Here is a 53,355-nt window from a genome sequence, read left to right on the forward strand (position 1 = left end):
GGTCGAGGTTCCAGTGGCCCGGGTTAGGAGGTGTTGCGTGCGACGACGAACGTCCCGAACCTCTGAGATACTGGGCCCGCGAGTGTACGGCACGCATCCCTCCCTTCGCGCGCCGTCCCCACCCCACTTCTCATGAAGCTCATCATCCAGATCCCCTGCCTCAACGAGGAGGAGACGCTGCCGGCGACGCTGGCAGACCTCCCCCGTGCGATCCCGGGCTTTGACGTGATCGAAGTGCTGGTCATCGACGACGGCTCGACTGACCGCACGATCGAGGTCGCGCGCGCCCACGGCGTGCACCACATCGTCAAGCTCACGAACAACAAGGGCCTCGCGGCGGCCTTCCAGGCCGGCCTCGACGCCTCGCTGAAGCTGGGGGCCGACGTCGTCGTCAACACCGACGCCGACAACCAGTACAGCGGCCACGACATCCCCAAGCTGGTTGCGCCGATCCTCGCCGGCAGCGCCGACATGGTCGTCGGCGACCGTGAGACCGACTCGATCGAGCACTTCTCGCCGCTGAAGAAGCGCCTGCAGAAGGCCGGCTCGTGGGTCGTGCGCCAGGCGTCGGACACCGACGTGCCCGACACGACCTCGGGCTTTCGCGCCTACAACCGCGAGGCCGCGATCCAGATGGCGGTCGTCTCGAAGTACACCTACACCCTGGAGACGATCATCCAGGCCGGCAAGCTGCTGGTCGCCACCGACCATGTCGCGATCGGGACCAACCCGAAGACGCGTGAGTCGCGGCTCTTTCCGTCGATGAGCTCCTACGTCCGGCGCAACGCCGTGGCGATCGCGCGCATCTACACGCAGTACGAGCCGCTGAAGGTCTTCACCTCCATGGCCGTGTTCCTGTTCGTCTTGGCGCTGATCCCGTTCGTGCGGTTCGTCGTCGCCTACATCGACGGCGAGGGCGCCGGCCACGTCCAGTCGCTGATCTTCGGCGCGGTGCTCTTCAACGCCGCCGTCGTCGTCGGGACGCTCGGCATCATCGGCGATCTGCTCTACAGCCAGCGGATCATGTCCCAGCGGATCTTCGAGCGCGTGCGCCGGATCGAGCTGCAGCTCAAGGTCCCGCCGTCGCACTACGAGCCGGGCGATCCGAGCACGTCCGACCAGCCCGCCACCACCGGCGCGCAGGCCGGCCGCACCGAGGAACGAGAGGCTCTCAAGCTATGACGCCCCCCACCGTCACGGTCGACCACGAAGGCACCGTCACCGGCAACACCTACGACAAGTACGGCTCGACCAACCCCGTCGTCCGCCGCCTGATGGCGCGCTTCGAGGGCACGCTGGAGGAGCTGTACGCACAGGCGGCGCCCACCACGCTGCTCGACGTCGGCTGCGGCGAGGGCGTGCTGACCCACCAGTGGGCGCAGACGCCGGGCATGCAGCGCATCGTCGGGCTGGACCTGGACGACCCGCAGCTGCACGAGGCCTGGAAGGGCCGTCAGCACCCGTGCCTGCAGTACGTCGTCATGAAGGCCGAGAACCTGCCGTTCGCCGACGACGAGTTCGAGGTCGCCACGGCGATCGAGGTGCTCGAGCACGTCCCGGACCCCGAGCACACGGTCTCCGAGATGGCGCGCTGCGCCTCGAAGTGGCTGCTGGTCTCCGTGCCGCGCGAGCCGCTGTGGCGCGGGCTGAACATGGCGCGGGGCGCGTACTGGAAGGACCTGGGCAACACGCCCGGGCACCTGAACCACTGGTCCAAGCGCAGCTTCATGGCGCTGCTGGGACGGCACGGGACCGTCGTCGAGGCGCGCTCGCCGTTCCCGTGGACGATGCTCCTCGTCCGCGTTGGGAGCTAGCGCGCAGGAGGTGCCGGCGTCCGCCGAGGGCGACGCCGGCGCGACGGGTGGCGAGCGGTCCTACGGGTCCGGCGCACGCCTGCTGAGCATCGGGATCGCGGCGACCGGGCTCTTCACGTTCGCCTACTTCTCGGTCGCCAGCCACGTGCTGGACGACGACGCCTACGGCCGCGTGTCGCTGTTGTGGTCGGTGCTGTTCGTGACCATGTCGGTGATCTACCGGCCGGTCGAGCAGTTGTTGTCGCGGACGATCGCCGACCGTCGGGCGCGCGGCATGGAAGGTGGACACCCCCTGCGGGTGCCGGCGACGATCCAGGCGTCGTTCGCGGCGGCGTTCCTGGTGGTCGCCTTCGCGCTGCATGGCCCGATCAAGGACGGGCTGTTCGACGGCGAGTCGGCGTTGTACTGGATCTTGATCGCCGCGACGATGGCCTATGCGGCGTCGTACTTCGCGCGGGGCTATCTGGCGGGGCATCAGTGGTTCGGGCTGTATGGCGCGCTCGTGCTGTTCGAGTCGCTGTCGCGGTTCTGCTTCCCCGTCGCGGTGGCCGTGGGGATCGCCTCGGGTGAGACCGCGGTGGCGCTGGGCATCGTGGCGGCGCCGCTGGCGTCCTTGATGGTGATCCCGTGGGCGCTGCGGCGACACGAGGCGGCGGAAGCGAGCGTGGCGGATGCCGCGCCGCGCTCGCGTGGGGCGATGCGTGAAAGCGCAGGCTTTGCGGGCTCCGTCGCGGCGATCCAGCTGGCCGAGCAGACGTTGCTGAACGCCGCGGTGCTGCTGGTGGCGGACTCGACGAAGGCGGGCGTCGTCTTCAGCGCCCTGCTGATCGCGCGCGCGCCGCTGCAGCTCTTCCAGGCTGTGCAGACATCGCTGCTGCCGCATCTGGCGGGCTTGGAGGTGACCGAGGGCCACGAGGCGTTTGCGCGCGCGATCCGGACCACGATCCTGGCGATCGCGGGCTTTGCGGGCGCGGTGGCGATCGGGCTGCTGGCGATCGGGCCGTTCGTGATGGACGTGCTCTTCCCGTCGGACACCAACTACGGCCGTGTCGGGTTGGCCGTGATCGCGTTGGGCATGGGGTTGCACCTGGCGGCTGGGACGCTCAACCAGGCTGCGCTGGCCCGGGGCCGGGCGCACCATGCGGCAGCGTGCTGGGTCGCAGCCGCGGTGGCGTTCGTGGTGTGGATGGTGCTGCCGGTGGTGGGCGATGAGCTCGTGCGGGCCGAGGTCGGCTACGCGGGCGCGGCGGGGTTGCTGTGTGGGTTGTTGTACGTGTTGTATCGCCGCCGGGCCACTGTCGCTGTCGCTTCCTCGTAGCGCTGGGCGTTGGTTGGCGCCCAGCTCGCGGCGCAGGTCGTGGTGCGATGCGTGGTCTGTCGGCACCGAGGGGAGTGAAGCGGGATTGGCGGCCCAGGCGTTGGCTCGTCGTCCGCTGGCACTGGGGCTGGCGGGTTCGGCTGCGTCGTCGGTCGCCGGGATCCGAGTGCGATCCGAGGTTCGGCGCCGAATCGTAAATGCGTGTCGTCTGGAATCCCTATGTGGGACACCAGACGACCCGGACCGGTCCGGGGCGGTTTGGGCTCCATAGTGAGGCCCCGGAACGACCCCGGATCTCCGGCCTCGACGCTCGCGGACGACCTCGGGCGCGGCGGACCTCGCTCCCGCTCGCTCCCCTCGGTGCCGACAGACCACGCATCGCAGCACGACCCGCGCTGCGAACTGGGCGCCACGAGGCCGCGCGCCAAGACCTGAACCGACGCAGCCGGCCCCCAGCACCCTCCCAACGCCACCTTGATCACCGCCTAACCCGCGCGACCGACGATCGCGGCGATGAAGACCGCGCGCCTGCTCGCCGTCGTCGCGCTCGTGCTCGCCGGGTGCGGGAACGGCCGGCAGCCGGCGGCGCGCGCGGCGGCCGCGACCTCCGCGCCGCGGCCGGTGGCCAGCGCGCCCTGCCCAACCAACGTCACCCACACGCTCGGCGCGATCGCGCGGCGGATCTACGGCCAGGCCGCGCACGGACGCAACGTGGTGAGCGCGCGCCGGCGGCTGGCACGGTCGCGGCGACTGGCGGCGGCGGTCGCAGCGGGCGATCGAGCCAGGACGCACGCCGCGCTCACGCCGCTGCTCAAGCACCAGATCCGCGCGATCACGATCACGCGCGGCCGACACGTCCTCGCCACGATCTCCGGACCGCCGACGCTCGCGCCGCTGCGTGGCGTGCTCCGCGACACCCACGGCCGTCCGGTCGGCCGCTACGTGCTGGCGGTGGCACAAGACGGAGCGATCGCCCGGATCACCCGCTCGCTGATCGGCGGGCGTGTGGAGATCCGCAACGCGAGGGGCCGGTTGGTCGCCAACTCAGGCGCCGGCGCTCACGGGTCCCACCAGATGGTCGCCAGCTCAGGCGCAGGCGGTCGCAGACCTCGCCCGACGGTCGCCATGTCGGGGGTCGACGGGAACGGAGGAGCCGTCCACGCCGCGAGCTCAGCGAGCTCGCTCTCCTTTCCCGCCCGCGCCTACCCCACCGGCGCCCTCACCATCACGCTGCGCCTCCCCGCCACGTCGCTCGCCACCTGCGGCGACACGCCCACCGCGACCGTCGCCGCCACCATCGGCGCCGTCGGTCAGCGGCTCGCGCGGACCGAGGCACAGGGGCCGACGGTCCAGCGGGTGCTCCGCCACGTCGCCACCGACGCACACTTCGCCCAAGCGGTCGCCACAGACGACCCGGTCGCGCTGCGCACCGCGATCATCCGCTTCTTCCGGACGCGATCGCTGCACGTCGTCCGCGTGCGAGCGACCGCGGCCGACGGCCAACTCGTCGGCGACGTCGGCGGCCCGTACGTCCTCGGTCCTGCATCGCGGACGGTCCGCGATGCACGCGGCCATCCGATCGGCACCGTGACGCTCTCGGTCCAAGACGACACGGGCTACATCAAGCTGATGCACCGCTTCACCGGCGCGGTGGTCGTCCTGCGGACGCCGGCCGGCACCGTGCCCGGCAGCACGCTCATGCCCGGGCCGTCCACGATCCCGCCGCGCGGCCGCGTCACCTGGAACGGCCGCACCTACGCGACCTACGCCTTCGCAGCCGGCGCCTTCCCGTCGGGCCCGCTGACGGTGGCGCTGCTGCTGTGATCGACTCGCCGGCCGACGGCTCTAGATGTGCCCCGCGCGGATCCTCGCGGCCATCTCCTTGGACTCCTCGCGGTAGACCTCACCGTCCTGGAGCTCGAGGACCGGCAGCTTGCTCTGGCCGCTGAGGCCCTCGACTGAGGGGCGTTTGCCCTTGCCGAAGCCGTGCTTGACGACCTCGTATTCGACGCCCTGCTCGTCGAGCGCCTTCTGCACGCGCCAGCAAGCGTCGATCTCGGTATGTAGGAACGTCCAGGAGCAGCGATGCAGCTTGACCTTGGCCATGCGAGCACCCTAACCGCTCCGGCTTGTCTACTGAACCGGTTGAGAAGCTATCCTCAGTGCCATGGAGCACCATCAGCTGGCCTGGTACATCGCGGGACCCGTCCTCGGCCTCTGCGTCATCGCCTGCCGCATCCTCTTCAACGCCCGCCTCGGCGTCACCGGCGGCTTCTCGGAGCTCGTCGGCAAGCTCAGCCGCGGCAGCGTGCGCTTCGATTGGCGTGGCTGGTTTGCGATCGGCGTCGCCCTTGGCGGGACGGTCTTCGCCCTCGCCGCCGGGGGCCCGGACTTCCACGGCTACGGCTGGCTGACCGACACCTTCAGCGGCAGCGCCCGGATCGCGATCCCCGTCCTGCTGCTCGGCGCCGGCGTGCTGATCGGCTACGGCGCCAAGGCCGCCGGCGGCTGCACGTCGGGCAACGGCCTGTCGGGCACGTCGCTGCTCTCCCCCGCGAGCCTCGCGGCGACCGCCACGTTCTTCGGCACGGCGATCGGCGTCAGCTTCCTGATCGCGGCGGTGATCTAGATGAAGACCTTGGCCGGCGTCGGCATCGGCATCGTGTTCGGGATCGTCATCAGCTGGAGCGGGATGGCCAGCCCCGAGGTCATCCGCCACGCGCTGCTCTTCGAGCAGGCCTATCTGTTTTTGATGTTCGCGTCCGCCGTGGCGACCGCCTGGATCGGCCTCGCGCTGCTCCAGCGCCGTGAGCGCGCCGCGCTCCTCACCGGCGACCGCCTCACCTACGACCGCGACGCGATCCAGCGCCGCCACATCGTCGGCAGCCTCCTCTTCGGAACCGGCTGGGCCGTCGCCGACGCCTGCCCCGCCCCCATCGCCGCCCAGATCGGCCAGGGCGTCCCGTGGGCCGTCTTCACGCTCGCGGGTGTGGGCTTCGGCGTCTGGCTCTTCCTGCGCCCCGGCGCGACCGAGACCGAGCCGGTGGCTGACCCACCTCGCGCGATCGACACGAGCACCGCCGACGTTCTGACGCGGGCGTAGGCTCCCCGGCCATGAGCCCCATCGCGCAGGTCGTCGTCGCCGCCACCGTCCAGGTCAAGCCCGAGTCCCAGGACGAGGCGCTGGCGGCCATCACCACCGCCATCGAGGCAACGCACGGCGAAGACGGGTGCATCGCCTACGCGTTGCACCGCGACCGCGATGAGCCGACGCGCTTTGTGATCGTCGAGAAGTGGGCCACGCCCGAAGCGCTGACCGAGCACGGCGATACGCCGCACCTCAAGGCGCTCTTCAGCGCCCTGGGCCCGCTGCTGGCCACACCGCCGACCATCACCTTCACCACGCCCGTGCCCGTCGGCGACGCCGCCAAGGGCACCATCTAGGCGGCTGCGGCTAGAAGAGCCGCGACACGATCAAGGACACCAGGAACGCCGCGCCCAGCGCGCGGCGAAACCAGTTGACGCCCTGCAGCAGCTCCAGCACCGCCCACACAGCGAGACCCGCGGTCGCGACGATGCGCGCACCGTCGTGGACCACGCCGTCGCCGATCGCCCTCGCCACCACGATGCCGCCCAGCCCCACCCACAGCGGGGCGTTCGGGAGTTGCACGAGGACGAAGCGCGATGGCCAGCCCTGCTGCCCGCGGCGGTAGAGGTCACGGAGGGCCGGCACGGCGCCCAACAGTACGCGCCCCGGCACACGGCCGGGGCGGCGAGTTCGGCTCGCCGCCCCGGAGTTGTGCGTGCTCTTGATCTGGTGGCCTACTCGTAGGCCAGCGATTCGAGCACGTCGAGCTTGGACGCACGGCGGGCCGGGAGGATCGCGGCGAAGACGCCGGCGATAGCCGTGGCGATCAACAACAGAATCAACGTGAGGATCGGGATCGACAGCTGGAAGTCGTCGATCGCACGCGTCACCAGGATCGACAGGACGATGCCGAGCACCAGCCCGATCACGGCGCCGATCTGGGCGGTGATGATCGCCTCGTAGCGGATCATCCGCCGGACCTGCCGGCGCGACATGCCGATCGCCCGCAGCAGGCCGATCTCGCGCGTCCGCTCGGCGATCGAGAGCACCAGCGTGTTCACGATCCCGAAGAGCGACACGATGATCGCCATCGCCAGCAGCGCGTAGATCAGGAACAGCACCTGGTCGATCTGCTTGGCCTGGGAATCGATGAACTCCGCGTTGGTCTTGGCCTCGGCCTCGGGGTAGCGGCTGTCGAGCAGCTTGTCGATCGACGCCTTGACGACCTTGTCGGGCTTGGACCCGTCGTAGCCGACCAGGACGAAGCCGTCCTTGCGGAACCCGAAGTCCTTCTCGAGCACGCTGTTGGCCACCGTCAGGTTCCCGGTCAGCCCGCCCTTGTCATAGGAGATCCCGATGACCTTCAACTTCAGCGCGGGCATCAGGCTCGTCTGCAGCGTCAGCACGTCGCCGACCTTGGTGCCGTTGTCCTCGGCGTACTTCTTGCCGGCGATCACGGTGCCCGGCCCGAGCTGCTGGAGCGTCGCGTCGCTGCCCTGCTTCCAGCCTTGGTGGTAGAGGCTGGCGAAGGTCGCCTGGTCGATGCCGGTGACGCCCTGCTTCTTGCCGTCGATCTTGGCCTGCCCGAAGCGCACGGACGCGACGTCCTTGACGCCCGGCAGCTGCGCGACCGACTTGGCCGCCTGCGGCGTGAACGAGCTAAAGCCGTCGGTGTTCTGGATGACGGCCTGGGCCTTGGAGCCGTTGGTCACCGCGTCGCGGAAGGTCGACTTCGCGCTGCCCGCGAAGACCGAAGCGAAGGTCACCAGTGCGACGCCGATCATCAGCGCCGCCGCCGTCACCGCCGTGCGGCCGGGCTGGCGCACGGTGTTCTCGCGGGCGATGCGCCCGGTGACGCCGCGGAACCACTCAAACGGCGCGCCGACGAAGTCGGCGATCGGGCCGACCAGGCGCGGGCTCAGGAACGCCACGCCGAGGAACGTCATGACCGCGCCCAGGCCCACCAGCGACAGCGCTGCGTTGGGCTTGAGCGAGAGGAACAGTCCCAGCGCCATGACGGCCAAGCCGCCGACGGTGACCGTGAGCGCCAGCGGCGTCGCCCAGCGCGAGCGCTTGCGCTCGCTGCTGAGGCCCTCGCGCAGCGCGGCCAGCGGCGGCACGCGCGTCGCCCGGATCGCCGGGGCGATCGTCGAGATCAGCGTCACGACGGTGCCGACGACCAGCGAGACGACGATCGTCCGCGTCCCAATGACGGTGCCGGTGGAGGGCAGGTCGGCGCCGAAGGCCTTGAACAGGGCCTTCAGACCGCCGGCGACCAGGATCCCGAGCGCGAGCCCGACGGCCGATCCGACAATGCCGATCGTCAGCCCCTCGGCCAGCACCGAGCGCATGACCTGCTTGCGCTTGGCGCCGAGCACGCGCAGCAGCGCGAACTCGCGGGTGCGCTGGGCGACCGTGATCGAGAAGGTGTTGAAGATCAGAAACGCGCCGACGAAGAGCGAGATCCCGGCGAAGGCCAGCAGAATCGTCCGCAAACCGTTGAGGAAGTCGTCGTGGATGTCCTTGGTCTGCTTCTCGGCCTGCTGCTGGCCGGTCCGGACCTCGACACCACGCGGGGCCACCTCAGCGATCCGCGCCCGCAGCTGCTCGGGGGAAACACCAGGCTTGCCGGCGACCTCGATCTCGTCGAAGGCGTCGCCGTGGCCGGTCATGCGCTGGGCCTCGGGGAGCGTCAGCACCGCGATCACGCCACCGCCGAACGAGTCGACGCCGGAGATCTTCACGATGCCCGAGATGGTGTAAAGCTTCTTGGGCGCCTCGTCGGCGATCTCGAGCTTGTCGCCAACCTTGAAGTTATTGGTGTCGGCCGTGCCCTTGGGGATCGCGACCTCGTCAGCCGTCTGCGGGAGGTGGCCGTCGGTCGGCGCGAAGGACTCGAAGCGCTGGATGTCGTGCGCGCCGGCGATGGCGTTGAAGCCCTTGCCCTTCAGCTTGGAGCCGTCGGCCTTGCGGAACGAGCCACCGGCACTGAAGACCGAGCCCTCGGCTTGGGCGACGCCATCGACCTGCTGGACCTTCTGCAGGACCGAGCCCGGGATCGGCGGCGGGTCCTCGTCGCCTGAGAGGTCGTTGTTGGGTGACAACGCGACGTCGGTGCCCTTGTTGGACTGGACGAAGATGTTGTCAAACGACTTGTTGATGGTGTCGGTGAAGATGTACGTGCCGGCGATCAATGTCACGCCGAGTGCGACGGCAAAGGCCGTCAGGGCAAGGCGGACCTTGCGGGCGAGCAGGCCACGGATGGCGATCTTGCGCATGGGTTCGGGGAGAGCTTCGGAGGAGGAGAGGGGTCTCTAGACCGACGCCGGGGAGGCGGTCCGGGTGGTGGCGCGGTCTTCGACGATCTGGCCGTCGCGCAGGACGAGCAGCCGATCCGCGTAAGCGGCGGCGTCCTCGTCGTGGGTGACCATGATGATCGTCTGGCCGAACTCGTCGACCGAGCGCCGCAGCAGCTGCAGGATCTCGGTCGAGGCGGTGGAGTCGAGGTTGCCGGTCGGCTCGTCGGCGAACACCACGGCCGGGCGGCTGGCGAGCGCCCGCACGACGGCGACGCGCTGCTGCTGACCCCCGGAGAGCTCGCTGGGGCGATGGGTGATGCGATCGCGCAGCCCCACGAGGTCGATCAACTGGTCGACCCACGCCTCATCGGGCTCGCGGCCGGCGATCGACATCGGCAGGACGATGTTCTCCCGCGCGTCGAGGACCGGCAGCAGGTTGAAGGCCTGGAAGATGAAGCCGACGCGATCGCGACGCAACTGGGTCAGCGCGTCGTCATTGAGCGTCGTGAGATCGACCCCGTCGAGCACTGCGGTGCCTGACGTAGGACGGTCGAGCCCGGCGAGGAGATGCATCAGCGTCGACTTGCCAGAGCCCGACGGGCCCATGATGGCCGTGAAGGCCCCGGCGGGGAAATCAACGCTGACGCCGTCCAGGGCCGTGACGGCGGCGCCGCCCTCACCGTAGATACGGCGCAGATCCTGGGCAGAGACGATGGAGGTCATGCACAGAACCCTCCCAGGCCAGGCATTTCCCGGGGGTACGGCTATCCCCCGCTTGGCCCCTAGGGGATGTCACAGGGAAGGCCATGACACGGCGTCGGGGCAGGGCTCCTAGCCCTTCGAAGCGTGGCGCGGCAAGCGAGCGCTGCGTAGGTTGGCGGGATGAAGCGATCTGCGGTGGTCGGTGTCCTGCTCGCGATGCTGGTGGCTGCGACGCCGGCGGTCGCCGCGCCCGGGGTGCTCGACAGCTCCTTCGGCAGCGGCGGCGTCTTCCTGGGGACGACGTTCGCAACCCAGTACGACGACCAGCAGGTCGTGGCCGTCGATGCCCAGGGCCGGGCGCTCGTGGCGATCACCGAGGACTCGGGCCAGATGCAGCACTACGCCGACTCGCGCCTGTGGGTCGCCCGGCTCACGGCCACCGGCGCGCTGGATCCGACGTTCGCCCCGGGCGAGCCGACGCCGGGCCTGAAGGCCATCGACCTGAGCGCGCTGATCGGGAGCGACTCCGTGTCGGCCGCCGCCATCCGGCCGGGCCCGGGCGGGACGATCGTGATCCTCGCCGCCATCGACGGCTCCAGCGGCGCGCGGGTCGGCCTGATCCGCCTCGACGGCGCAGGCGGCTACGACGTGACGCTCAACGGCACCGGCCGCCTGGTGACCAACCTCAGCCCGGTCGGCTACGGCCCCGTCCCAACGGCATTGCTCGTCGACGACTCCGGGCGCATGACCGTCGCGGGCACCGAGGCGGCGCTCGGGTTTCACAATCAGGGCTTCGTCGCCCGCTTCACGGCGGCGGGCGCGCTCGACACCTCGTTTGCGGGTACCGGCCTCTTCGTCGATCCGGGATCGGTCGCGTCGGGCACCCCGTCGGTGCAGTACCGCGACCTGGCGTTCACGCCCGGCGGAGGGGTGGTCGTCGCCGGCGACCGCGACCTCGACGCCATGGCGCTCAAGCTCAGCGCGAGCGGGGTGCCTGACGCCGGCTTCGGCGGCGGTGACGGCATCGCAACCTCCGACTACGCCAAGGGTCCCGGCTTCTCGATCGCCGGCGGCTACGGGATCGGAATCGACAGCCAGGGTCGCGTCGTGCTCAGCGGCCAGACCACGCCGGCCGCCGCCGACGCCAAGGGCACCGTCGTGCGCTTCACCGCGGCCGGCGCGCTCGACACGAGCTGGGGCACCGGCACGCCGGCACCAGGCATCGTCTGGCTGCCACGCGCGCAGATGGTCCGCGCCAGCGGCGTGGTGATCTCCTCGGACGACCGCGTCGTGCTCTCGGGCCAGGGCTCCTTCGACCCCGACGGCGCCGGCCCCCTCGGCGACACCAACGCCCCGTCGATCGCGCGCCTGACCGCCGCCGGCGTGCTCGATCCCGCCTTCGGCAGCGGCGGCGTGACCGTCACCGGGATCGGCGTTTACGCCAACGGCTACCGCCTCGCCGCCGACCCGGTGCATCTGCGCCTGCTCGTGCCGGGCGCACGGACGCTGCAGGCCCCGCCGTTCGACGTGCGGCCGTTCGTCCTCGCCTACGGCGACGACGGCTCGACGACGACCGCACCACCCGTCACGCCGCCCGGCACGAACCCGACACCCACCACATCGGCCCCCGTCACCGCCGCCGGGGCCGTCGTGCCACCCGTCGTCAAGCCATCGGCGTCCAAGCCCGCGGCCGCGCTGACCCTCGCCCAGGCCGTTACCTTCCCGCCGACCAAGTCCTGTGCCAGCCGCCGCAAGTTCGGCATCCGCCTGCGCGTGCCCAAGGGCGCCGCGGTCAAGGACGCGACCGTCTCGCTCAACGGCAAGCGCATCGCCGTCCGCAAGGGCAGCCGCCTGCGCTCGACCGTCGACCTCCTGCACTTGCCCAAGGGCACCTTCACCGTGACGATCCAGCTCCGGTTCGCCGACGGCCACGTCCTCAAGGGCTCCCGCAAGTACCACACCTGCGCCGCCAAGCGCCGCGGCGGCAAGCTCAAGGTGTAGGAGAACGCGCTAGGACTGCAGGTACGCCAGCACGGCCAGCACGCGGCGGTGATCGACCACCGTGGGCGGCAGCGTGAGCTTCGTGAAGATGCTCGTGACGTGCTTTTCGACGGCGCGCTCGGTGACGACCAGCGCCTCGGCGATCGCGTGGTTGGAGCGGCCCTCGGCCATCAGGCCGAGCACCTCACGCTCGCGTGGCGACAAGGCCTCGAGCGGATCCTCGCGACGGCGGCGGCCGAGCAGCCGCGACACGACCTCGGGGTCGAGAGCGCTGCCGCCTTCGCCAACCCGCCGGACGGCCTCGGTGAAGCGATCCACGTCGCTGACGCGATCCTTGAGCAGGTAGCCGATGCCGGCGGCGTCGTCGGAGAGCAGCTCTAGCGCGGAGGTCTCTTCGACATACGCGCTCAGCACGAGCACGCCGGTGTCCGGGAAGCGCTCACGGATCTCCAACGCAGCCTTGAGGCCCTCGTCGGTGTGCGTCGGCGGCATGCGGACGTCGACGATCGCCACGTCGGGCTTGTGGGCTCCGACCTTGCGCAGCAAGTCTTCGGCGTCGCCCGACTGGGCCACGACGTCGAAGTCCTTGCCTTCGAGCAGCGCCGCGAGCCCTTCGCGGAGCAGCACGGAGTCATCAGCCAGCACTACGCGCACGGGATCCTCGCCCTCACAGTTGTGCCGACGCCCGGCGGGGAGTCGACCTCAAGCCTTCCGTCGAGGGCGGCCAGGCGGTCGGCGAGGCCGCGCAGGCCCGAGCCTGCGGACGGATCCGCCCCACCGATGCCGTTGTCCTCGATCTCCACCACTGCATAGCCATTCTCTCGAAGTACGCGGACACTCGCATACTCGGCGTCGGCGTACTTGGCCATGTTGGTCAACGACTCGGCCACGACGAAGTACGCAACGGCCTCCACCGGCATCGGCATCCGGCCCTCGGGCACCTCGTCGATCTCGACCGGGACCGGCGCGCGCGACGCCAGCGCCTCCAGCGCCGGGGCAAGGCCGCGGTCGGTCAGGATCGCCGGGTGGATGCCGCGCGCCAGCTCGCGCAGCTCCTCCAATGCCGAAGCCAGCTCGATGCGCGCGCCGTCGAGGATCCGCTCGGCGACGTCGGGGTCGTCGCGCAGCTTGGTCTTGGCCAGGCCGAGCTGCAACGAGAGCGCGACGAGCCGCTGCTGGGCGCCGTCATGGAGGTTGCGCTCCAGCGCGCGGCGTTCGGCCATGCCAACCTCGATCACCTTGGCCCGCGAGACCTGCAGCTCGGCGACGCGCGCCTTGAGCTCGGCCTCCAGGCGCTCGTTCTCCAACGCCAACGCCGCGGCGGCGCCCGCCGCACGCACAAGGCCGGGCTCATCGAGCAGCGCCGCGTCATGGACGATCGCCGCGACCGGCGCCGCCTCGCGCTCAATCTCGGTCACCGCACGCGATCGCGACGTTGCCGGCGGCAGGTCAACCGGTTGGCCGTGCGCGTCGACGTAGCGCTCCGAGCCGCGCGACCAGAAGGCCAGCGTCAGCGAACGGTCGCCAAGCGCGTCGGAGAGCGCGTCGCGCAGGGACTCGCCCTCGACGCCCTGGGCGTTGAGCCGCTCGACGAGGTCGCCGACGGCGCCGGCGCGGCTGTAGCGCGTGCGCAACAGGCCGATGACGAAGGCCCAGGGCAGCGCAGCAAGGACGATCAGCGACGCGAGGCTCGGGCCCGCGACGGTCAGGTTCGAGGCGTTGAGGAGGTGGTCGACGCTCGCGACCGCGAGCGTCCCCATCAACGCGACGCCGGTCCACAGCACCGGCGCCATCGCGCGCCGCTGCGGCGGTGAGGCGACCTTGCGCTTCTGAAACAACAGCGCGCCAAGCCAGATGATCAGGACGACGGCAACCAGCTGCGCAACCGTCGCGAAGACCTGCGCGCTGTCGGCGTTGTCGATGATGCCCCACGCGTTGGCCGGCGCGTGGTCGGTGCCGGAGATGTCGCCGTTGAGGAAGAAGTACGGAAGCTGGACCAGCAGCGCATCGAGGTAGGCGATGGCGATGAGCGTCCGTGCCGCGGTCGTCTCCAGCCGTCCGGACGGGAAGGCGAGCAGCATGTGCCCGACCAGAACGAGGTAGAGCGGGCCGAGATAGACCCCAAGCGTGTAGACCCACGGATCGTTGGACTCGGTCAGCGCCGAGAGAAACCAGGCGAAGCCGACGCCGGTCATCAGCGCGCCAAAGCGGTTGTGCGGGCGGCGCAGCCAGGCAAAGACGCCCGTGCCGCAGAAGCTCAGCCCGATGAACGGGCCGAGCGTCGCCGTCAGCTCCTTGGAGCTCTCGTGATCGCTGGAGACGACCAGCGCCACCATCACCGCGGCCATCGCGACCGAGGCTGCGAACAGCGCGAACAGCGCGGCTCGCAGGGAGCTCATCGGATCAGTTCGGTCAGCGCCGCGCCGGAGAGCTCGCCCTTCGGGATGAACCCACGCGCACCGCTGCGGTGCACCAGGGGCCCGAAGTCCGAGCTGTCGCGACTGGAGGTCAGCACCACGGCAGGTGCCCCGAGCACGCTGGTGATGCGCGCCGCGACGTCGAAGCCGTCGAGGTCGGGGAGGTTGACGTCCAGCAGGACCAGATCGGGGTGGAGCTCCCCCGCAGCAGCGATGGCGCTCAGACCGTCGGGCGCTTCCCCGATCACGTCGAACCCCTCGCTCTCCAACAGCAAGCGAGCGGTCGACCTGAAGGTCGGGTGATCGTCGACGATAAGGACCTTCGTGCTCACGGGCTACTCACAATGATCGGCCCTGCACAGGACCGAGTATCTACGGCTGGCTACACCCCGGCCGCGACGGCGATGTCGCGGTAGGCCTGGGCCGGGTCGGGCGCCCCGAAGAGCGCGCTCCCGGCAACGAACAACGTGGCGCCTGCGTCGGCCGCCGCACCGGCGGTCGTGACGTCGATGCCGCCGTCGACCTCGAGCTCGACGTCATCCCCGAGGATGCTGCGCAGTCGAGCGATCTTGTTCGGTGAAGAGTCGATGAACTTCTGGCCGCCCCATCCGGGGTTGACGGTCATGCAGAGGGCGACGTCAACGTCGACCTCCTCGAAGATGCTCAGCGGCGTCGACGGGCAGACCGCGAGGCCCGCGGTGCAGCCCAGCTCGCGAATCTGCTGAAGGACGTAGTTGACGTGCGGCGTTGCCTCGGCGTGGATGGTGATGTTGTGGGCCCCGGCCTTGGCAAAATCGGCCACGTGGCGGTCGGGCGCTTCGATCATCAGGTGGACGTCGTACTCGACGCCCTGCAGACCAAGGTCGACGAGCGCGCTGAGGACCTGTGGGCCCATCGAGAGCGGCGGGACGAAGTGACCGTCCATGATGTCGACGTGGATGACGGTCGCGCCGGCGTCGACGACCTCGGCGACTTGGGCGCCGAGGCGGGCGAAGTCGGCCGCGAGGATGCTCGGGGCGATGCGTCGGTCAGGCACGGGCGGGCAACATAACCGCTAGACCTCGATGAGCATCGAGCCGCCACAATGATTGCACTGCGTGGTGGCCGTCGAGGACATCCGGACGATCGTCCCGTGCTCGCCGCAGTCGGGGCAGACCGAGCGCAACTCGTAGCGGTGCAGGCAGTACACGCAGCGATAGCGGCCGGCCAGCGTGGTCGGCCGCAGCCACGGCTCCCCGCATCCGGGGCATTTGAGGCCTAACCCTGGCTCACTCATGCCGTTCCCTGCTCACCCAGGGCAAGTTCCTTACTCACCATCTGCGACGGCAATATAGAAGCCGTCGGTCTTGTCGCGGTGCGGCAAGGTACGAACGATCTCGCCGGCGACGATCTCCTCACGCGGCGACAGGGTGCAGGTCGAGTAGACCAGCCGGCCGCCGGGCGTCAGCGCGCCGCGGGCTGCGGCGACGATCGCCTCCTGCTCGATGCGCAGCGCCTCGATCGACTCCGGCGTCACGCGCCAGCGCAGGTCCGGATGGCTGCGCAGCGTGCCGAGGCCGCTGCAGGGCGGGTCCACGAGCACGCGGTCGAAGCGGCCGCCGAGCGCGTCGGCGGTGATCTCCTTGGCGTCGGCGACCTGCACGCGCACGCTGGTGGCGTGCAGCCGAACGGCCTGGGCCGCCAGCGCCTGGGCCCGTCGCGGATGGCGCTCCACGGCCACGATCTCGCCCTCGTCGCCCATCAGCGCGGCCAGGTGCGTGGTCTTGCCGCCGGGCGCAGCGCAGAGATCCAGGATCCGCTCGCCGGCCTGCGGATCCACGGCGCGGGCCACGCGCTGGGACGCGCGCGACATCGGCGTGATCGCGCCCGCGGCATACAGCGGATGGGCGAGCACGTCGAGCGGCCCGTCGATGATGAGCGCGTCGTCCTCGCGGCGGCCCTCGAGCTCCACGTCGACGCCGGCCAGCGGGTTGATGCGCAGCGCCAGCTCGGCGGGCTCGTTGTCGGCGGCCAGCAGCGCGCGGGTCTCCTGCGCGCCGAGCCAGTCCCACCACAGCGTCACCAGCCATGCGGGGTGCGAGTGGCGGATTGCGGCACCCTCCGGCGTGTCGTCGGTCGGCAGCTGGACGCCCTCGCGCTGGACCTTGCGCAGGACCGCGTTGACGAGCTTGGCGCCGGGGCTCGGCTTGGCCAGCTCGACGGACTCGGCGACCGCCGCGTGGGGCGGGACGTCGGTGTACAGCAGCTGGTAGAGACCGAGCAACAGCGCTGCGCGGACCTGCGGCTCCAGCCGGCGGTCGACGTGCTGGGCGATGATCCAGTCGAGCGTGGCGCGACGCTGAACGGTGCCGAAGACGAGCCGCTTGGCAAGGGCGCGGTCACGGGGGTCGAGGTCGCGGGCGTCGCCGTGCAGTGCGCGATCGGCGTACGCACCCTGCTCTTCCACGCGCCGTAGGACGGTCAGCGCGGTGCGACGGGCGGGGCTGGCGGACACTGCTCCTAGACTAGGAGACCGCTCGTCGAACGTGATGTCCGATGACGATCACCGATCAAAGCACCGGTGGATGACCGCGCAGATACTCCGCGTAGGTCATCGGCCGCCCGCCCGCGGGCTGGACGGTGACGAGCTCGAGCGTGCCGTCGAGCTTGATGCTCGCCTCCTGGACGCCGAGGAACTCGCCCGAGGGCAGCGCGATCCGCGCGCCGATGTGCGGGTGCAGCGCGCGGACGATCCGGACGTTCTCCTCCGGCGGACGCGTGAGGTCCAGCGTGCGATCCTCAGCGGTCAGCTTCTCGGCGTAGGTGACGCCGTCCTCGGGCTGGGGCGTCGGGGCCGGGCTGGTCTCCAGCACCAGCTGCAAGAGCTTGACCGAGACGTCCTGGAGCCGCGCCGAGAGCGACGCGTAATCGTCGGTCGGCAGGATCGGCTCGGGCTGCTGGGCGTAGACCGGCCCCGCGTCGAGCTCGGCGACCAGGCGCATGATCGAGACGCCGGTCTGCGCGTCGCCAGCCATCATCGCCCGCTCGACGGGTGCCGCGCCGCGCCAGCGCGGCAGCAGCGACGGGTGGACGTTCATGATGTCGTGGTCGGTCAGCAGCGGGGCTTTGACGAGCGCGCCGAACGCGCAAAGAATCACCGCGTCCGGCGTTTCTGCCGCCACCCGCGCGCTCGTCTCCTCGTCGTTGACCGACGCCGGCTGGATGGTCTCGATGCCCAGCTCGCGGGCGGCGACGGCAACCGGCGGCGGACCGATCTTGCGACCCCTGCCCTGCTTGGCATCAGGCCGCGTGATGACGAGCGACGGCTTGTGCGGACCGTCGGCGAGCTCATGGAGCACGCCGGCGGCGAAGTCGGACGTGCCGAGGTAGACGACGCGGGCGGAGCCTCGCCCAGGGGGCGAGTTCCGCGGCGGCAGCTCGCCTGGCGGCTCGCTCCCGCGGCCGGGGTTGTCCTCGGCCATCTTTAGGCGGCGTCGTCTTCTGCTGCCTCAAGGGCGGCGCGCAGGGCGCGCATGCCCTCCTTGCGCTGGTCGCGCGACGTGCGGTCGAGGATCAGCACGCCGTCGAGGTGGTCCATCTCGTGCTGGATGACCCGCGCCTCCAGGCCGGAGGCCTCGACGAGAATCTGCTCGCCCTGCTCGTCCTGGGCCGTGACCCGCACATGGACGGGGCGCTCGACGTCGACGTGGACCGCGGGCAGGCTCAGGCAGCCCTCCTCGGCGTACTCCTTGTCCTTGGAGGACCACTCGATCTCGGGGTTGACCAGCGCGTTGACCGGGCTGTCGGACTCCACGCGGTAGACGAGCACGCGGTGCAGGATGCCGACCTGGGTGGCCGCCAGGCCGATCCCGTAGGCGTCGTGCATCAGCAGGCCCATCCGCGCGATCTCGTCGCGCAGCTCGTCGTCGAAGCGATCCACCGCGCGCGCCTTGGAGCGCAGCACGGGATCGCCGAACTTCCGGACGTGCTCGAGCGCGGCACGGCGTCGCGCTGCCGTCTCGGGATCAAGCGCGACCGCGGGCTCCGGTGCCTCTTCAAGCTCTTCGTGGTGCTGGGCCACGGCGCGGATGCTAGCTACGCACGAGCCGCAACCACCTCGTCGCATTTCCATTGAGCCCCCATTGAGGGTCTGACCCTCTTTATGGAGGAGGTGTGGCGTTTGTGGCGGTTTTGTTGCGGGCTACTGCGGGTCGACGTCGACCGAGAAGGCGACGGCCTTGTGGGCCTTGGCGCCGCTGACTTTCCGGACGGCGGCGTCGACCTGGTCGATCGTGGAGCGGCGCTCGGCGGCTTTGACGACGACCTGGCTGCGCTCCTTGCCGCGCAGCCGGAAGAGTGGCGCGGGGCCGAGTGAGCCGGGGAGGCGGGCCTGGATCTCGGTGGCCGCCAGATGTGCCGCGCCGACGACCTCAGACGCGCAGACGATCCGGATCAGCGTCGAGAACGGCGGGTAGCGCAGGAAGCGGCGGCGCTCGAGCTCCTCGACCAGGAAGCCGTCGCTGTCGTGGGTCGCCGCGTGGACGATGGCGCTCGCTGTCGGGTCGATCGTCTGGACGATCACGCGGCCGTGGCCTCCCCGCCCGGCCCGGCCCGCCAGCTGGGTGACCAGCGCGAACGTCCGCTCTTCGGCACGGAAGTCCGGGAAGCGCAGGGTCGAGTCGGCGTCGAGCACCACGCCGAGGTCGACGTCCGGGAAGTCGTGGCCCTTGGCCACCACCTGCGTGCCGACGAGGATCGCGCTCTCGGCCCGTTCGAAGGCGCTGAGCACCGCGCCCGCGTCGCGGATGTCGGCGTCCAGGCGCAGGACGGGCTTGCCCAGCGAGGCGAGGTCGTGCTCCAGGCGCTCGGTGCCGGTGCCGTGGCGGGCGATTGACACCGAGCCGCAGTCCGGACAGGTGCTCGGGATCCGCTCGCGGTGGCCGCAATGGTGGCAGGCCACAGCGCCCTGATCGCGGTGCAGGATCAGCGCGACGTCGCAGTCCGGGCACTCCCACACGCGCCCGCAGGAGCGACAGGTCAGAAAGTTCGACCAGCCACGGCGGTTGAGCAAGACGATGGCCTTGCGGGCGTCGATCAGCGCCTCGTGGGTCCGCGGGTGCACGGCGCCCGCGGCGGCCTTGAGATCGACGATCTCCACCGGCGGCATCGGCGAGCCGTCGACGCGCCGCGGTAGCCGAATGCGCCGCAGCGCATGGACCGACTCGGGCCGCGGCGTCGCGCTCCCCACCAACAGCACCGCGCCGTGCTGGCCGGCGCGCCGCTCGGCGACCAGCCGCGCGTCATAGCGCGGGTCGCCCTCGTTCTTATAGGAGCCGTCGTGCTCCTCGTCGACGACGACGAGCCCGAGGTGGGCGATCGGCGCGAAGACGGCGCTGCGTGGGCCGACGCAGACGCGCGCCTCGCCGGAGCGCAGGCGGCGCCACTCGTCGTAACGCTCCCCCGCGCCGAGCTTGGAGTGCAGGACCGCGACGGTGTCGCCGAAGCGCGTGACGAAGCGGTCGATCATCTGCGGGGTCAGGCCGATCTCGGGCACGAGGATCAGCACGCCGCGGCCCTGGGCCAGCGTCTCGGCCGCGGCGCGCAGGTAGACCTCGGTCTTGCCCGAGCCCGTCACGCCGTGTAGGAGCAGCTTCGCGGGCGGGTCAGCGCCGATCTCAGACAAGACCAGGTCCAACGCCGCCTGTTGGTCGGGCGTCAGTGCCGGCGCCGGCTTCCGGGCGCCCACCGCATGATGCTGCGGCGCGCGACGCCGGCCCCGCGGGCCGATCGCCACCAGCCCGCGCGCCTCCAGCCGCCGCAGCGAGCCGAGGTCGGTGCCCGCGAAACGCGGCAGTTGCTGCAGGAGCCCGAGCTGCTTGCCGGTAAGACGAACCGCCGTCCCTCCAGGTGACTGATCCGAGCCCAGCAAGACCGCCTCACCCTCGTCGGTGCGCGCCGCCCACAGCTGGACCTTCTCGCGCGCCCCGCGCGGCGGCAGCATCAGCGACAGCGCCCGCGCGGGCGTCGAGGCGTACTCGTGCCCCAGCCAGAGCCCGAGATCGACCAAGTCGCCCGGCAGCGCGTCGGGCAGGACGCGCAGCGGCGCGACCACGTTGTGCTCGGACTCCTCGGCCAACCCCGTCACCACCGCGGTCAGCCGCTGGTGCCCGAACGGGACCTCCAACAGCGACCCGACATCGACGCCGTCGGGCCGCAGGTAGTCAAACGGCCCGCGCAGCGCACGGGCCGTCGTCAGCGGCTCGACTTGGACAATGGGCGCAGACACCGGGGCCGTCGAGGATAGGCTGAGCAGACCATGGACCTCCATCCCGGTGAAGAGATCGTCTTCGAAGGCCACCCGTCGTGGCGCGGCGTGCTGAGCTTCTACCTCAAGGGGCTGGCGATCGCGCTCGCGATCGGGGCGATCCTGCTGTTCGCCGTCTCGACCGGCATCGGCATCCTCGCGTTCGCCATCGTCATGGCGCTGGTGATCGTCGTCGGCCTCGTCATGCGCACGGCGACGCGCTACGTCATCAGCACCGAGCGGCTCAACATCCGCAGGGGGATCCTCTCCAAGCACGTGCAGCAGACCAACATCAACCGCGTGCAGAACGTCAACACCCAGCAGACGTTCCTGGACCGTCTGCTGCGCGTCGGCGCGGTCGACTTCGACACCGCCGGCACCGACGACTCGGACTTCACCTTCCGCGGGGTCGCGAACCCCGCCGGGATCGTCGCCGCGGTCGATCGCGCTCAGCGCATCGAGCGCACGGTCGCCGCCGAGCGCACCGACCAGCAGCCGCTCTAGCCCGTTAACGCCGAAGGGCGGCCCGAAGGCCGCCCCGCGCCGGGCAGGTGCTGCGGGTTGAGCGCTAGGCCGTCGCCGGCACGGCGAGGCCAGCGGCCTCGGCCAGCGCGGCGGCCTTGTCGGTGCGCTCCCAGGTGAAGTCGGCGTCGTCGCGGCCGAAGTGGCCGTAGGCGGCGGTCTTCTGGTAGATCGGGCGGTGCAGGTCCAGCGCCTGGCGGAACGCACCGGGGCGCAGGTCGAAGAACTGATCGACGAGCTCGGCGATCTTGCCGCGGCCGACCTTCTCGGTGCCGAACGTCTCGACCATCACGGAGACGGGGTGCGCCACGCCGATGGCGTAGGCGACCTGGACCTCGGCGCGGTCGGCCAGCCCGGCGGCCACGACGTTCTTGGCGACCCAGCGCGCCGCGTAGGCGGCCGAGCGGTCGACCTTCGACGGGTCCTTGCCGCTGAACGCGCCGCCGCCGTGGCGGGCGAAGCCGCCGTAGGTGTCGACGATGATCTTGCGGCCGGTCAGGCCGGCGTCGCCGACGGGGCCGCCGATGACGAAGCGCCCGGTCGGGTTGACCAGGAACTCCTGGCGCAGCGTGTTGGCGTCGTAGAGGTCGGCCGGCAAGACCGGCAGGACGACGTTCTCCCAGAGATCGTCGGTGATCTGCTGACGCGTCGCGCGCTCGGCGTGCTGGGTGGAGATCAACAGCTTCTCGATCGCGACCGGCTTGCCGTCGACGTAGCGGACCGAGACCTGGGTCTTGCCGTCGGGGCGCAGGTAGTCCAGCGTGCCATCCTTGCGCACCGCGGCCAGGCGCTCGGCCAACTGGTGGGCGAACGTGATCGGCGCGGGCATCAGGTTGGCCGTCTCGTTGGAGGCGTAGCCGAACATCATCCCCTGGTCGCCGGCGCCGGCGATGTCAAGAGCGTCGGTCGAGCCGTCAGAGCGGGCCTCGTCGGCCTTGTCGACGCCCTGGGCGATGTCGGCCGACTGCTTGTCGATGGCGTTGAGGACGGCGGCGCTTTTGGCGCTGAAGCCGAGCTCGGCATCGTCATAGCCGATGTTGTGGATCGTCTGGCGCGCGATCTCCTGGATGTCGACGTAGGTGTTGGTCGTGATCTCACCGGAGACCACGACGAGGCCGGTGTTGACCAGCGTCTCGCAGGCGACGCGCGAGAGCGGGTCGTCCTTGAGGCAGGCGTCCAGGACACCGTCGGAGATCTGGTCGGCGACCTTGTCGGGGTGACCCTCGGTCACGGACTCTGAGGTGAAGAGGTACTCGTTGTCGGCGTAGCTCATGGCGTAATTAGGAGGGAGATCTCCGCGGTCGATTCGCTGCTGGTGCCGGAGGTGCTGGCGCCGATGGCACGGACCTTCTGAAGGTCGGCCTTGGCGGACCGGTAGGCGCTCGAAGCGCTCAGGCCGGTCTCCTCCCCCAGCGTCAACAGCCTGCTGAAGTCCAGGAAGAGTAGCGAGGAGCGCAAATCAGGGTGATTCCCGACCGACAATTGCCAATTGGCAAGGTCGGTCAGGTGCTTGCCGTCGCGCTTGACGGCAGCGATCCCCTTGGGGTTGGTCGCCACCGCGACCTTGCCGTCCCAGACGGCCGTGCTCAGCGTCTTGCGCACTGCCACGGGGAGCGCGGTCAGTGCCTGGCGGGCGCCAGCCTCGTCCTTGGTGGCGCCCAGCAGTGTCAGGACGGGCGCCGGGGTCGCGGCGGTCAGGATGATCGCGACCTCCCCCGGGAAGATCTTGTGCAGCGGCCGGTCCAGGGAGCCGACCAGCGGCTTGAACGACCCCGCGCTCGTGCCCGCCGCAGCCAGCAGGCGCTGGAGCGCCGGGGCGAGGTTGCTGACGCCGAGGTAGGCCATCGCGTCGGCCGGAACGGCGCTCGCGAGCGTTGGGTGGAAGGGCTTGAAGCCGCTGCCGGCCTTGGAGGCACCGGTGGCCAGCGACGGATCGAGCTGCGACGCGACGGTCAGCTTCGCGCGGTTGCCGGCGGCCGCCAGCCCGAACGCGGCGCCCTTCAGCGTCGCCTGGTCAAAGAGCGTGCCGACGACGCCGAGCAGGCCGCCCTGAGGCGCCAACAGGCGGCGCACGCCGTCGGCCGACAGCCAGCCGTCGACCACGCGGTCGGCGGGCAGCTTGGCGAACATCTGCCTGGGCCCGGCCGCCTCGGCAAGCGAGCCGCGCCCGCCGGCCTTGGCCAGCTTGGCCGCCAGCGCCAGGCTCTCGGGCTGGCCGATCGCGAGGAACGTCCCGACGTAGCTCGAGCTCAGGCTGCCGCAGCCGCGCTGCTTGGCGCCCGGGTGCTGCTTGCCGGTGTCGACGAGCACCAGCGAGTTGGCGCGCGCACTGCCACCGGTGTCGAAGATCGCCAGCGCGGCCTCATCAGCGCTCTTGAGCGCCTTGGTCGCGAGGTCGCAACCTGGAGCCTGGAGGCGGGTGACGATGGCGTCGCGCAGCTTCGGCCAGCTCGGGAAGGCGTTGGCGAGCTTGGCCGCCGCGCGCGTCTCGGAGCGATGGCCGTCGGTGGAGAGGTGGACGTAGACCAGCGCGTCGGCGGGGACGAGCCTGGCCGCGGCGCTCGCGGGCGGCGTGCCCTTGCTCGTGCCGTCGCCGCCGGAGAGGAGCAGGAGGAGTGCGATGGCCAGGACGACAACCGCCCCGGCCGCGCCAAGCGCTGCCGCCCTACTTCTCATCCCGCTGTTTGCGCTCCTTGAAGTCGATGATCAGCGGGATCCCGTCCATGCCGAAGCGCGCACGCAGGCGGTTCTCGACGAAGTAGGCGTAGTCGCGCGTCACCCGGTTGCGGCTGTTGACCTGGATCGCAAAGCGCGGCGGACGCGTCTCGAACTGCGCCATGTAGAGCAGCCGCAGCCGCGAGCCCTGCTTGGCCGGCGGCTGGCGCTCCTGGACGACCTCGGCGATGAAGCGGTTGAGCTGCGGCGTTGGGATGCGCGTCTTGACGCGGTCGCCGAGGATGATCGCCTCCTTGAGTAGCCGCTCGACGTTGCGGCCGCTGAGGGCCGAGACCGTCAGGACCTTCGGGCGCAGGCGGATCTTGTTGTTGACCCGCGCGCGCTCGTGGTCGAGGTCGGCCTCTTCCATCGGGGCGATGTCCCACTTGTTGAGGACCAGCGCCGTCGCGCAGCCGGCCTTCATCGACAGCTCGGCGATCCGCAGGTCCTGCGCGGTGACGCCGTCGTGGGCGTCGCAGATGACCAGGGCGACGTCGGCGCGCTCCACCGCCCGCTGCGAACGCAAGGTGGTGTAGTACTCGACCGACTCCGACACCTTGCTCTGGCGCCGCATGCCGGCCGTGTCGACGACGATCACCCGGCGGCCATCAACTTCCATCGGAAGGTCGATCGCGTCGCGCGTCGTCCCCGCGACATCGCTGACGATCACGCGGTCGGACTTCAGGAACTTGTTGACCAGCGAGGACTTGCCGACGTTGGGCCGGCCGATCAGCGCGAGGCGGATCGTCTCGTCGTCCTCCGGTTCGAAGTCGCCTTCGGGCAGCAGCGCGGTGACGCGGTCCAGCAGGTCGCCGGTGCCCAGGCCCTGCGTCGCGCTGACGGCCACCGGCTCCCCCAGACCCAAGCTGTAGAACTCGGTCGCCGACGGCACGTCCTTGACCGAGTCGATCTTGTTGGCCACGACGATCACCGGCTTGTCCCAGCGGCGCAGCAGGTCGGCGAGCTCCTCGTCGCCGGGTCGCGTGCCGGCCTGGCCGTCGACGACGAAGACCGCGAGATCGGCGTCGGCCATCGCGGCCTGGGCCTGCTCGCGGATCGAGCCGGCCATCGGGTCCTCGTCGAAGAAGTCCATGCCGCCGGTGTCGATCAGCGTGAACTGGCGGCCGTTCCACTCGCACGGGACCTCGTTGCGGTCCCGTGTGATGCCGGGCGCCTCGTGCACGACCGCGATCCGCGACTCGCTGAGGCGGTTGACCAGCGAGGACTTGCCGACGTTGGGGTAGCCGATGACGGCGACCTTGGGGCCCGCGATGCTCATGCGCGGGCCGCCTGCACGCGCGCCACGATCTCGGCGACGACCTCGTCGACGCTCAAGCCCGTGGTGTCCAGCGGCTGCGCGCCCGGCGCCGGCTCCAGCGTGGTGCGACCGTGGCCGGAGTCGCGCTCGTCACGCGAGAGCAGCTCGGCGGCGACGTCCTGCGGATCGGCCCCCAGCTCGGCGGCCCGGCGGCGCGCGCGCTCGGCGGGATGGGCGGTGAGGAAGACCTTGACCTCGGCGTCTGGCGCGACGACGGTCGCGATGTCACGCCCCTCGGCCACGTAGTCGCCGCCGGCAATCAGCGCCCGCTGCTGGGCGACGAGCGCCTCGCGGACCTTCGGGTCGTTGGCGACCACCGATGCCTGCTCGCTGATGGCGGCCGTCCGGATCAGCTCGGTGACGTCCTCGCCACCCAGCAGGATGCGGTCGCCGTCGAAGGCGATCTCCAGCGCGGCGACCTCGTCGAGGCCGCGCGTCGCGGCCAGCGCGGCGCAGCGGTACATGGCCCCGGTGTCGAGGTAGGTGAAGCCGAGCGCGCGCGCAACAGCGCGCGCCACGGTCGACTTGCCGGCTCCGGCAGGTCCGTCAATGGCGACAAGCACGGCCGAGAGGGTATGCGGTCATGGATGGTGTGGCATCCTCCGTATTGGTTGTGCGCCTGATCGGGCCTCTTCGGGAGAGAGACTTCGCGCTGTTCTGGGCCGGCACCCTGGTGTCGCTGCTCGGCGACGGGATCTACCTGGTGGCCCTCCCCTTCACGGTCCTGGGCCTCGGCGGCGGCGCCGGATCGCTGTCGCTCGTCGGCCTGGCGTGGTCGCTGGGCATGGTCGGCTTCCTGCTCGCGGGCGGCCTGCTGGCCGACCGCTACGACAAGCGCCGCCAGCTGCTGGTGGCCGACGCGCTGCGCCTCGTGGCGGTCGGCACGGCCGGTGGGCTGTCGCTCGGCGGGGTGCTCGAGATCTGGCACATGGTCGCCCTGGGCTTCGTCTTCGGCGCCGGCGAAGGGCTGACAGGCCCAGCGATGGGCGCGATCGTCCCCGAGCTCGTGCCCGGGCCGCTGCTCGTGCAGGCCAACGCGCTGCAGAGCTCGCTGCGGCCGATCGCGCTGCGCCTGGCGGGGCCGGCGCTCGGCGGCGTCACCTTCGCGCTGCTGGACACCGGTGGCGCCCTGCTGGTCGATGCCGGCACCTTCGCGGTGTCGATCGCCTGCCTGCTGGCGATGCGCGCGCGGATTCCGGTACATGAGGGTGAGCACGAGCCGCTGCGCACGCAGGTGCGCGAGGCGGCGACGTTCGTGCGCGGCGAGACGTGGCTGTGGGCGACGCTGATCATGGCTGCGATCGCGCTGCTCTTCTTCCTCGGCCCCACCGAGGTCTTGCTGCCGATCCGCATCGACGACGACCTCGGCGCCTCGGCGGGCAGCTTCGGCCTCGTGCTCGCGGCCGGCGGCGTCGGCGCCACGCTTGGCGCGTTCTTGCTCGGGCATGTCGGCATGCCCAAGCGCGAGATCTCGGTCCTCTATTGGGTCTGGGGCCTGGCGGGCTTCGCGCTCTGCGGTTACGCGCTGGGCCAGACCGTCTGGCAGCTCGTGCTCTTCAGCTTCGCCTTCGGGCTGTTCAGCGGCGCCGGCAATCCCATCTGGTCGACGCTGATGCAGGTGCGCGTGCCGGTCGGGCTGCGCGGCCGCGTCGCGTCGCTGGACTGGCTGGTGTCGGTCGGGTTGACGCCGGTGTCCTTCGCACTGACCGGCCCCGCGGCCGCGGCGTTCGGCGCCGGCGCGGTCCTGCTCGTCGCCGGGCTGGTCGCCGGCGGGCTGACGGTGGTGATGCTCTACGCGGTCCCGGGCCTGCGGGCCGAGGACGGCGGCATCGCGCGCGCCGCCGCTGCGGCCGCCGAAACGCCGTCCGGCGGGCCTCAGCCCTTCAACAACGTCCCGAGGTCCTCGGCGAACGTCGGGTAGGAGACGTCGGCGGCCTCCATGCCGACGACCGTGACGCCCTCGTCGGAGGCCAGGCCGGCGATCGCGCCGAGCATCGCCAGGCGGTGATCGCCGTGCGAGGCGATCGTGCCGCCCTTCAGCCCGCCGGTGCCGCGCACGATGAAGCCGTCGTCGGTCGCCTCGAGGTTGCCGCCCAGGCCGTTGAGGCCGTCGACGACGGTCGCGATCCGGTCGGACTCCTTGAGCCGCAGCTCGTGGGCGCCGCGCACGATCGTCTCGCCCTCGGCAAAGCAGCCCAGCAGCGCGACCAGCGGCAGCTCGTCGATCGCCAGCGGGACCTCGTCGGCCTCGACGGTCGTGCCGGTCAGCGGGCCGTAGGCGATGTCGAGGTCGCCGGCGGGCTCGGTCCCGACGACGCCGTCGCCCGGCGCCTCCTCCAGCTCGCCGACGACGATCCCGCCCATCCGCTCGAGGATCCGGTGAAAGCCCGTGCGCGTCCAGTTGGTGCCGCTGCCCACGACCGCGATCCGTGAGCCGCCGACCAGCACGCCGGCGGCGATCAGGAACGCCGCCGAGGACGGGTCGCCGGGCACGGTGATGTCGTCGAGGACCAGTTCGTCGACGCTGGTGACCGTGACGTGGCGGCCGTTGCGGTGCACGGTGACGCCCGCGGAGGCGAGCATGCGCTCGGTGTGGTCGCGCGACGGCGCCGGCTCGACGACCGTCGTCGCGCCGTCGGCCATCAGGCCGGCGAGCAGGACACAGGACTTGACCTGGGCTGAGGCGACGGGCAAGTCATAGGCAATGGATCGCAGGTGCGCGCCGTGCACCGTGAACGGCGGCAGGCGATCATCGACCGCGTCGATCGTCGCGCCCATCCGGGTCAGCGGCTCGGCGATGCGGTCAACGGGACGCGTGCGGATCGATGCGTCGCCGTCCAAGGTGTAGGCCCTGCCCTCCTGCCCCGCCAGCCAGCCGGGCAGCAGGCGCATCAGGGTGCCGGCGTTGCCGACGTCGATCGGCGCGTCCAGCTCGGTGGTGTTGCGCAGGCCGGTGCCGCGGATCGTCACGACGTCGGCGTCGACGGTCACCAGCGCGCCCAGCGCCCGCATGGCGTTCAGCGTCGAGGTGGTGTCCTCGGCGTGCAGGTAGTTGCGCACGCGGACGGGCTCAGCGGCCATCGCGCCGAGGATCGCCGCGCGGTGCGAGATCGACTTGTCGGCCGGCGGCGCGACGGTGCCGCGCAGCCGCTTGGCGGGCGACCACTTCACGGTGGTCATGAGAGCACCTCCTCGACCAGCTCACGCGCACGCTCGGCGTGGCCCTCGGCGACCCAGAGGGCGACCTCGCCGCTGCGGAAGTCGGGCTGGGGCGAGAGGCTCATGTCGTGGATGTTGATCCCTGCTCGGGAGAGGGTGAGGGCGAGATCGGCGATCACGCCAGGGCGGTTGGGCACGACGACGCGAACCTCGCGCAGCGGGCCGCCGGTCATGCCGATGTCCAGCAGCGCGCGACGCTGGGCGCCGACCTCAGCCTGCCATGACTCGACCGCGGGCCCGTCACCGGCGGCCAGCAGCGCGCGGGCTTCAGCCAGCAGCGCGATCGTCGCGTCGAGACCATCGAGCACCGCGTCGCGGTTGGCGTCGTAGATCCCCGCCCACAGCGGCGGGTTGGCGCCGGCGACGCGCGTCGCGTCCCGAAACGACGGGCCCACGACCGGGATCGCCTCGTCGCCCAGCGCCCGCGTCGCCTGCGTGACGAGCGCGTTGGCGACGACGTGCGGCACGTGGGAGAACGCGGCCATCAGGCGGTCGTGATCGGCGTGGCCGATGACGGTCGGGACCGCGCCGATGCCGGTGACGAAGCGGTGCAGCCGCTCCAGCAGGATGCCTTCGCTGTCGGCGCGCGGCGTCAGATACCAGGTGGCGCCGGCGAAGAGGTCGGCGCGCGCATGCTCGACTCCCGCGACCTCGGCGCCCGCCAACGGATGGCCGCCGATGTAGTTGGGGGCCTTGATCGACTCCACCAGCGCGTGCTTGGTCGAGCCGACGTCGGTCACCACCGCGCCCTCGACGTGCTCGCACGCCTGCGCGATCCGCTCCGCCAGCGCCTGCACCGGCGCGGCGACCAGCGCGACGTCGGCCGGCCCGAGAGCCGCCGGATCGTCGACCACCACGTCGGCCACCCCACGCTCCAGCGCGAGCGCCCGCACCTGCGGATCGGGATCGAAGCCGACGACCCGCGCGCCCAGCCGCTCACGCGCGGCCAGGCCGACCGAGCCGCCGATCAGGCCGAGGCCCAACAGGGCCAGCCTCAGCGGATCAGCCGACACGCTGAAGGATCGTCGGCCGCGAGAGCGAGCCTCTGGGCGAGTTGTCGCTCGGAAGCCGAGCCGCTAGGCGAGGTCTTCCGCTCAAACCGCGGCGTTCTGTGTCGCGGCCGCGCCGAACGGCAGCTTGCCGGCAAGCATCGCGGCCTGCTCGACCTTGGCGGCGTACTCCTTGAAGCCGTCGACGCGCAACTGCTGCGGCCCGTCGCAGATCGCCTCATCAGGCTCGGGGTGGGTCTCGACGATGATGCCGTCGGCGCCGACGGCGGCGGCGGCCAGCGACAGCGGCTCGACCAGCGCGCGGCGGCCGGCGGCATGGCTGGGGTCGACGACGACCGGGAGGTGCGTCATCTCCTTGAGCACCGGGATCGCCGTGAGGTCGAGCGTGAAGCGGTACGCGGTCTCGAACGTGCGGATGCCGCGCTCGCAGAGGATCACCGACTCGTTGCCCTCTTTGAGGACGTACTCGGAGGCCATGATCAGCTCCTCCAGCGTCGCCGACAGCCCGCGCTTGATGAGCACCGGGATGCCGCTGCGCCCGATCTCTGACAACAACGGGTAGTTCTGCATGTTGCGCGCGCCGATCTGGATGACGTCGGCGACCTCGGCGACCGCCTCGATGTCGCGCGCGTCCATCAGCTCGGTGACGATCGGCAGGCCGGTGCGCTCCTTGGCCTCGGCGAGCAGCCGCAGCCCTTCAATACCCAGCCCCTGGAAGGCGTAGGGCGAGGTGCGCGGCTTGTAGGCGCCGCCGCGGAACATCGTCGCGCCGGCGGCGAGCATCGCGTCGGCGGTGTCGAGCGTCTGGTCCCGCGTCTCGACGGTGCAGGGACCGGCGATCAGCGCGAAGTGCTCGCCGCCGATCTTCGCGCCGCCAAGCTCCAGGACAGTCCGGACATCGCCCTTGAACTGCGTTGAAGCCAACTTGTAGGGCTTGAGGATCGGGACGACCTTCTCGACCCCGTCATGGCCCTCGAGGCCGAGGCGCGCGACATGCTCGCGGTCGCCGACGGCGCCGATCACCGTGACCTCCTCGCCACGGCTGGGGTGCGCCTGCGCGCCAACGGACTCGATCCGCTCGATCACGGCCTGCACCTGGTCTTCGGTGGCCGTCGGCTTCATCACGATCATCATCTGGGGTTCCTTCTGCGGCTTGGGGGTGAAGTCTAAAGAGGCGCGTTGCCCACACGTGAACGACACGTGCACGCATGGGTGCTTTCCGGCGCTCGACCCGAGGGGTCCGATGCGGACGCGGCCTCACGGCCGGCCGAGCGCCTAGCTAAATCGCCAATACCAAGCGGCGGAGGTCCCGCTGCCCACTGCCATGCGCACGCCGGCCGAGAGGCCGTCGGAAGTGCGCTTGGTGAGAGCCGTGCGGGACATGAACCGCGACCATTGTAAGCAGAAGACGGGGTACTTGCGAACCCCCGCCCGTGCCGCCTGGCTACGGCAGCAGCTCGCGCAGGCCGTTCAGGAAGCGCTGGTTCTGCTGCGGGGTGCCGTAGGTGACGCGCAGCGCTCCGGCCCGGCCGAGGGCCGCGCCGGCGCGCACGAGCACGCCACGCTCGCCGAGGCCCTTGACGATCGCCGCCTCGACCTCGCCGGGCTCCTGACCGTCCCAGACCGGCAGGTCGAACCAGGCGAAGTTGGCCTGCGAGGCCGCCGGGACGATGCCGAGCTCACCGAGGCCGTCCTCGATCTCCAGCCGGGCCGTGATCGCGCGCTCGACCCGCTGGGCGACGGCGTCGCCGTGCTTGAGCGACTCGACGGCGGCAGCCTGCGCCGCCGCGTTGCAGAAGAACGGCTGACGGACCTGGTTGACGGCGGTGACGAACGCGTCAGAGCCGCAGAGCGCGTAGCCGACGCGCAGCCCGCACAACCCATACACCTTGCTGAAGGTGCGCAGCAGGACCAAGTTGGGGTGCTTCTTGAGGAGATCCAGCGACGCGTCGGGATCGTCGAGCGTGTTGTACTCGCAGTAGGCCTCGTCGAGCAGCACGCAGACGTGCTTGGGGACCTTGGCGACGAACTCGGCGATGTCGGCCAGCCCGACCGCCGTCGACGTCGGGTTGTTGGGGTTGCAGACGACGACCAGCCGCGTCGCAGCGGTGATCTCGGCCAGCATCGCGTCGAGGTCGTGTTCCTGGGCCTCGTTGAGCGGCACCTGGATCTGCGTGGCGCCGGTCGCCGCCGCCAGGTGCGGGTAGACGCTGAACGACGGCCACGCGTAGACCAACTCGGCGCCCGGCTCCAGCAGCGCCTCGCCGGCGGCCAGCAGGATGTCGCACGAGCCGTTGCCGATCGCGATCCGCGATACAGGCACCTCGTAGCGGTCGCTGAGCGCGCGCCGCAGCTTCGCGTTGGTCGGATCCGGATAGCGGTTGACGCCGGTGAGGATCTCGGCGATCGCAGCCACGACCGGCTCCAGCGGCGGCTCGGGCGACTCGTTGGACGCGAGCAGCGCGACATCCTCGGGCAGCGCGTAGGCGGCGGCCGCGGGGTACACGGGGATGCGGCTCACCGCCGCGGAGAACTCGATGGCCATTGGGCCGGGAGGCTACTGGGCGGACTCGAGGTCCATCCGCAGCTTGCGCGCCTCGCCGAGGTAGACGTGCTTGGCCACGTGATCGTCGGCAGCGTAGTAGTGCATCAACACGCGGATGACGCGCGGCAGCGATCCCGGCACCGGGACCTCGCGCGCGCACATCAGCGGAACCTGGGCGAAGCCCAGCTGGCGGGCCGCGACGGCGGGGAACTGCGCATCGAGGTCCTCGGTGAGCGTGAACAGGCAGCTGACGACGTCCTCGGGCTCCAGGGCGTTGCGCGACATGATCTCGCGCATCAACGTCTCGGTCGCGGCGAGGATCTCGTCCGAGCCGTTGCGATCAACAGTGGTGGCGCCTCTGAGGGCGAAGAGCCGCATCGGCGCGCCATCATGCCAGGTGGCAGGGTGCTCGCTCGTTTGTCCAGCCCGCTACGGCGCGCAGCGATACCAGCCGACTGCAGTGACGATGGTGTCCTTCCTGTCGATCAGCCTCGCGGCGGTCGTGATCTGCGACCTGCTGACGGCCGCGCTGCTGGCCACGCAGTTCCTCGGTCGCGGCTCCTCGCAGTTGCTCGGGCTCGCCGCCGCCTACCTCGCGGCGGGATTGCTCGCCGCCGTCCACCTGCTCGTGCTGCCCGGCGCGCTGAGCCACGACGGCCTGCTCGGCGCCGGCGGCGACCAGGCTCCGGCATGGCTGTGGGCGATCGGCCACGGTGGGCTGCCGCTCGGGCTCGCCGCCGCGCTCTGGGGTGGCCCGGCGAGCGTTCGCCGGCGTCTGGCGGGACCGACCGCGCGACGCAGCCGCGCGCTGGTGCTCGCCTTCTCCTTCGTGACCGCGACGGTCGCGGGGCTCGCCTGGCTGGTGATCGGCCTCGGCAGCTCGTTGCCGACAGTGATCAAGGACGACCGCCTCTCGGATCGCGGCCTGGTCGGCGCCGTGCTCGTCCTCGGGCTCGGCCTCCTCGCCCTGGTCGTCGTCGCGCGCCGTGGGCGCCGCACCCCGATCGAGCGCCGCCTGCTCGTCGTCGTCGCCTGCGTCCTGGCCGGCACGGCACTGACGCTCGCGTCGCTCTCCCGCTACACGGTGGGTTGGTATGCCTCCGGCGTCCTCGATCTCGCGGCGTCGACGCTGCTGCTGAGCCTGCTGCTCGGCGGGGTTCGCCGCCTCGGCGTCCTCGGTGGCGCGGCCGATCCCCGCGCCGGAGCCGTCGACGCGCTGACCGGCGTGCGCACGCGCGCCGCGACGCTGGTCGCCGCCGACCATCTGCACCGCACCCGCGCCGCGGGCGCACCGCTGGGCCTGGCGCTCATCGACGTCGACGGTCTCAAGGCGATCGGCGACGAGCACGGCCCGCTGGCCGCCGACGCCGTCCTGATGTCGGTCGCCCACCGGCTGCGCACGCTGCTGCGCGACCGCGATGTCCTCGGCCGCGCCGGCGAGGAGGGCTTCCTGATCCTGCTGCCCGACACCGACGCCGACGGCGTGACGCTCGCGGTCGATCGGGCCGTCGACGGCATCCGGGAGCAGAAGGTCGGCACGTGGGCCTTCGATGTGCGCACGACCGCCTCGGGCGGGATCGCGATGGTCGGCACGGGCGAGCAGGCGATCGCCGAGGCGCTCGCGGCCGCCGATCTGGCGCTCAACCAGGCCAAGGCCCACGGGCGCGACCAGGTCGTCAGCCCGGCGCGCGCCCAGGTGGTGCCGCTGCGTCGCGCAGCCGCTGGACCTCCGCGGGGCTGAGCCGCCGCACGCGGCCCTCGGCCAGATCGCCCAGCCGCAGCGGCCCGAACGCGACGCGCTTGAGCTTGGCGACCGGGTGGCCGACCTCCGCGCACATCCGCTTGACCTGGCGCTTGCGACCCTCGCGCAACGTTATCTCCAGGACGCCGGGCCTGAGCTGGCGCACGCCGGCCGGCGCGGTCTTGCCGTCCTCGAGGACGACGCCCTCTCTGAGTTGGCGCAGCGCGTGCTCGGGAACCGCGATGCCACCGCGACCGACGTCGGCGACGTAGACCTTCGGGACCTCGTAGCGCGGGTGGGTGAGGCGGTTGGCCAGATCGCCATCGTCGGTCAGCAGGATCAGGCCGGTGGTGTCGGCGTCGAGGCGGCCGACCGGATAGAGCCGCGTGTCGGGCGCATCGACCATCGCGACGACCGTCGGGCGGCCGTGGGTGTCCTTCGCGGTCGAGACGACGCCGCGCGGCTTGTGGACGAGCCACACCGCGCGCTCCTGGACGGCGCTGCCGATGGCGACCTCGCGCCCGTCGACCATCACCGCATGCTTGTCATCGGTGTCGCGCGCGGGGTCGGTGACGATGACCCCGTCGACCGTGACACGCCCATCGCCGATGATCTCCTCGGCCGCTCGGCGCGAGGCGACTCCGGCGTGGGCGAGGTACTTCGCGAGGCGCATCGGCGGCCGAGGCTAGCGGGGTGGGTGGGCTGACATCCTTCAGCGCATGCCGCTCGACTTCGACGCCGTCATCCGCTGGCTCACCCAGCACCTCGGCGTGCGCGTGATGCTGGCGATGCAAGGCGCCGGGAACACCGCGATGAGCGTGACCGGGCACCTGCTGCGCGTCGACGACGGCGAGATCACGCTCATCGACCCGTCGCCGGGGCGCATCGAGGTGTTCTCGGTCGGTGGCGCGACCATCGTCCTGCTCGAGGGCGATTTCGAGCAGGCGGGCACGACGGACTTCGGGACCGGCGGCGCGCCCATCGTGCAGGCGTCCTTCGGGGAGGTCGTCGTGACCTTCGCCGAGCTGCCCGTCGGGCAGGGCTAGCCTGTGGGACCGCCCCATGGACCTTGAGCTCCTCGACAGCACCCTGACCAACCTCGGCCAGCCGCCCTTCCGCGCCAAGCAGGTGTGGGAGTGGACGGCGCGTGGGACGGCGTCGTATGAGGCGATGACCAACCTGCCGGCGGCGGTGCGATCCGAGCTGACCGACCGCGTGCCGTTCTCGACGCTCGAGGTCACCAACGAGGCCCATTCCAAGGACGGCACGATCAAGGCCTTGTTCTCGACGCGCAAGGACGGCCGGCCCGTCGAGGCCGTGCTGATGCGCTACCGCGACGGGCGGCGTTCGTTGTGCTTGTCCTCGCAGTCGGGCTGCCCGCTGACCTGCACCTTCTGCGCGACCGGCACGATGAAGTTCGGGCGCAACCTGACGGTGAGCGAGATCCTCGACCAGGCGCTGCACTTCCGCCGCATCGAGGAGGTCGACCACGTCGTCTTCATGGGCATGGGCGAGCCGATGATGAACCTCGACAACGTGCTCGAGGCCTGCCGGCGACTGCCCGACGTCGGCGTGTCACATCGGCGCACGGCGATCTCGACGGTCGGCTGGAAGCCGGGCATCGAGGCGCTGACCGAGAGCGACATGCCGATCCGGCTGGCCTTGTCGTTGCACGCCGCCGACGAGTCGCTGCGCTCGCAGATCATGCCGGTCAACGACCGCTATCCGCTGGCGGAGGTGCTCGCGGCATGCGATCGCTTCTATGACGTCAAGAAGCGCATGATCTTCATCGAGTACGTGATGCTCAAGGGGGTCAACGACTCCTATACGCAGGCCGTGCAGCTCGCGGACGTGCTCGATCCCAAGAAGTACAAGATCAACCTGATCCCCTACAACCCGACCGGGACCTACGACGGCTCGGGGCGCGAGGCGATCGGCGCGTTCAAGGCCGCGCTCGAAGAGCACGGGATCGGCGCGACCGTCCGGCTGACCCGCGGCCAGGACATCGACGCCGCCTGCGGGCAGCTGGCCGCCAAGGCCCTGGCCTCGGCCTCCTAGCGGCGCGGGCTGCGTCGAGGGACGACTGATGGTTGCTATCGGACCATCAGTCGTCCCTCGACGCCGCTGGGGCAGGGCTCGCTAGGTTGAGCGGGATGCCCGCGCTGACCCTCGACGCCCTCCACCGCGAGGCCCGCGAGTTGGAGCGCGCGCACCGGCGCGGCGATCCGGAGGCGCTGGCGCGCGTCGCGCCGTTTCGCCCGGACGCGGCCAAGCCGCTCAAGGACGCCGGCGCGCTGCTGGTCATCGCCCGCGAGCGCGGCTTCCCGACGTGGGTCAAGTTGCAGTCCTACGTCGAGCGGCTCGACCTCGGTGGCGAGGGCCTGGAGCACGCCTTCCACACCGACATGGAGTACTACGAGGGGCGCGCCGACGGACTGCTCGCCTCGGCGCAGGACCGGACGCCGAGCGCTGCCGCGGCGTTCGAGGGCGAGCGGGTGGAGATGACGCCGGCGGGCGCGCGCGTGGTCGTCGCGCAACGCCATGGCTTTGCCAGCTGGTCTGCGCTGCGCCGCCACGTCGAGGGGCTGGCCGAGAGCGGCGAGCCGTTCGCGCGCGCCTATCGCGCGCTTGAGGAGCGTCGACATGATGATCTTGCGGCGTTGTTGGGGCAGTTCCCCGAGCTGGCGACGGCGCGCGGGACCAACGGCAACGCGTTGATCAACATGACCTCGGATGCCGAGACACTCCGTGTGCTGTTGGACGCGGGCGCTGATGTCGCCCATCTCAACGCCCATGGCTGGACGCCGCTGCATCAGGCCGCCTACGGCAACCGCGGTGACTTGGCCCGGCTGCTGCTCGAGGCGGGCGCCCCGGCGGATGTGTCAGCACGGGGCGCAGGCGGCACGCCGTTGATCGTCGCGCTGTTCTGGGGCCATCGCGAGGTGGTCGACGACGTGCTGCTCGCGGCCGGGCGCCACCCGGGCAACCTGCGCGTCTCGGCCGGCACCGGCGATGTGGAGACGATCGGCGAGATGGTGTCGGCCGATGGCATCGTCAGCGAGGCGGCGGGCGCGCTGCGCGGCTTCTATCGGCCGCATGGTGGCTTTCCGGCGTGGGCGCCTGCTGACGACCCGCAGGAGATCGTCGACGAAGCGCTGTCGTGGGCCGCGCGCGCCGATCGGGTCGAAGCGCTCTCGCTGCTGGTGGAGCGGGGCGCGCGGGTCGACGCGGACGTCTACCGGGGCACCGCGCTGACGTGGGCGGCGGCCAATGGGCGCGTGGCGGCGATCGCTGCGCTGGTCGAGTTGGGCACCGACGTGAACGCCCGCGGGACCTTCGGCGGTCCGACGCACGGCGAGGGTGTCACCGCGCTGCACATCGCAGCGCAGGCTGGGCAGACGGCGGCCGTCGAGGTCTTGTTGGCTGCCGGCGCCGACCCAACGTTGCGCGACGCGCTGTATGACGGCCCGGCCTCGGGATGGGCGGCGCAGGGCGGGCACGCGGCGCTTGCGGCACTGCTGCGCCAGCGCGAGGGATAGCCCGGGGCGCCGCACGCGTCGGCGGCGCTCAGTGCGAGCGCTGGTCGTGCCGCGCGGCCTGTTTCGTTGGCAGCGAGGAGTGAGCGTGTCGGGCGCCGCGTGGCGCCGGGGGTCGTCCGCCTGCGCCCGGGGCCGGGCGATTTCAAGGCCGACCGCGGGTCATTCGTATCTAAGTGCTCTCCGCGAGCACCTATCTACGAACGACCCGGTAGGTACTAGCCACGGTCGGCACCGAGACGTTGCGATGCAACGCCCAGGTGGCATCCGTCTCCGGCCCAAGATGCGGGTCGAGTTGACCGGCGCATCACCCGATAACTCGACCCGGACCACGCGGGCCGACGATTCAGGCCCGAACGCCCCCGGTGTGCACGAAGCAAGCCCAGCCACACCAGCCACGGCTGCGCCGCCTCACGGCTTCTCGCCCTCGGTGCCAAACGAACCACGCTCCGCGCCACGACCCGCTACGTGCTGAGCGCCATGAGAGCTCGCGCCGAGAAGGTTAGGCCGCGTCGTCCTCGCCAGTTGGAGGCTCGTCGCCCTCGTCGAGCGGCGGCTCACCGTCCTCGACCGGCGGCTCATCGTCGTCGAAGACGACCTCCGCCTCGGCCTCTTCGGCCTCCGCATCGGCCACCGGCGTCAGTCCCGCAGCCGCCGGGTCCGCGCCATCGCCCTCGATTGGGCTCTCGGGCACCTCATCCTCCACCGACCCCTGCGTGGGCGGCGTCGCGCCGGCCCGTGCCTCGCCCGCACGCAGCAGGCGCTCGCGCAGGTCGGCCTCTTCCTCGGGCGACGGATCCCACTCCTCGATGTCGGGCAGGTCGTCGAGGGAGGCCATCCCGAAGAGCTTGAGGAAGAGCGAGGTCGTGCGGTAAAGCACGGCGCCGAAGGGCGAGCGGCCGGATTCCTCGATCAGCCCGCGCTCCAGCAGCGTGCCGGCGGCTGAGTCGGCGCTGACGCCGCGGATGCGCGTGATCTCCGGGCGTGAGACCGGCTGCAGGTAGGCGACGATCGCCAGCGTCTCGGCCTGGGCGGGCGACAGCGGCGGCGTCCGCGGCTTGGAGAGCAGCCGCCGCGCGGCCTGCTCGGTGTCGGCCGCCGTGGCCAGCGTCCAGCCGCCGGCCAGCTCGCGCAGCTCCAACCCGCGCTGGCCCGGGGCGAACGCCTCGCCCAGCTCGGTCAGCGCCTCGCTCAGCGCTTCCTCCTCACACTCACAGGCGGCGAGCAGCTCCATCTCCGTGACCGGCTCGGCCGAGAGAAACAGCAGCGCCTCGACGGTGCGGGCAAGCGGCGACGTCACGCCGCAGCGCCCGCGGCCGCGGGCACCAAGCCTTCAGCCGCGGGTGGACGGGCCGATATCTCGATCTCGCCAAACGGCTCGTCCTGGCACCACGTCGCCTCGCCCTGCTTGTAGAGCTCCAGCAGCGCGAACAAGGTCACGCAGACCGTCGCGCGGTCGGCGCCCCGGACCGCCTCTTCGAAGGTTGTGCGCGAGCCCGAGCGCAGCAGCCGGCGCAGGTGCGCCAGGCGGTCGGCAACCGACACGCGCGGGATCGTCAGATGGCGGATGTCCACCCGCGGCGGCATCGCCAGCATGCTGCCGATCGCGCGGCCGAGACGGGCCGGCTTGTACACGCCCTCGAGATCGACGACCTCGGTCACCCGCAGGTGCTCGGGCAGCGGCGCGCTGCGGAAGCGCACGCCGTCCTCTCCGCGCAGCTTCTCGATCAGGTGGAGCGCGGCGGAGCGGTAGCGCTTGGCCTCGAGCATCCGGGCCAGCAGCTCCTCGGCGGCGATGTCGGGCTCGAAGTCCAGCAGCTCTTCGTCCTCGCGCGGCAGCATCAGGCGCGACTTCAGCTCCAGGAGCGCGGCGATGAGCACCAGGAACTCGGTGGCGACCTCGAGGTCGAGCTCGCCGCGAGACTCCAGGACGTCGATGTAGGAGAGGACGACATCGGCCAGGTCCACCTCCAGCAGGTCGACCGCCTCGCGGAGGACCAGCGTCAGCAGGAGGTCGAATGGGCCCGTGAAGACCTCGAGGTCGAGCTCGAGCTCGGCGACCAGGGTGCTCATACCGGCAAGACCGTAGCGACCGGCCCCGACGCCCTCGCCGAGTCTGCCCGCATTCTGCGGAGATTCAGCCCCGCGGGCCGACGCCGATCGCTTGGCGGACGTCCGCCAGCGTGTCCCGGGTGATCTCGCGCGCCTTGGCGGCGCCCGCGGCGAAGATCGCCTCGAGAACGTCCTCGTCGGCCCGCAGCGCGGTGTAGCGATCGCGCACGGGGTCCAGGAGCGCGTTGACCGCCTCCGCCGTGGCCACCTTCAGGTCGCCGTAACCGCGCGCGTCAGCTAGCGACGCCTCGACTTCGGCAAACGACGTGCCGCGGGCGGCCGCAAGGATGTCGATCAGGTTCGACACGCCCGGCTTGCTCGGGTCGCGCACGATCCGCGGCGGGTCATCGGAGTCGGTCACGGCGCGCTTGAACTTCTTCTCGACCGTCTTGGCGTCATCGAGCACGTAAACCGTGCCCTCCGGCGAGCCACTGGTGGTCGACATCTTCGACGTCGGGTCCTGGAGGTCCATGATCCGCGCGCCGAGCTCCGGGATCTTCAGCTCGGGCACGACGAGGATCTCGCCGAAGCGGTCGTTGAAGCGCTGGGCGACGTCGCGCATCAGCTCGACGTGCTGGCGCTGGTCGTCGCCGACCGGGACCTCGTTGGCGCGGTAGGCCAGCACGTCGGCGGCCATCAGCACCGGGTAGGTGAAGAGGTCGGCGGAGACGAGGTCACGCTGACGTGCCGACTTCTCCTTGAACTGGTGCATGCGGTTGAGGTCGCCGTGCGCGGTGACGGCGCCCATGTGCCACGCCAGCTCGGTGTGCTCGGGGATGTCGCTCTGGCGGATGAAGATGCACTGCTCGGGATCGAGGCCAGCGGCGAGCAGGATCGCGGCGGTGTCATAGACGCGCTCGCGCATCTCCACCGGATTCCACGGCACCGTCATCGCGTGGAGGTCCACGACGCAGAAGATCGCGATGTCACCGGCAGCCGCCGCACGGTGCTGACCCTCGACGTACTGCACGATCGCCCCGATGTAATTGCCGAGGTGCTTACGGCCGGTGGGCTGGATCCCACTGAAGATGCGCATCGGGGCGGAGTCTATGAAGCGGCCGGGGCGGGTAGTCGCGTGAGAACGTGGATCCCGTGAGCAAGACCCCGACGAAGCCGATCGACTACGCCGCGCTCAGCGCTGGGTATGGCGCGCTGACCGGTGCGTTGTTGGTGGCGGCGCGAGCGAAGGAGGCGCAAGCGATCCGGCCGGGTGAGCTACCGGTGATGGGACTCGCCACGTTCGCGCTGGCCAAGCTAATCGCCAAGGAGAAGGTCGACTCGTGGGTGCGGGAGCCGTTCCTAGAGGAGGGGCCGAACGGTGAGCGGCGACCGAAGGGACGGCGCCTGCGCTACGCCGTCGGCGAGCTGCTGAGCTGCACGCGCTGTGTCGGCTCGTGGAGCGCGCTGGGGCTCGTCGGGATGCGGCTGCTGCGCCCGCGCGAGGCACAGGTCGTCCTCCCCGTCCTCGCGCTGGCCGCCGCCAACGACTGGCTGCAGACCGGCTTCACGACGCTCTGCGCCGAGGCCAACGTGGTCCAGAAGCGCACCCAGACGCCGACCGAGGCCGGCGACGACGCCAATGTCACGCGCTTCGAGCGCCCTCGCACCTCGCCCTAGCCGTCGAGGGACGACTGATGGTCGCTATCCGGCCATGAATCGTCCCTCGATGGCCCGGAGGGTGGCTAAAGCGGCTGGCGGATGATGGGCGTCTTGGCCGCGCGGGCCTCGTCGAGGCGGCGCACGGGCGTGGTGTAGGGCGCGTTCTGGGCGATGAGCGGGTCGCCGTCCGCTTCCTTGAGGATCTTCGCGATCGCCTCGGCGAAGCCGTCGAGCGTCTCGCGCGTCTCGGTCTCGGTCGGCTCGACCAGCAGCGCCTCGTCGACGAGCAGCGGGAAGTAGACCGTCGGCGGGTGGTAGCCGTGGTCGAGCAGCCGCTTGGCGAGGTCGAGCGTCTTGATGCCGAGGTCCTTCTTCATCGGCGCCCCGGACAGGACGAACTCGTGCATGCAGCCGTCGCCGAACGCCAGCGGCAGCTTGTCGGCCACGCCGTGCTCGGTCAACTTCGCCAGCAGGTAGTTGGCGTTCAACACCGCGGTCTCCGACGCGTCCGTCAGCCCCTCGCCGCCCAGCGAGCAGATGTAGGCGTAGGAGCGCACGAAGCACCCGTAGTTGCCCTGGAACCCGCGCAGGCGACCGATGGACTTCTCGTAGCCGTGGTCGTCGAGGTTGAAGACCCCGTCATCGCCGCGCACGATCCGCGGGTTCATCAGGTAGGGCTTCATCCGCTCGCTCACCGCGATCGGCCCCGAGCCCGGGCCGCCGCCGCCGTGCGGCTGCGTGAAGGACTTGTGCAGGTTGAAGTGCACGATGTCGAAGCCCATGTCGCCCGGGCGCGCCTTGCCCATAATGGCGTTCAGGTTCGCGCCGTCGTAGTAGAGCGTCGCCCCCACGTCGTGGACGATCTTGGCGATCTCGGTGATGTTGGGGTCGAAGATCCCCAAGGTGTTGGGGTTGGTCAGCATCAGGCAGGCGACCGTGTCGTCGGCCTTGGCCCGCAGGTCGTCGAGGTCGACGCCGCCGTCGGGGTTCGTGCCGACCTTGACCACCGTCATGCCCGCCATCGTCACCGTCGCCGGGTTGGTCCCGTGGGCGGTGTCAGGCGTCAGGACCTTCGTCCGGACCTGCCCGCGGTCCTCGTGGAACGCCCGCGTCAGCAGGACGCCCGCAAGCTCGCCGTGCGACCCGGCGCTCGGCTGCAGCGAGACGTGCGGCAGGCCGGAGACCTCGCCCAGCGCGCGCTCGAGGTTGTGCATCAACTCCAGCGCGCCCTGCGAGCGCTCCGGCGCCTGCAGCGGATGCAGCCGGGCGTGGCCCGGCAGCGAAGCGACCCGCTCATGCAACCGCGGGTTGTGCTTCATCGTGCAGGATCCGAGCGGGTAAAAGCCCGTGTCGAGATCGAAGTTGCGACGCGAGAGCTTGACGTAGTGGCGCACCAGCTCGGGTTCGCTCACCTCCGGCAGCCGCGCGGCCGCGTCGCGGCGGAAGGCCGGGGGCAGCAACTTGGTGGCCTCGACCTCGGGCACGTCCAGCGCGGGCGCCACAAAGGCCCGGCGCCCCGCGGCGCCCTTCTCGAAGATCGTCGTTGCACGGTCGCGCTGCATCGGTGTTGCACCTTCACTCGACACTGGAATCTCGTGATGAGGCCCACCCACCCGCGCCTCGATCCCCGGATCGCCGTGGAGCTTGTTGTCGTTGAAGGTCGTCATGCCGACGCCCCCACGGCCGCAGAGCGCTCTGCGGCAACGGCAGTACCAAGCACCTCGACCAGCGTGTCGATATCCGCCTTCGAGCGCTGCTCGGTCAAGGCCACCAACAACCCATCCGGGAACTCGTCGTAGTCGCGGCCCAGCGCGTAGCCGGGGTTGACGCCCGCGTCCTGGCAGCGGCGGATCACCGCGCCGACGTCGGCGCCTCCCAAGGACAAGGCGAACTCGCGGACGACCGGCTGCTCGTGCAGGGCGGTCACGCCGTCCAAGGCCACCAACTGCTCGCGCGCGTAGTGCGTGCGCTGCAGCAGCAGCTCGCCCAGCTCGACGAGCCCCTGCTTGCCCAGCCACGTCAGGTACACGACGCCCGCCAGCGCATTCAAAGCCTGTGCCGTGCAGATGTTCGACGTGGCCTTCTCGCGGCGGATGTGCTGCTCGCGCGTCTGCAGCGTCAAGACAAAGCCGCGGCGGCCGTCGGCGTCGACGGTCTCCCCCGCGATCCGCCCCGGCATCCGTCGCAAGTACGCCTCGGTCGCGGCGAAGAAGCCGAACGACGGGCCGCCGAAGTCCAGGCGGTTGCCGAGCGTCTGGCCCTCGCCGACACAGACGTCCACCCCGCACTCGCCGGGTGGCTTCAAGACGCCCAGCGGAATCGGATCGTACTGCCCAACCACCACGGCCGGCGAGTCCTTCGCAGCCGCAGCCAAGGCCGCCGCATCCTCGACCGCGCCCAGGAAGTTCGGCTGCTGGAAGAAGACCGCGCCGGTCTCCCCGTCGATCGCCTCGGCCCACGCGGCCGCATCGGTCACGCCGTCCTTCAACGGCACCTCGACGATCTCCGCGCCGAAGCCGTGCGCGTAGGTCGCCAGCGTCTCGCGCGAGTGCGGATGCAGCCCGCGCGACACCACGAACTTTGGCTTGCCGTTGGCCAGCCGCGCGAGATACCCGGCCGAAGCAACCGCGCTCGGCCCCTCATAGACCGACGCATTTGACACCGGCAGCCCCGTCAGCTCCGAGATCGCCGTCTGGTACTCGAACATCGCCTGCAAGTTCCCCTGGGAAACCTCAGGCTGATACGGCGTGTAGGGCGTCAGGAACTCCGACCGTCCCAACAACATGTCGATGACCGCCGGGACGTAGTGGTCGTACATCCCGGCGCCCAGGAACGTGATCTCGTCCTCGGCGCTGACGTTCTTGCGGGCGAGCTCCCGCAGATGCCCGTAGACCTCCTGCTCAGGCAGACCCGCGGGCAGGTCCAGCGCACGCCCGAGCCGCACGTCGGCGGGGATCTGACGATCAAACAGCTCCTGGACGGAGCTGACGCCGATCGCGGAGAGCATCTCTGCGAGATCGGCATCGGTGACGGCGGTGTACTGCGTCAAGAGCGTCCTTCGGGAATTAGGAGAGCGTCGCCTCGTAGGCGCCGGCGTCGAGCAGGCCATCGGTCTCCGAGGAATCGGAGAGCTTGACCTTGACCATCCAGCCGTCGCCGTAGGGGTCGTTGTTGATGTTCTCGGGCGTGTCGCCGAGGCCGAGGTTGACCTCGATGATCTCGCCGCTCAGCGGCGCGACGACATCGGAGACCGCCTTGACGGACTCGACCTCGGCGTAGGACTCGCCGGCGGTGACCGTCGAGCCGACCTCGGGCGGATCGAAGAAGACGACCTCGCCCAGGGCGTCCTGGGCAAACCAGGTGATCCCGAAGACGGCGGTGCCGTCGTCGATCCTGGCCCAGTCGTGCTCGGGGTGGTAGAGCAGTTCGGTGGGGTAGCTCGCGTCAGCCATGGCGCGGCAGCCTACTTCTTGTAGAGGGGCTTCTTCGCGACGGTCGCGGCGCGCTGCTTGCCGCGGACGTCGATCTGGATCTCGGTGCCTTCGGCGGCCATCGCCGCGGGTACGTAGGCCATGCCGATCCCGATCTCCAGCGAGGGCGACATCGTGCCCGACGTCACCTCGCCGCCACCGACGACCGGATTGCCCTGGCGGGCGATGCCGGAGGCCATCGTGAAGGCGATGAGCTGTTCGGAGGGTCCGGCCTCGCGGACGGCGCGCACCGCGTCAGACCCGATGAAGCCCGTCTCCTCCTTGCACGCCCAGCCGAGGCCGGCCTCGATCGGCCCGCGCTCCTCCATCAGGTCGTTGCCGTAGAGGTGGTAGTTGACCTCCAGGCGCAGCGTGTCGCGGGCGGCAAGGCCGGCGGGCACGGCGCCGCGGCGGACGACCTCGTCCCAGATCATCGGCGCATCGGCGGGCGCGATCAGCAGCTCGACGCCGTCCTCGCCGGTGTAGCCGGTGCCGCAGACCAGGACCCGCTGACCGCGCAGCAGGCGGTGGCGGCAGGTGAAGCGATCGGGCAGGGGGCCGTCGGCCAATGCCTGGACGATCTCGCGCGCCTGCGGGCCCTGCACGGCGAGCATCGCGTACTGGTCGTGGGCGTCGGTCACCGTCACGTCGAAGGCCTCGGCCTGCTTGAGGAACCACGCGAGGTCCTTGTCGTGGTTGGACGCGTTGGTGACCGTCAAGAACGAGTCGGCGCCGAGGCGGTAGGTGAAGAGGTCGTCAAGGACGCCGCCGTCCTCGCGGCAGAGCACCGAGTACTGGGCGCCGCCGGTCTGCAGCTTGGTGATGTCGTTGCTGAGGATGTGCTGCAAGAACGCCTCGGCCTCCGGACCCGACGTGGCGATCTCGCCCATATGAGAGACGTCGAAGACGCCGGCGGTCGCGCGCGTGGCGAGGTGCTCGGCCTTCACGCCGTCGCCGTACTGGACGGGCATCTCCCACCCCGCGAACGGGACGAGCTTGGCCCCGGCGGCGACGTGCTTGTCGTAGAGCGGGGTGCGCTTGAGCGCGGTATCGGCGGAAGCGGCGGCCACGCGGCGAGGCTAGCAGCGCGCCGCGCGGACCCCGCCCCGCCCGGCCCCTCAGTCCTTGTGGTCGCCCGGCGTCTCGCGGGCGAGGTACTCCTCGAGCAGCATCGGCACGCTGGCGGTCCGCTCGGCGACCGCGAGCAGATCCGACATCGAGGACTCCTCCTCGGTCTGCTCTTCCAAAAACCAGTCCAGGAACTGCTCGCTGCGGTAGTCCGTGGTCTCGCGGGCGACCTCGAAGAGCTCGCTGATCGCCACGGTGACCGACTTCTCCTGGTCCAGCGCGAGCCGGATCGGGGCGACGTGGTCCTCGAAGTTGGTGCGCGGCGCGTCGACCCCGGTGAAGTTCACGGGCGAGTTGGTGTCCAACAGGTAGTTGACCATCTTGAGCGCGTGCTCCCGCTCTTCCTCGGCCTGCTTGTAGAAGAACGCGGCGAGCTGCGGGTAGGTCTCGCCGGCGTAGTAGGCGCCGATGGCCGTGTACTGATGGGCCGCGGCGAACTCCCGCGAGACCTGGGAGTTGAGGGCGTCGACGAAGCGCTCGGAAGGCATGCCGCGACCCTACAACGCGGCACCATCGCACTCCACCGCCGTCCAGCGTATTAGGGACTCCTACGAAAGCTTAGGGCGCCCTACGAAGCTTGCTACGCTTGGCGTGCTGATGTCTCCGACGACGCGCTGCTGCCGCTCTTGCCCGCGCTGTGACGACTGCCCTGTGCTCGTCGCCGCCACGGCACGCGCACGCCGTTGTGAGACGACAACGCTCAGCTCCCTCGTCGACGAAGTTTTCGCCGGCGTCGGCCTTCCGGGCCGCACGCTGCCCGAGTCGGTCACGCGTACGCTCGAGTCGCTGGACGCTGCGCGTCGCGGCTCGGCGGTCGCTGCTGCGTCCTAGTTGTCTTCGCCCAGCGGCCCAGCGGCGGGGAGCGGCTCGCACTGCTCGAGCGCCCACCCGACCGAATCGAGGAACTGCCGGCGCGAAGCCGGGTTCACCAGCACGTCGAGCGCCAGGTTCGGCCGCTTGCCGGCGGCATCGGGCGGAAGGTCGAAGCCCTCGATGGCCGCGACCCGGTCGACGTAGCCCTGGCGCAGCGCCTGGCTGGAGAACGGCGCGTAGTCGGCCATGCGGACGAACGGCAGCTCCAGCCAGCCGCTGCTGTAGAGCACGAGCGGGAAGGCGCGCAGCTCGCCGTTCTGGATGCCGAACTGGATCGAGCCGTCGGTCCCACCGTGGCCGAAGCGCCACGCCAGGCCGGGTTGCTGATCTGCCCAGTCGAGGATGTCGTTGACCGCGGCCACGATCCCGGCGGGCTGCTTGGACGCGAGCTCTTCCAGGAACGACAGCCGGTCCCAGCGGCGGACCTTGCGCGTGCCCTTGGTCACCTTTGCCTTCTCGGTGTTGCCCAGCACCGTCGGCACCACGATCGTCTGGTTGCCGTCCGGGTCGAGGTACTGCTTGACCTCGATGGCCAGCACCTCGCAGTCGGTGAGCTGCTCGTTGAGAAACTCAACGGTCGCGCGCAGCCTGGCGGGAATGGCGTCGGCGACGAAGATCAGGCGCAGGTGGCGGCCGTGGAGGTTCTCGCGGACGCGCTGCCAGAAGCCCTCAGGATCGCTGGTGAGCCTGCCGATCTCTTCGACATCGTCCAGCCCTTCGGCGACGCAGCGCGCCGTGAGCCACTCCTTGAGCTGCTCGACCGTCCAGTTCGCGGCCCCGGTGGCGTAGTCGAGCATCTGGCCCACGACCTCCCGGCGGATCCTCGTGTCGGTCGAGCGCTTGACCTCCACGAGCACCGGGACGCCATCGGCGTCGAGGAACAGGTGGTCCACCACACCGTGGGAGGCGACGTCCTGATCGTCATAGACCGACGCCTCGCGACGGACGAGCAGCAGCGACCCGCCCTCGTCGCCCGCGAGCGTCTTCGGGTGCTGGGCGATCAGCTCCTGCAGCACCGCCTCGGTCTTGTATGGCGCCTCGGTCAGCTGCACCAGCCGACCATCGTGGTTGAGGAAGATCCCAGGCATCGTCGCTCCGATCAGTGCTGTGGCCAGCTGTGGGCCGGCAGGACGACGCGCCGCATCGGCGCTTTCACGACCGAGAGGAGGCGCGTCAGTTGTCCTGCGTGCTCTTCGTGGGGTACGGACGGACGAGGAAGTCTGTGAGAAGCTCGTCGCGCGACTCCTCGGTGCTCAACTCAAGCTGGGCCAGCAGCTCCGCGAGCTCATCCGTTGTCATGTCTTGCATTGCGTGCGTCCTTGCGGGGTGACGAAGCCAGAACGGGCGTTCTGCACACATTGTCGTCACTTCCGGTGTTCGGCGCCATCCCCGGTTCTTGGGATTTTGCGTCCGACGGAGGACCCGGAACCTGGTCCTCCGTCGTGGTCAGACCTCTTGTCGACCTTCAGTGCGTCCGCTTGCGGACCGTTCGGCGAGCTACCGCAGGAACGGCGGGATGTCGATCTCGTCGTCGCGGATCTCGAGCGATTCGCGCTCGACCCGCGGTGAGCGATCACGACGACGCGCGCTGTCGCGCGTCTCCTCGCGGGCCTGACGCGGCCGCGCGCGACCGTGATCAAAGCCCGTGGCGATGACCGTGACGCGGACCTCGTCGCCCAGCGACTCGTCGATGACCGAGCCGAAGATGATGTTGGCGTTCGCGTCGGCCGCGCCCTGGACGATCTCGGCCGCCTCGTTGATCTCGAACAGCCCGATGTCCGGGCCGCCCGTGATGTTGAGCAGGATGCCCGTGGCGCCCTCGACCGACTGCTCCAGCAGCGGGCTGGAGATCGCGACCTTGGCGGCGTCGGCCGCGCGGGTCTCGCCACCGGACTGGCCGATGCCCATGAGCGCGGATCCGGCGTCGGCCATGATCGTGCGGACGTCGGCGAAGTCGAGGTTGATGAGGCCCGGGATCGTGATCAGATCTGTGATGCCCTGGACGCCCTGACGGAGGACGTTGTCAGCCTCTTTGAACGCCTCGAGGATCGTCGTGCGCCGCTCGACGAGCGCCAGCAGCTTCTCGTTCGGGATCACGATCAGCGTGTCGACCACGTCGCGGAGGCGCTGGACGCCTTCCTCGGCCTGGCGCATGCGCTGCGTGCCCTCGAACTCGAACGGCTTGGTGACGACGCCCACGGTGAGGGCGCCGATCTCGTTCTTGGCGATCTCGGCGATGACGGGGGCCGCACCGGTGCCGGTGCCGCCACCCTCGCCGGCCGTGACGAAGACCATGTCGGCGCCCTTCAGCGCCTCCTTGATGTCGTCGCGCGACTCGGCCGCCGCGCCGAAGCCGACGTCGGGGTTCGCACCCGCCCCGAGCCCCTTGGTGAGCTCGTGGCCGATGTTGAGCTTGATGTCGGCGTCGCACATTGCGAGCGCCTGCGCGTCGGTGTTCGCGGCCACGAACTCGACGCCGCGCAGACCGGCGTCGACCATGCGATTGACCGCATTGGTCCCACCGCCGCCGACGCCGACGACCTTGATGACCGCGAGGTAGCTGCCGCTTTCCATGTGCTTGAAGTTCCTGTCCGACCCTCTAGGTAGCGTCGAGAGTTCCTGGCGCTTGTGCGCCACTCCCGACCGATGCACCGTACGCATCGGCATTCTTGGGTGTCAACGCCAAGTCTAGAGCGCAATCTTGCTTGCAGTTTGCGGAAGTCTGTAGTTGCCCTTGAGACTTACGGTGTTCCGTAGGCTCAAGCTGAGGTTGAGGTTGGCTATGGGGTGGTGCCCGCCGCCGGCACCGCCGACGTGGTCGTCTGCGCCGGATCGGCGGCGTTGACCGCGTCCGGATCGCGCTGCAAAGTGGGGTCCTCCAGCCCCCCGGCGGCAGGGCGCTCGGGGTAGCGGAGATCAAGGTAGGTGGCGCCGGCGGAGCCCTTGTCGGCCAGCACGGCCGAGGCGGCTGCCCACTTGGCGGCGAGCCGATCGGCGCCGCCGAAGCGCAGGTCCGGACCGTCTTGGAGGACGAGCGTGAGGCCGCCCTGCTTGGTCGAGGAGGCGCGCAGGACGCGGTCGCGAAGCGCCGGCGGAGCCGCCGCGAGGGCGGCGATGGCCTGGCGTGCGACCGGATCGATGACGTGGTCGCCACCGGGGACCACGTTGACCGGGACCGTCGGAAGTTGGCGCTGCTCCGCGCCTCGCAGCAGGCGTCCGTCCCCTGCGACCGGCGTCTTCTCGCCGCCGGCCACGACCACCGCGACGGGTGTGTTCTCGATGATCGTGATCTTCAGGCCATGCGGGAAGTCGGAGGCGACCTTGAGGTCTTTGACGACCGGATACGGCTCGACGACCGAGCGCAGCTGGTCGGTCCGCACATGCAGCGTCGTCATGTCGCGAGCGGCGTTTTCGAGCTGCGCGGTGACGCGTCCGGTCTCGGGTCCGGAGAGGCCGGTGACCGTGACGTGCTTGACCGCGACGAGCTGGGAGTCGCGGAACCACAGGAACCCTGCGATCAGCAGGGCGATCAGGGCAAGGGCCCAGACGGCGGTCCGCGGCAGTCGCGGAACGCTGCGGACCCGCGGCATGGCGGCGGCGCGGTGCATCCGGGTGGGAGGTTCGCCGCGGCGCGGCGGTTACCTGCATGGGTTGTCGCCCGGTGTCGGCGTGCGTGGACCCGCGCTGCCTCAGCGCACCAGCGCGCGACCCAGGGAGTCGACGTCGCCCGCGCCCATGACGAGCACAAGATCGCCGGCGCGCAGCCGCGGTCCCAGGACGGCTGATGCCTCGTCGAACGTCGGCAGCCAGTAGACCGTGCGCCCGCCGGCCGCGTCGGCGGCGGCCTCGGCGATCAGCTTGCCCGATACGCCAGGGAAATCCTCGGCGCGCTCGCGGGCCGGGTAGACGTCCAGCGCGACGGCCACGTCGGCTTGCGCGAGCGCGGCACCGAACTCGCGGTGGAGCTCTTGCGTCCGGCTGAACAGATGCGGCTGGAAGACCGCGATCAGCCGCCGCGGCTCCAGCGACCGCGCCGCCGCGATCGTCGCCGCGACCTCGGTCGGGTGGTGGGCGTAGTCGTCGACGACGAGCGCGCCGCGCGCGGTCTCCCCCAGCCGCTCGAATCGGCGCCCGGCACCGGCAAAGGTCGCCAGCGCGGCGACGACAGCGTCGAGATCCGCCGCATCCGCGACGCGGATCGCCTCCAACGCCGCGGCGGCGTTGCGCGCGTTGTGGGCGCCGGGGACCTGCAGGACGATCTCGTGGCCGCGCCACGTGAAGCGCGAGCCGCCCGGCTCCAGGACGAGGTCCTCGGGAGCGAAGGCGGTGTCGCCGTCGCGCGCCAGCTCGGGCGCGACGACGCGCGCCGGCGCCGCGGCGCGGAAGCTGTCGAAGACCTCGTTGAGCTGCGTCAGCGACCCATAGGTCGCGTGGTGGTCGAGCTCGATGTTCAGCACGACCGCCACGTCGACGTCGAGCGCGAGCATCGAGCGGTCGGACTCGTCGGCCTCGACCACGAGCCACTCCCCCGCGCCCCAATCCGCGTTCTCACCGGTCGTCCGCAGCGCGCCGCCGATCAAGTAGCCCGGCTGCGCACCGGCGCCCAGCAGCGCGTGCGCGACCATCGACGTCGTCGTCGTCTTGCCGTGGGCACCGGCGACCGCGATCACGCGCTTGCGCTGGGTGAGCTCGCGCAGCAGCTCGGCCCGCGGGAGCGCGCGCGCGACCCGCTCCGGGTTGTCGGCGGCGATCGCGGTCGAGACGAAGACGTCGGCGCCGTCGGGCACGTTGGCGGCGTCGTGGCCGACGAAGACCGTGACACCGAGCGCCCGGAGCTTGTCCAGCGCCGGCGACTCCGCGCGATCCGAGCCGCTGACCGTCGCGCCGAGCTGCGTCGCCACACGCGCCCAACCGCTCATCCCTGCCCCGCCGATCCCGACGAGGTGGATCTTCCGGCCGGCCCACGGAGCCTCGGTCACCGGCGCGACTCCGCTGCGGCGAGGACCTCGCGTGCGATGTCGCGCGCCGCGTCGGGCCGTGCCAGGCCGCGGGAGGCCTCCGCCATCGCCGCCAGCCGCGCCGGGTCGCCGAGCAGGGCACGGACCTCGTCGTTCAGGCGTTGGGCCGTCAGCTCCGCGTCCGGCACGACCACGGCCGCACCGGCATCGACCATCCAGCGTGCGTTGGCGGTCTGGTGGTCAGCAGCTGCGTGCGGATAGGGCACGAGGATCGCCGGCAGGCCGTGGGCAGCGACCTCGAAGATCGAGCCCCCCGCGCGCGCCACCGTCAGGTCGGCCGCCGCGAGCGCGTCGCCGAAGGGCGTGATGTACTCGCGCAGGTCATAGGACGCGGGCGGCGACGACCCCAGCCGCTGACGCAGCGCCTCGTAGTCGCGCGTCCCGCAGGCGTGCAGGACCCGGAACGGCGCGTCGCGGAAGGCGTCGACCGCCGCCTCGTTGATCGACCGCGCGCCCAAGGAGCCGCCGAAGACCAGCACGCAAGTGTCGGTCGCGCCCAGGCCGAAGCGCGCGCGCGCGGCCTCGCGGTCCGTCACCGCCGTCGGCACCGGCCGCCCCGTCACGCGGTACTTCTCCCCCACCCGCCCCTCCAACGGAAACGCCAGGCAGACGCGGCGCGCGAACCGCGCGAGCAGCCGGTTGGTCAGGCCGAGATGGCTGTCGGCCTCGGTCAGCACGAGCGGGATGCGACCCGCCGCGGCCGCCGCGCCGACCGGTCCGGCGACGTATCCCCCGCCGCCCATCACGGCGTCCGGGCGCACGTCGCGGATGATCTTCTGCGCGGTGCGCATCGCGGTCGCCGCCAGCACCGCACCGCGCGCGGCCTTCAGCGGGTTGGTCCGCGACAGGCCTTGCACCGCGATGTGGCGCAGCTCGTAGCCGGCCTCGGGAACCAACGTCTTCTCAGCCCGTTCGCCGCCGACGAAGACGACGCGTGCACCGGCCTCAGCCTGCAGCGCGTCGGCGACTGCCAGCGCTGGAACCACGTGTCCGGCTGTCCCGCCGGCCGCGATCAGAATCGTTGGTGCCATTCCTCCGGGACCCTGCCACATCGGGGACGACGCGCAGCTTGACGTTCCCGCCGCCCGCGACGTTCAGCAGGACGCCCATCCCGACGAGCAACACGATGAGGTTGGTCGACCCGTAGGAGATGAACGGCAGCGGCACGCCGGTCAGCGGCGCCAGGCCGAGGACCGTGAAGACGTTGAGCATCGCCTGGCTCAAGAAGAGCGACGTGATGCCGGCGGCCAGCAGCTTGGCGTAGGTGCCGCGGGCGTTCTTGGCGACCCGCAGGCCGGCGTAGGCGACCAACGCGTACAGGAACAGGATCCCGCAGATCCCGACGACGCCGAGCTCCTCCCCGACGATGGCCAGGATGAAGTCCGTGTGGGCCTCGGGCAAGAACAGGTTCTTCTGCAGCGACTCGCCGAGCCCGCGGCCGAACAGGCCGCCGGAGCCGATCGCGATCTGGCCCTGGACCGACTGGAAGCCCTCGTTGCCAGCGTGGGCCCATGGGTCCAGGAACGTCATCAGCCGGTCGCGCCGGTAGGACGCGGTCATGGCGTACATCAACACGAGGCCGGCCCCGGCGCCGCCGGCGGTCGCCAGCCAGCGGATCGGCATGCCC

General features: G+C 70.8%; 53 protein-coding genes. 15 read left to right on the top strand and 38 right to left on the bottom strand.

The genetic code is table 11. The features are described 5' to 3' along the window. Nucleotides 1–132 precede the first annotated feature (132 nt). The 4 genes from VGO10_RS00735 (at nucleotide 133) to VGO10_RS00750 (ending at nucleotide 4,956) form a co-directional block, all read left to right on the top strand. Nucleotides 133–1,182, top strand: coding sequence for a glycosyltransferase family 2 protein (locus VGO10_RS00735; protein WP_327464164.1), 1,050 nt, complete (start codon nucleotides 133–135; stop codon nucleotides 1,180–1,182). Beyond that, nucleotides 1,179–1,814 (top strand): class I SAM-dependent methyltransferase, encoded by a 636-nt coding sequence (locus VGO10_RS00740; RefSeq protein ID WP_327464165.1) that lies wholly within the window; start codon nucleotides 1,179–1,181, stop codon nucleotides 1,812–1,814. The genes VGO10_RS00735 and VGO10_RS00740 overlap by 4 nt, the downstream gene beginning before the upstream one ends. Before the next feature lie 10 nt (nucleotides 1,815–1,824). After that, nucleotides 1,825–3,132: a hypothetical protein gene (locus VGO10_RS00745; protein ID WP_327464166.1), complete on the top strand. Its 1,308-nt coding sequence runs from the start codon at nucleotides 1,825–1,827 to the stop codon at nucleotides 3,130–3,132. Nucleotides 3,133–3,645: 513 nt separating this feature from the next. Then, on the top strand, nucleotides 3,646–4,956 hold the full coding sequence (locus tag VGO10_RS00750) for a hypothetical protein (RefSeq protein ID WP_327464167.1): 1,311 nt from the start codon (nucleotides 3,646–3,648) through the stop codon (nucleotides 4,954–4,956). A 21-nt stretch (nucleotides 4,957–4,977) separates the two neighbouring features. On the opposite strand, the gene VGO10_RS00755 is transcribed toward VGO10_RS00750, so the two are convergent. Then, nucleotides 4,978–5,238 (bottom strand): glutathione S-transferase N-terminal domain-containing protein, encoded by a 261-nt coding sequence (locus tag VGO10_RS00755; RefSeq protein ID WP_327464169.1) that lies wholly within the window; start codon nucleotides 5,236–5,238, stop codon nucleotides 4,978–4,980. Between the two features lie 61 nt (nucleotides 5,239–5,299). Between VGO10_RS00755 and VGO10_RS00760 the strand changes: the two genes are divergently transcribed. From VGO10_RS00760 to VGO10_RS00770, 3 genes are read left to right on the top strand one after another with little or no spacing between them, the layout of a single operon-like run. Continuing rightward, on the top strand, nucleotides 5,300–5,761 hold the full coding sequence (locus tag VGO10_RS00760) for a YeeE/YedE family protein (RefSeq protein WP_327464170.1): 462 nt from the start codon (nucleotides 5,300–5,302) through the stop codon (nucleotides 5,759–5,761). Continuing rightward, a complete protein-coding gene (locus VGO10_RS00765) occupies nucleotides 5,762–6,235 on the top strand; it encodes a DUF6691 family protein (RefSeq protein ID WP_327464171.1) in 474 nt (157 codons plus the stop codon). A gap of 11 nt (nucleotides 6,236–6,246) precedes the next feature. Beyond that, nucleotides 6,247–6,576, top strand: a complete 330-nt coding sequence (locus VGO10_RS00770; RefSeq protein ID WP_327464172.1) for a putative quinol monooxygenase — start codon at nucleotides 6,247–6,249, stop codon at nucleotides 6,574–6,576. A 10-nt stretch (nucleotides 6,577–6,586) separates the two neighbouring features. On the opposite strand, the gene VGO10_RS00775 is transcribed toward VGO10_RS00770, so the two are convergent. The 3 genes from VGO10_RS00775 to VGO10_RS00785 form a co-directional block, all read right to left on the bottom strand. After that, nucleotides 6,587–6,865, bottom strand: a complete 279-nt coding sequence (locus VGO10_RS00775; RefSeq protein WP_327464173.1) for a hypothetical protein — start codon at nucleotides 6,863–6,865, stop codon at nucleotides 6,587–6,589. Between the two features lie 89 nt (nucleotides 6,866–6,954). Further along, nucleotides 6,955–9,498, bottom strand: a complete 2,544-nt coding sequence (locus VGO10_RS00780; RefSeq protein ID WP_327464174.1) for an ABC transporter permease — start codon at nucleotides 9,496–9,498, stop codon at nucleotides 6,955–6,957. Nucleotides 9,499–9,534: 36 nt separating this feature from the next. Then, a complete protein-coding gene (locus tag VGO10_RS00785) occupies nucleotides 9,535–10,242 on the bottom strand; it encodes an ABC transporter ATP-binding protein (protein WP_327464175.1) in 708 nt (235 codons plus the stop codon). 159 nt (nucleotides 10,243–10,401) lie between these two features. Between VGO10_RS00785 and VGO10_RS00790 the strand changes: the two genes are divergently transcribed. Beyond that, on the top strand, nucleotides 10,402–12,222 hold the full coding sequence (locus VGO10_RS00790) for a hypothetical protein (protein ID WP_327464176.1): 1,821 nt from the start codon (nucleotides 10,402–10,404) through the stop codon (nucleotides 12,220–12,222). 9 nt (nucleotides 12,223–12,231) lie between these two features. On the opposite strand, the gene VGO10_RS00795 is transcribed toward VGO10_RS00790, so the two are convergent. From VGO10_RS00795 to priA, 9 genes are all read right to left on the bottom strand, one after another. Next, the gene (locus VGO10_RS00795) at nucleotides 12,232–12,876 is read right to left on the bottom strand and encodes a response regulator transcription factor (RefSeq protein ID WP_327464177.1); all 645 of its coding nucleotides are present in this window, start codon (nucleotides 12,874–12,876) and stop codon (nucleotides 12,232–12,234) included. Next, nucleotides 12,867–14,621, bottom strand: coding sequence for a sensor histidine kinase (locus VGO10_RS00800; protein WP_327464178.1), 1,755 nt, complete (start codon nucleotides 14,619–14,621; stop codon nucleotides 12,867–12,869). Before VGO10_RS00800 ends, VGO10_RS00795 begins: the two co-directional genes overlap by 10 nt. Beyond that, nucleotides 14,618–14,971 (bottom strand): response regulator transcription factor, encoded by a 354-nt coding sequence (locus tag VGO10_RS00805; protein WP_324342461.1) that lies wholly within the window; start codon nucleotides 14,969–14,971, stop codon nucleotides 14,618–14,620. The genes VGO10_RS00800 and VGO10_RS00805 overlap by 4 nt, the downstream gene beginning before the upstream one ends. Before the next feature lie 50 nt (nucleotides 14,972–15,021). After that, on the bottom strand, nucleotides 15,022–15,675 hold the full coding sequence (gene rpe / locus VGO10_RS00810) for a ribulose-phosphate 3-epimerase (protein WP_327464179.1): 654 nt from the start codon (nucleotides 15,673–15,675) through the stop codon (nucleotides 15,022–15,024). An 18-nt stretch (nucleotides 15,676–15,693) separates the two neighbouring features. Then, a complete protein-coding gene (locus VGO10_RS00815) occupies nucleotides 15,694–15,915 on the bottom strand; it encodes a zinc-ribbon domain-containing protein (protein ID WP_327464180.1) in 222 nt (73 codons plus the stop codon). Nucleotides 15,916–15,945: 30 nt separating this feature from the next. After that, the gene (gene rsmB / locus VGO10_RS00820; RefSeq protein WP_327464181.1) at nucleotides 15,946–17,133 is read right to left on the bottom strand and encodes a 16S rRNA (cytosine(967)-C(5))-methyltransferase RsmB; all 1,188 of its coding nucleotides are present in this window, start codon (nucleotides 17,131–17,133) and stop codon (nucleotides 15,946–15,948) included. A gap of 55 nt (nucleotides 17,134–17,188) precedes the next feature. Next, entirely contained in the window at nucleotides 17,189–18,100 is a 912-nt protein-coding gene (locus tag VGO10_RS00825) for a methionyl-tRNA formyltransferase (protein ID WP_327464182.1), read from the bottom strand. A 2-nt stretch (nucleotides 18,101–18,102) separates the two neighbouring features. Beyond that, on the bottom strand, nucleotides 18,103–18,699 hold the full coding sequence (gene def, locus VGO10_RS00830) for a peptide deformylase (RefSeq protein ID WP_327464183.1): 597 nt from the start codon (nucleotides 18,697–18,699) through the stop codon (nucleotides 18,103–18,105). Nucleotides 18,700–18,819: 120 nt separating this feature from the next. Next, the gene (priA, locus tag VGO10_RS00835) at nucleotides 18,820–20,904 is read right to left on the bottom strand and encodes a replication restart helicase PriA (protein ID WP_327464184.1); all 2,085 of its coding nucleotides are present in this window, start codon (nucleotides 20,902–20,904) and stop codon (nucleotides 18,820–18,822) included. Between the two features lie 30 nt (nucleotides 20,905–20,934). Between priA and VGO10_RS00840 the strand changes: the two genes are divergently transcribed. Beyond that, complete coding sequence (locus tag VGO10_RS00840; protein WP_327464185.1) at nucleotides 20,935–21,426, top strand: PH domain-containing protein; 492 nt, start codon at nucleotides 20,935–20,937, stop codon at nucleotides 21,424–21,426. A gap of 64 nt (nucleotides 21,427–21,490) precedes the next feature. On the opposite strand, the gene metK is transcribed toward VGO10_RS00840, so the two are convergent. Genes metK through cmk form a run of 4 tightly spaced genes read right to left on the bottom strand, consistent with a single transcriptional unit; the run spans nucleotide 21,491 to nucleotide 26,040 of the window. Then, on the bottom strand, nucleotides 21,491–22,717 hold the full coding sequence (gene metK / locus VGO10_RS00845) for a methionine adenosyltransferase (protein ID WP_327464186.1): 1,227 nt from the start codon (nucleotides 22,715–22,717) through the stop codon (nucleotides 21,491–21,493). Continuing rightward, complete coding sequence (locus tag VGO10_RS00850; protein WP_327464187.1) at nucleotides 22,714–24,120, bottom strand: hypothetical protein; 1,407 nt, start codon at nucleotides 24,118–24,120, stop codon at nucleotides 22,714–22,716. Before VGO10_RS00850 ends, metK begins: the two co-directional genes overlap by 4 nt. Continuing rightward, nucleotides 24,110–25,438: a ribosome biogenesis GTPase Der gene (gene der, locus VGO10_RS00855; protein WP_327464188.1), complete on the bottom strand. Its 1,329-nt coding sequence runs from the start codon at nucleotides 25,436–25,438 to the stop codon at nucleotides 24,110–24,112. The genes VGO10_RS00850 and der overlap by 11 nt, the downstream gene beginning before the upstream one ends. After that, nucleotides 25,435–26,040: a (d)CMP kinase gene (gene cmk, locus VGO10_RS00860; RefSeq protein WP_327464189.1), complete on the bottom strand. Its 606-nt coding sequence runs from the start codon at nucleotides 26,038–26,040 to the stop codon at nucleotides 25,435–25,437. Before cmk ends, der begins: the two co-directional genes overlap by 4 nt. Nucleotides 26,041–26,060: 20 nt before the next feature. Between cmk and VGO10_RS00865 the strand changes: the two genes are divergently transcribed. Further along, nucleotides 26,061–27,398 carry an MFS transporter gene (locus VGO10_RS00865; RefSeq protein WP_327464190.1) on the top strand — a complete coding sequence of 446 codons (1,338 nt, stop codon included), beginning with the start codon at nucleotides 26,061–26,063 and terminating at the stop codon, nucleotides 27,396–27,398. Here VGO10_RS00865 and aroA read toward each other — a convergent pair. The 5 genes from aroA to aroH all read right to left on the bottom strand — a co-directional run bounded on the left by aroA (nucleotide 27,353) and on the right by aroH (nucleotide 32,629). Beyond that, nucleotides 27,353–28,657, bottom strand: a complete 1,305-nt coding sequence (gene aroA, locus VGO10_RS00870) for a 3-phosphoshikimate 1-carboxyvinyltransferase (protein WP_327464191.1) — start codon at nucleotides 28,655–28,657, stop codon at nucleotides 27,353–27,355. The genes VGO10_RS00865 and aroA overlap by 46 nt on opposite strands. Beyond that, nucleotides 28,654–29,709, bottom strand: coding sequence for a prephenate dehydrogenase/arogenate dehydrogenase family protein (locus VGO10_RS00875; protein WP_327464192.1), 1,056 nt, complete (start codon nucleotides 29,707–29,709; stop codon nucleotides 28,654–28,656). Before VGO10_RS00875 ends, aroA begins: the two co-directional genes overlap by 4 nt. Before the next feature lie 81 nt (nucleotides 29,710–29,790). Continuing rightward, nucleotides 29,791–30,840, bottom strand: a complete 1,050-nt coding sequence (gene aroF, locus VGO10_RS00880) for a 3-deoxy-7-phosphoheptulonate synthase (RefSeq protein WP_414642193.1) — start codon at nucleotides 30,838–30,840, stop codon at nucleotides 29,791–29,793. A gap of 310 nt (nucleotides 30,841–31,150) precedes the next feature. Then, nucleotides 31,151–32,251: a pyridoxal phosphate-dependent aminotransferase gene (locus VGO10_RS00885; RefSeq protein WP_327464194.1), complete on the bottom strand. Its 1,101-nt coding sequence runs from the start codon at nucleotides 32,249–32,251 to the stop codon at nucleotides 31,151–31,153. A gap of 12 nt (nucleotides 32,252–32,263) precedes the next feature. Continuing rightward, on the bottom strand, nucleotides 32,264–32,629 hold the full coding sequence (gene aroH, locus VGO10_RS00890; RefSeq protein ID WP_327464195.1) for a chorismate mutase: 366 nt from the start codon (nucleotides 32,627–32,629) through the stop codon (nucleotides 32,264–32,266). A gap of 88 nt (nucleotides 32,630–32,717) precedes the next feature. On the opposite strand from aroH, the gene VGO10_RS00895 reads away from it, so the two are divergent. Continuing rightward, nucleotides 32,718–33,992: a sensor domain-containing diguanylate cyclase gene (locus VGO10_RS00895; RefSeq protein ID WP_327464196.1), complete on the top strand. Its 1,275-nt coding sequence runs from the start codon at nucleotides 32,718–32,720 to the stop codon at nucleotides 33,990–33,992. Here VGO10_RS00895 and VGO10_RS00900 read toward each other — a convergent pair. Then, nucleotides 33,928–34,665, bottom strand: coding sequence for a pseudouridine synthase (locus VGO10_RS00900; RefSeq protein WP_327464197.1), 738 nt, complete (start codon nucleotides 34,663–34,665; stop codon nucleotides 33,928–33,930). The genes VGO10_RS00895 and VGO10_RS00900 overlap by 65 nt on opposite strands. A 46-nt stretch (nucleotides 34,666–34,711) precedes the next feature. Between VGO10_RS00900 and VGO10_RS00905 the strand changes: the two genes are divergently transcribed. From VGO10_RS00905 to VGO10_RS00915, 3 genes are all read left to right on the top strand, one after another. Next, nucleotides 34,712–35,038 carry a hypothetical protein gene (locus tag VGO10_RS00905; protein ID WP_327464198.1) on the top strand — a complete coding sequence of 109 codons (327 nt, stop codon included), beginning with the start codon at nucleotides 34,712–34,714 and terminating at the stop codon, nucleotides 35,036–35,038. A 16-nt stretch (nucleotides 35,039–35,054) separates the two neighbouring features. Continuing rightward, complete coding sequence (rlmN, locus tag VGO10_RS00910) at nucleotides 35,055–36,050, top strand: 23S rRNA (adenine(2503)-C(2))-methyltransferase RlmN (protein WP_327464199.1); 996 nt, start codon at nucleotides 35,055–35,057, stop codon at nucleotides 36,048–36,050. Nucleotides 36,051–36,145: 95 nt separating this feature from the next. Continuing rightward, the gene (locus tag VGO10_RS00915) at nucleotides 36,146–37,531 is read left to right on the top strand and encodes an ankyrin repeat domain-containing protein (protein ID WP_327464200.1); all 1,386 of its coding nucleotides are present in this window, start codon (nucleotides 36,146–36,148) and stop codon (nucleotides 37,529–37,531) included. 499 nt (nucleotides 37,532–38,030) lie between these two features. Here VGO10_RS00915 and scpB read toward each other — a convergent pair whose 3' ends face one another. The 3 genes from scpB to trpS form a co-directional block, all read right to left on the bottom strand. Then, nucleotides 38,031–38,828: an SMC-Scp complex subunit ScpB gene (scpB, locus tag VGO10_RS00920; RefSeq protein ID WP_327464201.1), complete on the bottom strand. Its 798-nt coding sequence runs from the start codon at nucleotides 38,826–38,828 to the stop codon at nucleotides 38,031–38,033. Continuing rightward, a complete protein-coding gene (locus VGO10_RS00925) occupies nucleotides 38,825–39,601 on the bottom strand; it encodes a segregation and condensation protein A (protein WP_327464202.1) in 777 nt (258 codons plus the stop codon). The genes scpB and VGO10_RS00925 overlap by 4 nt, the downstream gene beginning before the upstream one ends. 64 nt (nucleotides 39,602–39,665) lie before the next feature. After that, nucleotides 39,666–40,676, bottom strand: coding sequence for a tryptophan--tRNA ligase (gene trpS, locus VGO10_RS00930; protein WP_327464203.1), 1,011 nt, complete (start codon nucleotides 40,674–40,676; stop codon nucleotides 39,666–39,668). A 56-nt stretch (nucleotides 40,677–40,732) separates the two neighbouring features. Here trpS and VGO10_RS00935 point away from each other — a divergent pair, with 56 nt between their 5' ends. Continuing rightward, nucleotides 40,733–41,257, top strand: a complete 525-nt coding sequence (locus VGO10_RS00935; RefSeq protein ID WP_327464204.1) for a DUF1360 domain-containing protein — start codon at nucleotides 40,733–40,735, stop codon at nucleotides 41,255–41,257. A gap of 65 nt (nucleotides 41,258–41,322) precedes the next feature. Here the strand turns inward: VGO10_RS00935 and gcvPB are convergent, their stop codons facing one another. From gcvPB to VGO10_RS00995, 12 genes are all read right to left on the bottom strand, one after another. Continuing rightward, nucleotides 41,323–42,801 (bottom strand): aminomethyl-transferring glycine dehydrogenase subunit GcvPB, encoded by a 1,479-nt coding sequence (gene gcvPB / locus VGO10_RS00940; protein ID WP_327464205.1) that lies wholly within the window; start codon nucleotides 42,799–42,801, stop codon nucleotides 41,323–41,325. Nucleotides 42,802–42,902: 101 nt separating this feature from the next. Then, a complete protein-coding gene (gene gcvPA, locus VGO10_RS00945; protein WP_327464206.1) occupies nucleotides 42,903–44,288 on the bottom strand; it encodes an aminomethyl-transferring glycine dehydrogenase subunit GcvPA in 1,386 nt (461 codons plus the stop codon). 16 nt (nucleotides 44,289–44,304) lie between these two features. Further along, complete coding sequence (gene gcvH, locus VGO10_RS00950) at nucleotides 44,305–44,691, bottom strand: glycine cleavage system protein GcvH (protein ID WP_327464207.1); 387 nt, start codon at nucleotides 44,689–44,691, stop codon at nucleotides 44,305–44,307. An 11-nt stretch (nucleotides 44,692–44,702) separates the two neighbouring features. Further along, nucleotides 44,703–45,779, bottom strand: a complete 1,077-nt coding sequence (gene gcvT / locus VGO10_RS00955) for a glycine cleavage system aminomethyltransferase GcvT (protein WP_327464208.1) — start codon at nucleotides 45,777–45,779, stop codon at nucleotides 44,703–44,705. Between the two features lie 48 nt (nucleotides 45,780–45,827). Beyond that, complete coding sequence (locus VGO10_RS00960) at nucleotides 45,828–46,325, bottom strand: ferritin (protein ID WP_327464209.1); 498 nt, start codon at nucleotides 46,323–46,325, stop codon at nucleotides 45,828–45,830. A 339-nt stretch (nucleotides 46,326–46,664) separates the two neighbouring features. Beyond that, nucleotides 46,665–47,798: a hypothetical protein gene (locus tag VGO10_RS00965; RefSeq protein ID WP_327464210.1), complete on the bottom strand. Its 1,134-nt coding sequence runs from the start codon at nucleotides 47,796–47,798 to the stop codon at nucleotides 46,665–46,667. A gap of 85 nt (nucleotides 47,799–47,883) precedes the next feature. Continuing rightward, nucleotides 47,884–48,009: a hypothetical protein gene (locus tag VGO10_RS00970; protein WP_327464211.1), complete on the bottom strand. Its 126-nt coding sequence runs from the start codon at nucleotides 48,007–48,009 to the stop codon at nucleotides 47,884–47,886. A 198-nt stretch (nucleotides 48,010–48,207) separates the two neighbouring features. Beyond that, a complete protein-coding gene (gene ftsZ, locus VGO10_RS00975) occupies nucleotides 48,208–49,284 on the bottom strand; it encodes a cell division protein FtsZ (protein ID WP_327464213.1) in 1,077 nt (358 codons plus the stop codon). A 206-nt stretch (nucleotides 49,285–49,490) separates the two neighbouring features. Further along, on the bottom strand, nucleotides 49,491–50,318 hold the full coding sequence (locus VGO10_RS00980; RefSeq protein ID WP_327464215.1) for a cell division protein FtsQ/DivIB: 828 nt from the start codon (nucleotides 50,316–50,318) through the stop codon (nucleotides 49,491–49,493). A gap of 81 nt (nucleotides 50,319–50,399) precedes the next feature. Continuing rightward, nucleotides 50,400–51,689, bottom strand: coding sequence for a UDP-N-acetylmuramate--L-alanine ligase (locus VGO10_RS00985; RefSeq protein WP_327464217.1), 1,290 nt, complete (start codon nucleotides 51,687–51,689; stop codon nucleotides 50,400–50,402). Then, on the bottom strand, nucleotides 51,686–52,714 hold the full coding sequence (gene murG, locus VGO10_RS00990; RefSeq protein ID WP_327464219.1) for an undecaprenyldiphospho-muramoylpentapeptide beta-N-acetylglucosaminyltransferase: 1,029 nt from the start codon (nucleotides 52,712–52,714) through the stop codon (nucleotides 51,686–51,688). The genes VGO10_RS00985 and murG overlap by 4 nt, the downstream gene beginning before the upstream one ends. Continuing rightward, on the bottom strand, nucleotides 52,674–53,355 hold a 682-nt coding region (locus VGO10_RS00995; RefSeq protein WP_327464221.1), incomplete at its 5' end, for an FtsW/RodA/SpoVE family cell cycle protein. The genes VGO10_RS00995 and murG, both read right to left, overlap by 41 nt.

The organism is Baekduia sp. (assembly GCF_035996765.1).
Classification (GTDB): Bacteria; Actinomycetota; Thermoleophilia; order Solirubrobacterales; family Solirubrobacteraceae; genus Baekduia.

Coding starts and splice junctions, on each gene's coding strand:
- VGO10_RS00735 (WP_327464164.1), top strand. CDS start 133: ATGAAGCTCATCATCCAGATCCCCTGCCTCAACGAGGAGGAGACGCTG.
- VGO10_RS00740 (WP_327464165.1), top strand. CDS start 1,179: ATGACGCCCCCCACCGTCACGGTCGACCACGAAGGCACCGTCACCGGC.
- VGO10_RS00750 (WP_327464167.1), top strand. CDS start 3,646: ATGAAGACCGCGCGCCTGCTCGCCGTCGTCGCGCTCGTGCTCGCCGGG.
- VGO10_RS00755 (WP_327464169.1), bottom strand. CDS start 5,238: ATGGCCAAGGTCAAGCTGCATCGCTGCTCCTGGACGTTCCTACATACC.
- VGO10_RS00760 (WP_327464170.1), top strand. CDS start 5,300: ATGGAGCACCATCAGCTGGCCTGGTACATCGCGGGACCCGTCCTCGGC.
- VGO10_RS00765 (WP_327464171.1), top strand. CDS start 5,762: ATGAAGACCTTGGCCGGCGTCGGCATCGGCATCGTGTTCGGGATCGTC.
- VGO10_RS00770 (WP_327464172.1), top strand. CDS start 6,247: ATGAGCCCCATCGCGCAGGTCGTCGTCGCCGCCACCGTCCAGGTCAAG.
- VGO10_RS00780 (WP_327464174.1), bottom strand. CDS start 9,498: ATGCGCAAGATCGCCATCCGTGGCCTGCTCGCCCGCAAGGTCCGCCTT.
- VGO10_RS00785 (WP_327464175.1), bottom strand. CDS start 10,242: ATGACCTCCATCGTCTCTGCCCAGGATCTGCGCCGTATCTACGGTGAG.
- VGO10_RS00790 (WP_327464176.1), top strand. CDS start 10,402: ATGAAGCGATCTGCGGTGGTCGGTGTCCTGCTCGCGATGCTGGTGGCT.
- VGO10_RS00800 (WP_327464178.1), bottom strand. CDS start 14,621: ATGAGCTCCCTGCGAGCCGCGCTGTTCGCGCTGTTCGCAGCCTCGGTC.
- VGO10_RS00815 (WP_327464180.1), bottom strand. CDS start 15,915: ATGAGTGAGCCAGGGTTAGGCCTCAAATGCCCCGGATGCGGGGAGCCG.
- VGO10_RS00825 (WP_327464182.1), bottom strand. CDS start 18,100: ATGGCCGAGGACAACCCCGGCCGCGGGAGCGAGCCGCCAGGCGAGCTG.
- VGO10_RS00840 (WP_327464185.1), top strand. CDS start 20,935: ATGGACCTCCATCCCGGTGAAGAGATCGTCTTCGAAGGCCACCCGTCG.
- metK (WP_327464186.1), bottom strand. CDS start 22,717: ATGAGCTACGCCGACAACGAGTACCTCTTCACCTCAGAGTCCGTGACC.
- VGO10_RS00850 (WP_327464187.1), bottom strand. CDS start 24,120: ATGAGAAGTAGGGCGGCAGCGCTTGGCGCGGCCGGGGCGGTTGTCGTC.
- der (WP_327464188.1), bottom strand. CDS start 25,438: ATGAGCATCGCGGGCCCCAAGGTCGCCGTCATCGGCTACCCCAACGTC.
- VGO10_RS00865 (WP_327464190.1), top strand. CDS start 26,061: ATGGATGGTGTGGCATCCTCCGTATTGGTTGTGCGCCTGATCGGGCCT.
- aroA (WP_327464191.1), bottom strand. CDS start 28,657: ATGACCACCGTGAAGTGGTCGCCCGCCAAGCGGCTGCGCGGCACCGTC.
- aroF (WP_414642193.1), bottom strand. CDS start 30,840: ATGATGATCGTGATGAAGCCGACGGCCACCGAAGACCAGGTGCAGGCC.
- VGO10_RS00885 (WP_327464194.1), bottom strand. CDS start 32,251: ATGGCCATCGAGTTCTCCGCGGCGGTGAGCCGCATCCCCGTGTACCCC.
- aroH (WP_327464195.1), bottom strand. CDS start 32,629: ATGCGGCTCTTCGCCCTCAGAGGCGCCACCACTGTTGATCGCAACGGC.
- VGO10_RS00895 (WP_327464196.1), top strand. CDS start 32,718: ATGGTGTCCTTCCTGTCGATCAGCCTCGCGGCGGTCGTGATCTGCGAC.
- VGO10_RS00900 (WP_327464197.1), bottom strand. CDS start 34,665: ATGCGCCTCGCGAAGTACCTCGCCCACGCCGGAGTCGCCTCGCGCCGA.
- VGO10_RS00905 (WP_327464198.1), top strand. CDS start 34,712: ATGCCGCTCGACTTCGACGCCGTCATCCGCTGGCTCACCCAGCACCTC.
- rlmN (WP_327464199.1), top strand. CDS start 35,055: ATGGACCTTGAGCTCCTCGACAGCACCCTGACCAACCTCGGCCAGCCG.
- VGO10_RS00915 (WP_327464200.1), top strand. CDS start 36,146: ATGCCCGCGCTGACCCTCGACGCCCTCCACCGCGAGGCCCGCGAGTTG.
- VGO10_RS00925 (WP_327464202.1), bottom strand. CDS start 39,601: ATGAGCACCCTGGTCGCCGAGCTCGAGCTCGACCTCGAGGTCTTCACG.
- trpS (WP_327464203.1), bottom strand. CDS start 40,676: ATGCGCATCTTCAGTGGGATCCAGCCCACCGGCCGTAAGCACCTCGGC.
- gcvPB (WP_327464205.1), bottom strand. CDS start 42,801: ATGCAGCGCGACCGTGCAACGACGATCTTCGAGAAGGGCGCCGCGGGG.
- gcvH (WP_327464207.1), bottom strand. CDS start 44,691: ATGGCTGACGCGAGCTACCCCACCGAACTGCTCTACCACCCCGAGCAC.
- VGO10_RS00960 (WP_327464209.1), bottom strand. CDS start 46,325: ATGCCTTCCGAGCGCTTCGTCGACGCCCTCAACTCCCAGGTCTCGCGG.
- VGO10_RS00965 (WP_327464210.1), bottom strand. CDS start 47,798: ATGCCTGGGATCTTCCTCAACCACGATGGTCGGCTGGTGCAGCTGACC.
- VGO10_RS00970 (WP_327464211.1), bottom strand. CDS start 48,009: ATGACAACGGATGAGCTCGCGGAGCTGCTGGCCCAGCTTGAGTTGAGC.
- ftsZ (WP_327464213.1), bottom strand. CDS start 49,284: ATGGAAAGCGGCAGCTACCTCGCGGTCATCAAGGTCGTCGGCGTCGGC.
- VGO10_RS00980 (WP_327464215.1), bottom strand. CDS start 50,318: ATGCACCGCGCCGCCGCCATGCCGCGGGTCCGCAGCGTTCCGCGACTG.